This window comes from Citreicoccus inhibens, assembly GCF_019039035.1.
Classification (GTDB): domain Bacteria; phylum Myxococcota; class Myxococcia; order Myxococcales; family Myxococcaceae; genus Citreicoccus; species Citreicoccus inhibens.
This window is the reverse complement of record NZ_JAHNZT010000005.1, coordinates 170,535-226,775: the sequence shown is the minus strand read 5'-3', so window position 1 is coordinate 226,775 and position 56,241 is coordinate 170,535. Positions and strand designations below refer to the sequence as shown.

Here is a 56,241-nt window from a genome sequence, read left to right as displayed (position 1 = left end):
ATCCAGGAGATGCGCGTGGCCATGATGACCACGGTGGAGGAGGACGGGAGCCTGCGCGCCCGGCCCATGTGGACCCGGGGACGCGACGCGGACGGCTCACTCTGGCTCTTCACCCGCGAGCACGCCTCCAAGGTGGGCGAAGTCTCGCACGACCACCACGTGAACCTGTCCTACGCGGACGCCGCGCGCGAGCGCTTCGTGTCCCTCAGCGGCCGTTGTCAGCTCGTGCTCGACCGGGACAGGGCCCGCGCCCTGTGGAGCCCCGCGCTCCAGGCCTGGTTCCCCCAGGGCCTGGATGATCCAGAGCTGGCCCTCTTGCGCGTCTCCGTGGAGAAGGCCGAGTACTGGGACGCGTCCACCCGCCGCAGGGTCCACTGGGCCAGACGCGTGCGGGCCGCGCTCAACGGACATGGCTCCGACGAGGCCGGCGACAACGCGCGCCTCACCTTCGACGACCGCGGCGCGCCCATCTCCTGAGTCGTCCGCCGCGCGACGTCCGCCACACGACACCCGGCCTCGCCACCGCCGCGCCAGGTCCAGCGCACCGGGCCCACGCCGCGGGGAGGCGCGCTGCTCTTTTTGCGCCCACTCATGGCCGGGTGCTCTCCAGGCAACGGATCTCACCGGGGATCCGCGAGACGGACATCGCCCCCCAGAAACCCACGTCTCGTGTAGATCCGTTGGACGCGCGCGCCCTCGCTCCCTCATGGGTGGGGGTGGCGCCGCCAACCTGATGTTTCTCTGACAGCCGCGTTCGTCCTGGCTTGTAGCTGGGCACTCCGTGCGCCATTCACGTAGCGACCTCCGTGGTAACGAGGCGCCGGACTGCACATGACGTTGAAGTCACGAACGCTTTAGAGTATCAACCATCCGCATTCGAGATTTTCCGCATTCCCGCCCAGCGAAGCCTGCGCGGTGACTGTGGGCGCAGGTCATCTAACGGGGCGGGCTCAGACTTCCGCTCTTTTTGAAGGAACCAGACGATGGAGACCAAGAAGTCGGTGTCGAAGCCCGAGGGCAAGCTGGCAGTGCTCATCCCGGGGCTGGGCGCGGTGTCCACGACGCTCATGGCGGGCGTGGAATTGACGCGGCAGGGCAAGGGCGCCCCCATCGGGTCCCTGACGCAGATGGGCACGGCGCGCCTGGGCAAGCGCACCGACGGCCGGACCGTGAAGCTCAACGAGCTGGTTCCGCTGACGGAGCTGGGCGACGTGGCCTTCGGGGCCTGGGACATCATCAGCGAGGACGCGTACCAGGTGGCGGTGCGCTCCGGCGTGCTGAACGACAAGCACCTGGAGCAGGTGAAGCCCTTCCTGCAGAGCATCAAGCCCAAGAAGGGCGTGCATGACGCCGAGTTCGTCCGCCGCATCGAGGCGAACCACGTCAAGGCCACCAAGACGCACCGCGAGAGCATCGAGGCGCTGCGCCAGGACATCCGCGACTTCAAGAAGGAGCTGAACGCGAAGCGCGCGGTGATGGTGGTGTGCAGCAGCGTGGAGACGTTCCGCCCGATGCCCGCGGCCTTCCAGTCGCTGGCGAACTTCGAGAAGGCGCTGGACGCGAACAGCCCGGACATCAACCCGACGGCGCTCTACGCCTACGCGGCCATCAAGGAGGGCGTGCCCTTCGCGAACGCCACCCCGAACGCCAGCGTGGATACCCCGGCGCTCCAGGAGCTGGCCAAGCAGGAGAACGTCCCCGTCGCGGGCCGTGACCTGAAGAGCGGCCAGACGATGATGAAGACGGTCATCGCCCCCGCGCTCAAGGCGCGCATGCTGGGCCTGGAGGGCTGGTTCTCCACCAACATCCTGGGCAACCGCGATGGTGAGGTGCTGGACGATCCCGCCGCCTTCAAGGCCAAGGAGGTCACCAAGTCCAGCGTGCTGGACACCATCCTCCAGCCGGAGCTCTACCCGGAGCTGTACAACAAGTACTCCCACAAGGTGTCCATCCACTACTACCCGCCCCGCGGCGACGCGAAGGAGGGGTGGGACAACATCGACATCTTCGGGTGGCTCGGCTACCCGATGCAGATCAAGATCAACTTCCTCTGCCGCGACTCCATCCTGGCGGCGCCGCTCGTCCTGGACATCGCGCTGTTCCTGGACCTGGCCAAGCGGATGGAGTGGCGCGGCATCCAGGAGTGGATGTCGTTCTACTTCAAGAGCCCCATGGCCCACCCGGGTCTGCCCGTGGAGCACGACCTGTTCATCCAGCTGACGAAGCTGAAGAACACGTTGCGCGTCGTCGCGGGCGAAGAGCCCATCACCCACCTCGGCCTCGACTACTACGGGGATGACCTCCCAATCGCCCGCTAGACCGAGCGCGTTCATGTGGCTCACCACCGTCATGGCGGTGGGCCACCTGGCGTTCGTGACCGCCGCCGGGCGGCTCCGGTGGGAGCACGCCGTGGTGGATCTGCTCGTCGTGGGGCTGGCCTGGATTGGCCCCCGGACGCGGCGGTTCCTCCGCGGCGGGTTCCCGCTGTGGCTGTCCGGCATGCTGATGGACAGCCAGGGCCTGTGGTTGGGTTGGCGTGGAGACATCCACACCGGGGACTTGTTCACCCTGGATGGTCGGGTGTTCCCCGCGCCCGCGGGCGCCGCCAACTGGCCCGCGTACCTGGCCGAGCGCAGCCATGTCGTGCTCGACCTGTTGTGTGGATTTGGCTACGCGACGTACCTCTTCGAGGTCTTCGCGGTCGTCATCTTCTTCTTCGTGGCGAAGCATCCGCGCTTCGAGCAGTTGTGCTGGAGCTTCCTCGTGGTCAACGTCGTGGGCGTGGCCACGTACATGCTCTATCCGGCGGCGCCACCCTGGTATGTGCTCACGCACGGCCTGGGCCCGGCGGACCTCGCGGTGGCCCCGAGCGCGGCGGGCGCGGCCCGCTTCGACGCGTTCTTCGGCATCCAGTACTTCCACAACTTCTACTCACGCAACCAGAACGTCTTCGGCGCCATGCCCTCCCTGCACTCGGCCTATCCGGTGTTGGTGTTGTGGCACACGTGGCACCGCGGGCCGTTGTGGCGCGTGGGCGCGGGGCTGTTCTCCGCCCTCATCGCGTTCTCCGCAGTCTATCTGTCGCACCATTACGTCCTGGACGTGACCGCTGGCATGACCGCCGCGCTCCTCGCCTGCATGGCGGTGGAGCTCGCGTTCGCCCGCCAGCTGGCGCCGGTGCCTGTACCGGTGCCCCTGACTCCTGGAGGAGACACCCGTGCATGACAACCTCCTGGCGTGGCTGACGGGCGACCTGTCCCCGTCCGCCCGCATCTGGTCGGCGCTCGCGCCGGCGCTGCTGGCCTGTTGTTACTTCCTGGGCGGTCTCCTGTTGTTCTGCGTGCGGTGCGCCTTCAAGGGCATCCCCCGCGACGCGGAGACGCTCACCCGCGGCAAGACCGTGCTGGTGGGCTTCTTCCTGCGGCACTACTTCTTCTGGGTCATCCAGCCCCTGTGGCAGCTGCTCCTGCGCTCGGGGTTGCCGGCCAACGCGCTGTCCATGCTGTCCGGCCTGCTGGGGGTGTCCTCCGGCGTGGCCGTGGCGGCGGGGCGCTTCGCGCTCGGCGGCTGGCTGTTCCTCATGGCCGGCATCCTGGACGTGATGGACGGCCGCATCGCCCGGACGCGCAAGGAGGCCAACCCGGCCGGCGCCGCGCTGGACTCGGTGCTGGACCGGTATGTCGACTCGGCGATGCTGATGGGCTTGGCCTGGTACTACCGGGACACCTGGGTGCTCCTGCCCGCGCTGGTGGCCTTCCTCGGCTCGTCGCTGGTGCCCTATGTCCGGGCGCGCGGCGAGGGCCTGGGCGTGAGCGTGCGCGACGGCGCCATGCAGCGGCTGGAGCGCGTGCTCTTCCTCGGCGTGGGCACGGCGCTGTCCCCCATCCTGGAGGCCATCTTCTGGCCCGAGCACAAGCACCCCATGCACTGGCTGGCGGTGGCGGGGCTCGTCTTCGTGGCGGTGATGAGCAACGTCACGGCGCTCTCGCGCTTCCGCAAGCTGGTGGAGGCACTGGCGCCCAAGAAGCCGCAGGCGGCGCGCTCGGGCGTGGCGCTGGTGGGGCTCAACGCGGCGTCGGGCGCGGTGGCCACGGCGGTGGACTTCGCCGCGGTGCTCGCCATGGTCGAGTGGGGCGCGATGTCCCCCGCGTGGGCCACGGTGGCCGGCTGTGTGCTCGGGGGCGTGGTGAACTACTCGCTCAACCGCGTGCTGACCTTCCGCAGCAGTGGAGCGGTGGCGCCGCAGCTGGCGCGCTACACGGTGGTGAGCGCGACGAGCGCGCTGCTCAACGCGGGCGGCGTGGCGCTGATGACGCTGCACCCGCAGCTGGCCTACACGCTTGGCTGGTGGGTGGTGCGCGGGGTGGTGTTCTTCGCGTGGAACCTGCCCCTGCAGCGCGACTACGTGTTCAACGACGCTCCGGACGCGCTGCTGGAGCAGCGCCCCCATGCGGCGTGAGACGCGGCTGTCGTCGCTGCTGCTGGCCGCCCTGCTCGCGCTCGCGGGCACGGCGGCTCGCGGCGCGGCGCTGGAGCCCACGTTCTCCACGAACGACAACTACGGCGAGAGCTTCACGTTCATTGGCGACCTGGACGACGGCGGCTTCGTCCTCGTGCAGCTGTCCATGACGAACATCGGGCCCGGCTCGCGCACCGGCATCTGCCGGGCGACGGTGCTGCGGCCCGGTCAGCGGGCCTGGACGCCGCAGAATCGCGTGGGCGGCAAGCAGTGGCGCTATGACGCCGCCACGTCCACGCTCCAGGTCGGTGATTGCTGGGCGCGCTCGAGCGCCACCGGGACGCAGGTGGAGGCGCCCCTGGACGGCGGCCGCGTGACGCTGACGTATGACGCGCCGCTGTCGCCCCGTTCGCCGGACGGCTCCGTGGTGGAGGTGGGCAACGAGCGCTACCGCCACGAGGTGCTGGTGGCCACCAGCCCCGTGAAGGTCACCCTCCAGCCACCCAAGTCCGCCGAGGAGACGCTGACGGGCGGCGGCTACGCGGACCACACCCGCTCGACGATTCCGCCCGCGAAGCTGGCGCGCCGCTGGGTGCGCTTCCGCGCGCTGCGGGGCGGCCAGCACCTGGTGCTGCTGGCGCGCGAGGGCCAGGACGGCGAGTTCGGCCCCGTGTACTTCTGGGAAGAGGGCCAGGCGCCGCGCCGGCTGGAGTCCTTCACGCTCAACCGCGAGGGCACCAAGGAGCGCAGCGTGTGGCGCGCGGAGTTCACCGGAGACGACGGGCACATGGCCATGGCGCTGCGCTCCACCTCCATCCTCCAGCGCAACGCGCCGGTGGAGCAGCTGGGAATGCTGGCCGGGCTGGTGCGGCCGGTGGTGGGCTCACCCGTGACGTATCTGCACCGCGGCGTGCTGGAGCAGGCGGGCAAGACGCCGGTGCAGGGCTTGTTGGAAGTGACGCTGGAAGGCGAGTAGGAGCGCGGGGCGTGAGCGAGTCGCTGCTGCGGTCGGTGCACCATGTGCCGGGAGTGCGAGGCTGGGTGCGCAAGCAGGTGCTGCGCGTGGTGGCGCGCGGCGTGGAGTGGACCACCAAGCTCCCCGGGCGGCGCGCGTTGAACGTGTCGCGGGTGAATGCGTGGCTGCACGTGGGCGGCTCGGTGCCGCGCTCGCGGTACGCGGAGCTGAAGGCCCAGGGAATCACCGCGGTGATTGACCTGCGCGCCGAGCGCCAGGATGACGCCGAGGCGCTCGCGGCCCTGGGCATCGATTTGCTGCACCTGCCCGTGACGGACCGCTACCCCCCCTCGGTGGAGCAGCTGTCGCGCGGCGTGGAGTGGGCCCTGCCCCGGCTGGACGCGGGGGGGGTGCTGTACACCCACTGCGAGCACGGCGTGGGGCGCGGGCCGCTGATGGGGCTGGCCGTCATGGTGGCCCGAGGCTGGGACGCGCCAGACGCGTACCGGGCGCTGCGCGAGGCGCGCTGGCAGGCGACGCTGAACGACCGGCAGCTGCGCGGGCTGGCGGACTTCGTGGCCGGCTGGACGGCGCGCGAGGCGGGCCGGGCCGCGTAGGAGGACGTGCGCGGGCGCACGGAACGCCCGCCGCCGCGTTGACACCACCGGCAAGGCTGGGTAGGCACGAGTCCAGCCACCCAGCGCCTCGATGGCGGCCCGCGCGACCCCTCGCGGACCGTAGAGTGCGCCTCCCGGGTGGCGCGCATGGCCCCGCCCCGCTGGAGGCACCCTGGGCCACGCACGAGGCGACGACACATGCTGGCACTGCTGGGTGGCTGTCTCTTGGGACTCATGCTCGGGATGCGGCACGCGCTCGAGCCCGACCATCTCGCCGCCGTCTCCACGCTGTCCGTCGAGCGCTCGCGCCCGCTGCGCGAGAACCTGATGCTGGGCGCGGTGTGGGGCGCGGGGCACACCCTGGCGCTGTTCGTGGTGGGCGGGACGCTCGCGGCGCTGCGCACGCAGATGCCTCCGCAGGTGGAGCAGGGCCTGGAGCTGTGCGTGGCCGTCATGGTGGCCACGCTGGGACTGCGCGCGCTCGTGCAGGCCTTCCGCGAGGGCACGGGCGGCGCGCCCGTGCCGCACCACCACGGCGCCACGGAGCACACACACGCGGGCCACGCCGAGCACGTGCACGTGGGACGCTGGACGCTCGCGCGGCGCCCGCTGCTCGTGGGGCTGATGCACGGGCTGGCCGGCAGCGGCGCGCTCACGGCCCTGGTGCTGGCGGAGCTGCCCACCGTGGGCACGCGGCTGCTCTACATCTTCGCCTTCGGGTTGGGCTCGGTGGCCGGCATGGCCGCGCTCACCGGGCTGGCGGGCCTGCCACTGCGGCGGCTGGCGGGGAACGGGAGCGCGCGGGCCGCGGTGCTGGGGCTGGCCGGCGCGCTCTCGGTCTTCATCGGGACGTGGTGGGGCTGGGAAGCCGTCTCCCACTGGAGCTGAGCACCCTGCGGGTGCCCGGCCTCAGTTCCCGGGCAGCCGCTGGTCCGGCGGCACGCCCGAGGGCAGGCGGTCATCCTGCGACGTCGCCGTGGGCCCCTTCGAGCACTGGCAGACCTCGCAGCCGCGCTTCTTGTCCATCGAGCACTCGACCGCCGTGAGGCAGAAGCGGTCCTGGGACTCGGGGCACCGCGCCACCTCGCGCGGCCGCTCGTGGACACAGCCTGTCCACAGCAGGCCCGCGGCCACGCACCCCAGGACCCGAATGGGCAGGGCGCGCATGGCTCAAGCCTCCGGTGTGGTGGCGGGCTGCTCGGGGTGCTCCGGCACGCCCCCGTGCTTGCGGCGCCAGCGCTCGACGATGAGCAGCAGCGACGGGAAGCCCAGGAGCACGATGAGCATATTCACGCCGAAGCCCAGGTTGGCCAGGTCACCAATCGAGTTGAGGCCCGGGTGCTTGGCCATGATGAGGGCGAGGAAGCCGATGGCGCTCGTCAGCAGACCGCCGGTGATGGCGCGCCCCGTCTCGGCGTAGACCGAGACGAAGTCCGCGCCCGGTTCTCCCAAGCGCTCCACCAGGTGCACGCCCGCGTCCACCGTGGTGCCCACCAGCACCGGCAGCACCACGATGTTCAGGTAGTTGAACTCCAGACCCAGCAGCGACATCAGGCCCACCAGCGCCGCGATGGACAGCAGCGTGGGCAGCATGCAGATGAGCGCCGTGCGCAGCCGGCCCATGGTGACCCACATGGCGGCCATCACGCTGAGCACCGCGGCGGCCAGGATGCGGGGACCCTCGCGCGCGACCATGTCCAGGATGTCCGCGAGGATGAGCGCCTCGCCGGCCGCCGACACGCGCGTGCCGTCCGGCAGCGACATGTCGCGCACTTCCTTGGCGAACTTCCGCGTGCCCGCGCCGTCCGACAGGCTGATGCCCGCGTACACCAGCACCACGCCGCCGGTGCTGCCATCCAGGCTCTCGAACTGGTGGCGCACGCCCTCGGGCATGTCCGCCTGGGTGAAGGGCCTGGCCAGCGACATGCGCTGCGCGCGCTCCAGGTCCGTGCGCGTCTGGCCCTTCAGGTGGGCCGCGTCAATCTTCCCCAGCTTGGACGCGATGGCGTCCAGGATGACCTGCTTCTCCGCCTGCCGCGTGGGGACCAGGTCCTCCAGCGCGCCCACGAAGTCGATGGTGGAGTCCTTGCCGCGCGACTGCTTGCGCGCCTCCAACTGGCGCACGACCTCGCGCTCCATGTTCTGCGAGTCGGTCAGCACCACCACCGGCGTCTGCGAGTAGCCGAGGATGTGGTTCACCTTCTGGTCCAACTGCACGGAGGGCAGGCTCACGTCATCCAGCTTGGACATGTCGTAGTTGAACGACACGCGCCACGCCTGGCTGATGAGCGCCAGCGAGCCCACGCCCACCACGATGGCCACGCCCCGGTAGCTGCGCGGCAGCCAGCGCGCCAGCATCGCCATGGGGCCACCGGACGCGTGATGCACCTTCGGCATCCAGTTGAAGCGCGCCGCCAGCCCGAGCAGCGCCGGGAGGATGAGCACGTACGTCAGCACGCTCACCACCATGCCCACCGCCGCGATGACGCCGAACTCACGGAACGCTCGGAACTCGGACAGCGAGAGGCTGAGGAATGTCAGCGCCGCCACCAGCGCGGAGATGAGCGCCGAGTAGCCGGTGTGCCGGAAGGTCTCCTCCACCGCGTCCTCGGAGGTCGCCCCCTCGGCGCGCAGCGCGCCATAGCGCCCCAACAAGTGGATGCCGTGCTCCACGCCCAAGCCCCCCAGCACCGCCGCGAGGAACGCGGTCAGCAGGTTGACCTGGCCGTACATCAGGCCCACGAAGCCGTAGGTCCACGCCAGGCCCGCCATCACCGGGGCCATGGAGAGGCCCACGGACACGCCGCTGCGGAAGTGGAAGATGAGGTAGAGGACCAGCAGCACCATGGCCACCGTGCCCGTGGTCGCCAGGTCGTTGGAGATGACGCCCTGTTGATCAATCTTCTTCTTGAACGTGCCGGTGATGGCCGTCTTGAAGCCGGGCCCGTACTTGGACAGGTCCTGCTTGCCGAGGAAGTCCTCCACCTGCGCGATGACGCGCTTGGAGTAGCTCAGGTCCGCGGAGCTGCCCTTGGGCTTGAGCATCATCACCACCATGCGCGACTTGGCGTCCAGGTAGTAGAGGTCTCCGCCCCCGGACAGGCGCGTGTTGGCGCGGCCCGCGTACTTGTGCTCGATGTCGGAGAAGTCCAGCGACGGCGCCGGGGAGTCATCCAGCCGGACGAAGAGCGGGTTGGCCTGCTCCTTCTCCCACGCGATGCGCGAGTCGATGCGCTCCTGCACCGCCTTCAGGTCGTCCACGTCCAGGTAGTAGAGCGCGTGCTCTTCGAAGAAGGCGCGCGGGCGCTGCGCGTTGACGTAGCGGATCTCCGGCAGCTTCGCGAGCTGCGGGGACATGTCGTCCACGAAGCGCTTGAGCGCATCCGCGTCCGCGCCCATGCCCACCACCACCACGTTGCCCTGCCCACCGAAGCGCTTGCGCAGCTTCTCGATGTCCTGAACGCTCTGGAACGACTTGGGGAGCAGTCCCACCAGGTCCGCGTTGAGTGACAGGGATTGGGCGAAGTACCCACCAATCGCCGTCAGGACCAGCGCCACGAGCAAGGCCCGCCAGGGCCTCTGGTGGCTCCGGGCAGCTGTCTTGCCCATCGCCGCCTGGAACCGCTCGGACCAACGCATCTCAGCCATGTTGCGACACCCGCTGTGTTGACTTCCGACCGAAAAAAGGCGGCCCACCTTGGGCACGGCCAAACCAGGGAGTCAACGCGTTTATGCCGCATCCCGGAAGGTAAGGCCCCGAATGACCGCACCATCTAACGACCCGCGCATTTCGTTGCACGGGATGCATTTCGGGCGAGCGAGCATTCACTGGCGCACGCGGGGAGTGGGGGCGTCCCTCCGCATTTCCTGACACCGGACAGCGGACCCGGGCCCCGTGCAGACGCCGTGCGCCGTGGCCACGTTCCCCCACAGGACAGGCGGCTCGCACAGCGGGCGCCCAGGGAAGGGGTGACCGCCTCGGGCGGTCAGGACGACATGGCCTCGGACCCGTCGGAGTCTTCACCCGGGGAGCGACCGTGGATGCATCGCGTGGAGCTCGCCGTGGGCAGCCTGGCCGTGCACAACCACCGGCGCCCGTGGCTGGCGCTGCTGGCGACGCTGGTGCTCAGCGCGGTGGGGTTGGACCTGGCGCGCACGTTGACGCTCAACGCCAACCTCGCGGACCTGCTGCCCGAGTCCTTCGAGAGCGTGCAGGACCTGCACACCCTGGAGCAGCGCTTCGGCGCGTTGGGTTGGGTGGTGGTGGTGGGCGAGGACGCGGAGCCCGAGGCGCTCCAGCGCTTCTCCGATGAGCTGGCGCCGAAGCTGGAGGCCCTGCCGGGCATCCGCTACGTGGAGGCGCGGCGGCCGGGAACGTTCTTCCGCGACCACGCGCTCTACTTCCTGTCCCCCGAGGACCTTCAGGAGGTGCATCGGCGCCTCGACGCGCGCATCACGTGGGAGAAGCAGCAGGCCAACCCGCTCTACGTGAACCTCACCGACGAGGACGCGCCCTCGCTGGACTTCTCCGACCTGGAGTCGAAGTACGGCGGCAGCGGCGCGCGGCGCCTGTCACGCGGAACGAGCGACGCGTACGTGGATCCCCAAGCGCGCCGCGTGGTGCTGCTGGCCAAGCCCGAGCAGTCCTCGGCGGACCTCACCTACTCGGAGCGCATCGTGGGAGAGGTGCGCGGGCTGCTCGCGCAAGAGAACCTGTCCCGCTTCGGCCCGCGCTTCCATGTGGCCATCACCGGCACGTTCCAGAAGAAGATCGATCAACAGGCGCAAATCACCCGCGACGTGGCGGTGTCCTCGACGGTGGCCACGGTGCTGGTGCTGCTCTACCTGTGGTTCCACTTCCGCAGCGCGCTGGCCGTGGGGCTGGTGCTGGCGCCCGTGGGCGCGGGGCTCGCGTGGACCTACGGGCTGGTGGGCCTGGCCTACGGGCAGGTGAACCTGCTGACCGCGTTCCTGGGCGCCATCCTCGGCGGCCTGGGCGTGGAGCACGGCATCCACCTCTTGGGGCGCTACATGAACCTGCGCGCCGAGGGCGAGTCCTCCGAGGAGGCCACGCGAGAGGCCTTCACGCACACCGGCGGCGCGGCGCTCATCTCCGCGCTGGTGGCGGCGCTCACCTTCTTCGTGCTCGGCACGTCGCGCCTGCGCGCGTTCCGCGAGTTCGGCGTCATCGCGGGCACGGGCATGGTGGTGCTCATCGCCGCCTATGTCCTGGTGCTCCCGGCGGTGCTCGGGCTGGCGGCCCGCTGGGGCTGGCGCGCGCGTCCACGCCGCGAGTCGTCCCGGTCCTCGCGCTTCTCCATGGGGCGCCTCATCCTGCGCCGCCGCGGCCTCATCACCGGCGTGTCCGGCGTGGTGCTGCTCGCGCTGCTGACCCAGCTTCCGCGGCTGAGCTTCGACTATGACTTCAGCTCGCTGTGGGACGAGGACCTGCCCTCGTTCGTGCTGGACCGCGCCGTCAACCAGATCATCGGATACTCGCAGTCTCCCGTGGTGGTGCTGACCAACTCGGCCGAAGAGGAACAGGCCGTGGTGCGCGAGCTCAACGAGCGCAAGCGGCGGCTCGGCAAGGACTCCACCGTCGACTTCGTCATCTCGCTCTCCAGCCTCGTGCCCGCCGAGCAGCAGCGAAAACAGGTGCTGCTGAGAGACATCGCGAAGGTGCTGGAGGACGTGCCCGAGGACTCCCTCGACCCCAAGCAGCGCGAGCAGCTCACGAGCCTCCGTGAGCAGGTGAAGGCCCGGCCCTATACCGAAGAGGACCTGCCCCCCAGCGTGCGCCAGCAGTTCCTGGACCGGCGCGGCAACCAGAGCGGCTTCGTGCTGGTGTACCCGAGCGTGAGCCAGTCAGACGGACAGGCCATGCGCGCCCTGGCCCGCGAGGTGCGCGGCGTGCAGCTCCCGGACGGGCGCCGCGTGTCCGCCGCGGGCGAGCCCATGGTGCTGGCGGACATCATCAACCTGGTGACGCACGAGTCGCCGCTCATCCTGGGCGGCACCACGCTGGCCGTGCTCGGGGCCATGTGGCTGACGCTGGGCGGGCTGCGCATGGCGCTGTTGTGCCTGCTGCCTACCGTGGTGTCGCTGTTCGCGTTGCTCGGGGTGATGCCGCTGTTGCACCTGCCATTCAATTACCTGAACATCCTGGTCATCCCCGTGCTCATCGGGACGACGGTGGACGCGGGCGTGCACCTGCTGACGCGGCTCGCTTCACCGGGCAGCGACTTCGAGCAGGTGTACTCGGAGACGGGCAAGGCCATCGCCGGAGGGCTGCTGACGAGCGCGGTGGGCTTTGGCGCGCTGCTCATGGCGAACCATCCAGGGCTCAAGTCGATTGGCGTGCTGGCCAACCTGGGCTTCGGCACCAACCTCGTCGTCATGTTGGTGTCGTTCCCCGCGCTGCTGCTGGTGGTGTCCGAGCACCGCCGCCACCGGCCCCGGACTCGGGCGCCGGAGGCGGGCGCCGGCGGTCAGCGGACCACGCCCGTGAACTGACGTGTCGCAGCTGGAGGCTCGCACGCGAGGAGGCAGGGCATGGGGAAGCACGGTGGATGGGGGAGCGCGCGGCTCGGCGGGCTGGCGTGCGTGGTGCTGCTCGGCGGTGCGTGCAGCTCGACGCGGGCGGCGCCCACGCGGCTCGCGCAAGTCACTCCCGGGATGCCGGGACAACAACAGCCGGACGAACCCGGCATGACGACCGGACTGGCGCCGCCCACGCCGCCGCCGTCGTATGGACAGACGGACGCGGGCACGGGCGGCTCGGGCGCGACGCTGCCCACGCCCTACTCCTCCAGCGGCGGAGGTGACGCGGGGTTGAGCTCGAGCGCGGTGCTGCCGCCGGGCACAGGGACCGCGGCACCGGGCATGGGCGGCGCGGGGACGACGGTGGGCCCCGACACCAACACCTCGGGGGACTTCCTGCCCGCGCCGAGCGGCTCGGTCATCGACGGAGGCATGGGCCGCTGAGGCCGCGATGACGTGAGGGCGCCGGGGTTCGCGCGTCGCTGGACACGCTGCCCGGTGCCTGCTTTGTCGCCACCCCCATGGACTCCGCCGCGCCTCGAATCCTCTCCCTGTGCGTTGGGCTGGTGCGCGAACATGGCGTCGCCGGCGCGGCGGATCCGCTGGCGCGGCCGTGGGTGAGCGGCACGTACAAGGCGCCCGTGACGGGCCCCGTGTGGCTCACCCGCACGGGGCTTCGCGGAGACGGGCAAGCGGACCTGAAGGTTCACGGTGGCCCCGAGAAGGCCGTGCTGGCCTACGCCGAACGCCACTACGCCTTCTGGCGCGAGCTGCTCGCGCGAGAGGACGTGGGCCCGGGGGCGTTCGGTGAGAACTTCGTCCTCTCGGGCGGCGCCGAGGACAGCGCGTGCATTGGCGACCGCGTGCGCGTGGGCACCGCGCTGCTCGAGGTCTCCCAGCCGCGTCAGCCTTGCTGGAAGCAGGCGCGGCGGTGGAATCGCAAGGACCTGCCCCTGGTGATGCAGCAGTCCGGGCGCACCGGCTGGTACTTCCGCGTGCTGGAGGAGGGCACCGTGGCGGCGGGTGATGCCCTGGAGTTGCTGGAGCGTCCCTTCCCCGCGTTCACCGTGGCGTTCGCGAACCACGCCATGCACGCGCAGGACCGCGAGGCCGCCGCGGCGCTCGCGGAGTGTCCGCGGCTGACGCCGGGGTGGCGTGAGTCGCTGGCGCGCCGGGCCGCCGCCGCGCCGCGCAAGGATGATCGCCCCCGGCTCGTGGGCCCCAACGACGGCGACTGACGAACGTTCGCGCCCCGGTGCGTGCGGACTGGAGGCCTCGCGGGTGCGGCTCCGGGCGCGGACGGCCAGGGGAGCGCCCCCTGCGCGTGCGGGAGCGGCTGCCCACGTTCGGGCGAGCAGTCGGACCCTCACAGCGGGAGAGTCGCAATGACGAAGTTCTTCAAGACCCAGCTCACCGTGGCCAGCCTCCTCGTCGGCGCGCTCGCGCTCGGCACGGGCTGCAAGACGAACAAGTCGGCGGAGCGCGGCACGGAGCCCATGCCCCCCGCGACGGACTACACGGGCACGGACCAGGGACCGGGTCAGGCGCCCACGGAGACCGGCACTCCGCCGCCCAGCAGCGGCGGCTCCGGCTACGAGCAGCCCAACCCGCCGCCTCCGCCCGACAACAGCGGCATGGGCAATGAGCCCGTCACCCAGCCGCCGTCCTCGCTGCCCCCGGACAGCGGCGGCTCCGGCACCTCCAGCACCGGCGAGTCCGAGCCGGGCGTGCACCATGGCGACATGAACTCGCCCAGCACGGGCGGCTCCGGCCAGGACATGAACCCGCCGCCGTCCTCGGGTGACACGACGATGCCGCCCAGCTCCGGCGGCTCCGGCAGCACCGGCGGCGACATGAACAACCCGCCGTCGTCCAACAGCGCGGGCCAGGGCACGATGGACCCGTACGCGCCGAACACCAACAACCCGCCGCCGAAGGACAGCACCACCCGCTAGTCCAGGCGCGCTGAAGCCTTCCACGGCGGAGCCCGCGCGCGCTGAGGCACGGGCTCCGCCCCCCTGGAAACAGCGAGCGTCGCCTCCGCGCGCCAGCGCTGGCACGCCCGCCTGGAGTCGGAGGAAGGAACAGGGCCCGCCCGCCCGATGTTCGACGCACCCACCAGCGACCAAGGGAGTCACGGGGTTCCACACGCCCGGTGTTCAGCGCGCGAAGGACGGGCGAAGTGGCTCGCTCCGCGACATATCCGCGATGCTCCGGCGTTCATCCGGGGCAATGAACCCGATGCGCGAGGAACCCGAGACATGAAGCTGTTGCTGGCGGGCCGACGTGGCCAGGGCGAAGTCCCCCTCTCCGCGGACGGCTCCACGGGAGACTGGCTGCGCCAGGTGGAGCAGTGGTTCCACGACGCGTGCGCGGGCGAGTGGATGGCGGGCGCGCGCGTGGAGCCCGGCCCCCATGACTCGCTCATGCTGCGCCTGCGGCTGCACCCCGCCGCCAGCGACCTCAGCATCGTGGCCGCGAGCGAGGGCCGCATCGTCGTCTCCGCCGAGACGTCCGCCGTCGGCCCCGGCTACCACCGCTACCTCTGCGACCACCTGCGGAACATGGGCGACGCGCACGGCATCTTCTGGGCGGACCCCGACGAGGGCGCCGGCGTGGGCGACGCCACGGGCTACTTCCACTCGGCGAACCCCGCGTCCATCGAGCCGGGGTTTCTCGCGTGGCTCCACCTCTCCATCGGGCGCCTCTTGCGGCGCCGAAGCGTGGGCGAGTCCGGTCTCACGCTCTCGCTGCCTCCGGGCCACGACTTCGAGCACCCCGGCGCGCTGCTCACGCCCCTGGGCCCGCGCGACGAACCGTGGATGCTCGGCGTCCTCGAGGACCCCAGCCAGGGCCGCGACGTGTTCCCCTGGTGGGAGCCCACGGTGACCGCGCGCGTGCGGCTGGGCCGCGCGCTGTGCCGGCTGTGGACGGACGTGATGTGGCGCCCGCCCCTCCTGGACGACGAGCGGCGACTGCTCCGCGACGTGGCGCGCACGCTGCAATTGGCCTGGCGCGAGGACCCCTCCCTGCCCTACCCCTGGCGAGCGTGGCAGGAGGTGCTGGGCTATCTGGGCATGGGCGGCACGCTCGCCGAGGAGGTCCACCGGCGCGCGGGCGCCAGCGCCGGGGGACCGCCGCTGGGTTATCGCCGGGGCACGCTTCGGGTGGACCTCCCGGGAGGCTGGCGGGTGCGCGTCCCCGGCTCGTTCTCGGAGTCGCGGCTGGAGGACGGCAGCTGGGTGGCGCGAGACCATCGGCGCAGCGTGCGCGTGTTGACCATGGAGGACGCGGACGCAGGCGCGCCCGAGCCCAGCGGCGCCGAGCGACACGCCCTCGACCTGGAGCACCAGACGGAGCGCGTGACGAGCCGCGCGTCCCTGCACCTGGAGCCCGGCCTGTGTCGCCTCATGGCCCTGTACCACGCGGGCACCCGGCGCGCGGTGGGCGTGGTCAGCTTCGACGACCCCGACGAGCAGGACTGGGCGCTGGAGACGTGGCGCTCGGTGGACTTCGCCGCCCCCTGAACACGCGGCCTCACCGCGCCAGGGCGCGCACGGGGGCCGTGCTACCGTGAGCCCCGCATGTCCCGGGATGCGCAGCAGGAAGACGCCGTGCGGCAGGTGTACGAGGAGATCGCCCCCGCCTATGAGGCGCTCTTCCCGGTGCTGCACCGCTACGGCGACCGGGTGGAGCGCTTCCTCGACGACGCGGTGACGCCAGGATGCCGCGTGCTCGACGTGGGCTGCGGCCCCGGCCCGCACACGCGCGCGCTGGCGTCCTCGGTGGACGTGGTGGGCCTGGACCTCTCCCCCGAGATGCTGGCGCTGGCCCGACGCGCGCGCCCCACCGGAACGTGGCGCGTGCACAGCTACCACCAGCCCGTGCCCGCGGAGCTGGGCCGCTTCGACGTCGCGCTCGCCATCGGCTGTCTCGACTTCTGCCATGACCTGCCGCGCGTGCTCGGGAACTTCGCCGCCGCCCTGAAGCCCGGGGGACGAATGCTCCTCACCCTCCTGGAGCGGCGCCCGGGCCTGGAGGCGCACACGTCCGCCACGCGCGTCATCCCCACCGCGGGCCCCCAGGTCACCTTGAACCTGTACTCCTTCGAGGAGACCGCCCGCGCCTTGACGCAAGCCGGCTTGATGCCCCGCGCCTACGCGCACGCCCCCGGCTGGGTGCACCTCACCGAGCAGCGCACCATGTGGTTCGGCTGGTGGGACGTGGTCGCCCCGGGCGGCGCGGCGCTCTGACTCACGAATCAATCTCGGGTAGCCTCGGGGCCCTTCTGGAATCCCCCGAACCCGGCCCGCGCGGTGCGTCCGCGGGGTCGTGAGGAGCCTGAGATGTCGTCGTCGCACCACTACACGCCCAACCTCCGCGACCTCCAGTTCAACCTCTTCGAGTTCCTCGACATCGGGAGGACCTCGCTGGGCCACGCGCCCTTTGGCGACCTGGACGAGACGGCGGCGCGGCAGATGCTGGAGATGTTCGCCAAGCTGTGCACGGAGGAGCTGGCGACGAGCTTCGACGAGGCGGAGCACAACCCGCCGAAGCTGGAGAACGGCGTGGTGACGCTGCCGCCGGGACTCAAGCGCGGCATGACGGCCTGCTACGACGCGGGCATGCACCTGCTGGAGCAGCCGCCGCACCTGGGCGGCATGGGCGCGCCGCCGACGCTGGGCTGGGCCGCGTTCGAGCTGCTGGTGGGCGCCAACGCGTCGCTGGCCTTCTACACGCTGGGCAACCTGATGGCGCGCATCATCGACCGGCTGGGCACCGAGTCGCAGAAGCGCCGCTTCCTGCCGCACATCCTGGACAAGCGCTGGGGTGGCACCATGGTGCTCACCGAGCCGGACGCCGGCAGCGACGTGGGCGCGGCGCGCACGAAGGCGCGGCACGTGGAGGGCGACCTCTGGGAGATTGAGGGCGTCAAGCGCTTCATCACCAACGGCGACTCGGACATGTCCGAGAACGTCATCCACATGGTGCTGGCCCGCCCCGAGGGCGCGGCGCCGGGCACCAAGGGCCTGTCCCTCTTCATCGTGCCCAAGTACTGGGTGGACGAGCAGGGCAACCTGGGCGAGCTGAACGGCGTGGTGTGCACCAAGCTCGAGAAGAAGATGGGGCTCAAGGGCTCCGTCACCTGCGAGCTGACGTTCGGCGACGGCAAGCCGGCGCGCGGCCTCCTCGTGGGCGAGGTGCATGACGGCATCCGCCAGATGTTCCACGTCATCGAGCAGGCGCGCATGGCGGTGGGCGTCAAGTCCATGTCCGCGCTGTCCGCGGGCTACATGCGCGCGCTGGCCTTCTCCAAGGAGCGCCTGCAGGGCGCGGACCTGATGAAGGCGCGCGACAAGTCCGCGCCGCGCGTGCCCGTCTTCCAGCACCCGGACGTGCGCCGCATGCTGATGGCGCAGAAGGCCCACGCCGAGGGCATGCGCGCGCTGTGCCTCTACACCGCGTCCATCCAGGACCAGGTGGAGCGCATGGGCGGCCACCGCGCCACCGAGGCCGGCGAGGCGGACGTCCTCAACGACATGCTCCTGCCGTTGGTGAAGGGCTACTGCTCGGAGAAGTCGTACGAGCTGCTCGCGCTCTCGCTGCAGGTGCACGGCGGCTCGGGCTACCTGCAGGACTACCCGGTGGAGCAGTACATCCGGGACCAGAAGATCGACACGCTCTACGAGGGCACCACGCACATCCAGGCGCTCGACCTCTTGATGCGCAAGGTGGCGCGCGACGGTGGCGCCACGCTCCAGGGGCTGCTCGCGAAGGTGCGGCAGACGGCCGAGGGAGACGAGGGCGGCGCCGAGCTGAAGTCCGAGCGCGAGGCGCTGGGCGAGGCGCTCGGCCAGCTCGAGATGATGCTCGGCACGCTGATGGGCAAGCTGGGCGAGTCCGTCTACCACGTGGGCCTGCAGGGCAACCGCGTGCTGTTCGCCGTGGCCGAGGTGGTGATGGGCTGGCTGCTGGTGCGGCACGCCGGCGTGGCGCTGGAGCGGATGAAGGAGAACCCCGGCGACAAGGCCTTCTACGCCGGCAAGGTGGCCAGCGCCCGGTGGTTCTGCCACGAGGTGCTGCCCGGCATCGCCCACGCCGCGCGCATGGTGGAGCGCGGCAACCTGGACCTGATGGACGTGCCCGAGGAGTCGTACTGAGGGCCTGAGTCTTCCGCGCGCGGCGCTCGCAAGGTCGAGCCGCCGCGCGCAGGAGGCGTCAGCGAGCGCGGGCCGCCAGCTCGCGCTCCACGTAGAGCCGGAGGATGTGCATGAAGTCCTGGGCGTTGGTCACCACGCCGAAGGCCTGATGCGTGCCCCGGTCCTTCAGCTTGCTCACCACGAACTCGGACGAGTCCACGCAGATGGTGGGCAGCTCGCGCAGCGCGCCGTCCGACTCGGTGACGAACGCGGGCAGCATGTTGCCCGTGGCGATGGCGTGCAGCGCCGTGGCGATGAGCACCGCCAGGGTGGCCTTCACCGCGTGGCGGCGCATGGCGTCCTGCGCGGCCAGGTTGTCCGTCACCACGTCCGGCAGCGGGCCGTCATCCCGGATGGAGCCGGTGAGGACGAAGGGCACGTTGCGCGTCACGCACGCGTGCATGATGCCGTTGGTGATGACGCCCGCCTTCACCGCCGCCGCGATGGAGCCCGCCGCGCGCACCTTGTTGATGGCGCGCATGTGCAGGCCGTGGCCGCCCGACGTCGCCTCGCCCGAGCCGCTCATGCCCAGCGTGGTGCCGTAGATGGACGCCTCGATGTCGTGCACCGCCACCGCGTTGCCCGCCAGGAGCGCGCCCACGAAGCCGTTCTCGATGAACCACGTCATGTCCGCGCGCGCCCGCGAGTGCACCAGCGCCGGCCCCGTCACCCACACGGGATAGCCGCCGCGCTCGCGCTCCTCCACCAGCAGCCGGGCCATGTGCGCGTAGTCGATGGGCTTCTCGCGCGACACCTCGGACGTCATGAACTTGAACTCACCCTCGCCGCCCTCGGTGAGGTACGCCATGTTCACGAAGACGCCCTCGCTGCCGTCCTCCGCGCGCCCCACCACCACGCGCTCGCCCGCGCGCACGCGGCGTCCCTCGCGGACCCAGAGCGCGCCCTGCGCGTCCAGCACCAGCGCGCCGTCCATGCGCGGCTCGCGCGGCATGCGCCACTGCCCTTGCAGCCGCACGTACGTGGGCAGGTTGGTGGTGGTGAAGAAGCCCTCGGGCAGGACGCCGTCCGCGGGCGCCGGCTCGAAGCGCGCGTCCGGGAACTGCGCGAACCGCGCGGCCGAGAAATCAGGATGAGCGATGGAGGTCACCGCGCCACCATGCGCGGCCCCTCCGCACCGTTCAAGCGCCGCGACGCGCCCCCGTCCCGCACTCCACCCTCGCGCGTCCTTCAGGACTCTTCGGCCGGGGGTGGGTGGCGCAGGTGACTGTAGGCCCGCTCCGCCAGGGCCTCCACCGACGGCACCGCCCAGGACACCGCGTGCCCCTCGCGCCACCGCGCCGTCCACGCGCGGAAGGCCCTCAGCTGCGTCTCACTGGGCGACACCTGCCACCGCCGCGCCTTCGCGTTCGCCAGGGCCTCCAGCGGCGCCTCGCCTCGCGCCACCATGACGCACAGCGCCAGCAGCGCGCTGCGGCCCACGCCGTGCTCGCAGTGGATGAGCACCTTCTCTCCGCGCGCCAGTCGCTCGGCCACCCAGGCCACGCCGTCGTCCAGGCGTTCCAGGCGGAGCGCTCCGAGGTCCTGGGCGGGCAGGTGCAGGAACGCGATGCCGTGCTCGCGCAGGGCGCGCTCGTCGTCACGGGCCTCGCCGCGCACGTCCACGATGGCGGAGATGCCGAGGTTCCGGGCCAGGTGGTCCGCCGCCTCGATGGGGAAGCGGCCCCCCACCGCGAGCGAAGGCGTCACCCAATCGAGGTTCAGCTTCCAACGCGACGGGCTCATGCCTCACAACCTAGGGCCAGCCCCGCCACCTCGCGAGTTTTACAGTCCCAGCTGATCCGGTGACAAATCCGTCGCGGGACGCAACAAAGCCGCGCCATCTCAGAGAATGAAAACAATCGCAGCAATTGGTAACTGACCGCCATCGCTCTCTCTCCCCGGAGCCCCCTGTGAGCATCAAGATCAAGTCCGGCGACACCTTGTCCGCCCTCGCCCAGCGCTACAACACCAGCGTCGGCGCGCTGATGAAGGCCAATCCGCAGATCCAGAACGCCGACCTCATCTACGCGGGCAAGTCCCTGAACATCCCGGGCAGCAAGGACGGCTTCGACTCCCCGTCGCTGCGTCCGAGCGGCTCGGGCAACATCGACGGCTCCGGCCCCATCAACTCCGGCCCCGGCACCAAGGGTCCCAAGGGCAGCCCGTTCGACATCGCCCAGGCGCAGCTCGGCAAGAACGCCGGCTCCCTGAAGCTGGAGACCACGGGCGTGGGCTCGGACATGGACGACGGGATTCCCAACGACGTCAACTGCGCCAACTTCGTCTCCGCGTGCCTGGAGCAGGCGGGGCAGATCAGCAACAGCCAGCACAACAACTCGGTGTACGGCCTCCAGTCGAACCTGGACCGCGACCCGAACTTCAAGCGCGTGAGCCTCCAGGACGCCAAGCCGGGCGACGTGGTCAGCATGAAGACCCCCGGCGGCGAGCACGTGGTGATGTTCGCGGGCTGGAAGAACGGCCAGCCCCAGTTCATCGGCTCCAACAACGTGAACGCGGATGGCTCGCAGCGCATCACCCTCAGCTCGATGAACTACCCCATCATGTCGGTGCACCAGTACCGCGGCTGAGCGCGAGTCCACCGCAGCGCAGTCCTTCCGGGGCGTCCGGCTCGCGCGATGCGAGTCGGGGGCCCCGGAGTCGTTTCGGAGCTCAGGGCGCGCCGCGGCCGGCGTAGAGGCAGTCCATGGCCTCGTCCAGCAGGGACAGCGCGCTGTCGGACCAGCCCCGCAGGCGCACCTGCGCGGTGGGCGCGGAGACGGGCGGCACCAGGTGGGCCTCCACCGCGTCCTGGATGAGCTGCGCCTGCTGCTCGGGGTTCAGCTCGGCCCAGCGCCGCCGCTGCGAGACGGCCTTGCGCCAGTCGTAGCCATCCCCCAGGCATTGCGCGAGCAGCGCGGCGCTCAAGTAGGCCGTGCCCCCGTGCTGGTGCTGCCACACGTGCGTCAGCTCATGCACGAGCAGCCCGAAGTCCGCGGCCGAGTCCCCCGGCGGCAGGAAGACGGTGTCGCCGTGCGCGAAGGCCCGGCCCGTCACGCCCAAGAGCCCCAGCGGACCTTCCTTCACGCGCACGGCGCCGTAGTCCAGGCTGCCCCCGAAGATGGGACGCAGCCGCGCCACCTCGGCGTCGGTGAGGCGGCGGCCCAGGGTCTCCAGGCCGGCGAGGACCTGCGCGGCGCTCAGCACCCGCACGCTCACCATCAACACCACGTCCACGGGGAGCTGCGCCATCCGCCACAGCCCCTGCTTCAGCTGGGGCAACCCCTCGCGCGAGCGCCCCGAGGCGCAGCGGGCCACGCCCCCCGCCAGCGAGGCCAGGGCGAAGATGGCGCTGCGCGCCGCGCCCGCCGAGGCGCTGATGAGTCCCGTGACGAGTCCATGCCCAGCGTCCAGGCACCGGTCAGTCAGCGAGACCGGGGACGCGGACCGGCCTTCATGGGCTGCGTGCGGCGGCAGGAAAGCGGGAGATCCCAAGCACCGACTCCACGAGCAGGCGCAGCTCGCCCGGGCGCCAGGGCCGACCGAGTGCGAAGTGGGTGACGCATGACGCCCGGACCCGGGCGGCGGCCTCTGTACGGAAGCCAGCGGACAACAGGATGCGGGGTCCCTCAAAGCCCCGCTCCACCAGCCGGGCCAGGAACCCTTCCAGGATGGGACGCGCCGTACAATCCATGTCCAGCACCAGCAGCTCCGGCGTGGCCCCCGCGTCCAACCGCCGCTCCGCGGACGCCGTCCCCAGCGCGTGCAACATCTCACACTGAGAGACCAGCTCCCGCCCCACCGCCAGTCGAATCAATGGCAGCTCGGACACCACCATCACCCGAGGCGCGCCTGACCCAGCCCGGTTCCGGACCCCCACCCCAGGCCGCTCCCATCCTCCAGGCAGCATCCCCCCCATCAGCGGGAGGGTCAGCGGGGAGGGGGCGGTCACATACGGGAGGGGAACAGTGGACACACCCCAAGAGTAGACAGCATTAGTGGAAATATCAAGTTTTGCTTCAATCCATGCCCTGTCGGGACCTGCTCAGTGGGGCTGGGTGGGGACCAGGGTCAGCTCGGCGATCTCCGGCGAGGGGCCGAGCCGCAGGGGCGGGCCCCAGTAGCCGGTGCCCCGGTGGGTGTAGACGCGAACGCCGGCCACTCGGGCAAGCCCGCGAACCACGGGCTGCTGGAGCTTCACGAAGAACATGAAGGGGAACACCTGGCCACCGTGGGTGTGGCCGGAGAGCTGGAGATCCACCCGCAGGCCCTGGAGCGACAGCGCCGAGCGCGGCTGGTGCGCGAGCAGCACGCGCGGCACGTCCGCCGGAGCGCCCGCCAGCGCGAGGTCCGGACGGCTCGCGTGCTCGGGGTCGATGCTTCCCGCGTTGTAGTCGGTGACGCCGGCCACGACGAGCCGCGCCCCGTCCCGCTCCACCACGCGGTGCTCGTTGCGCAGCACCGTGAGGCCCAGGCGCGCCACCTCGGCGGCCCAGGCCCGGCCGCCGTGGTAGTACTCGTGATTCCCCGTCACGTAGAAGACGCCCAGCTTCGCGCGCAGCCCCGCGAGCGGCGCCACCTCGTCGCGCAGCGCCTCCACGCTGCCGTCCACCAGGTCCCCCGTCACCGCCACCACGTCCGGCGCGAGCGCGTTCACCTGCTCCACCACGCGCGTCAGCCACTTCCCGTCCAGCGTGGGGCCCACGTGGATGTCGGAGATCTGCACCACCTTCAGGCCGCTCAGGCCGGCGCCCAGTCCCTCCACGGGCACCGTCACCCGCTCCACCCGAGCCCGCCCGCGCGCGGTGAGGAACGCGAACCCCACCGCGGGCAGCGCCGTCAGCAGCACGCCCAACGCCTTGCCTCGCGCCAGGGCCTGCGGGTCGGTGACGGTGCCCGTCCAGCGCAGCACCGCGCCCACCAGGTCCGCGGCCACCGTGGTGGTGAAGAACACGCCCAGCGAGCCCAACCAGATGAAGGCCACCCACTTGAGCACGCGCAGGGCGCCAGAGGACTCGTGCCGCCCCAGCAGCATGCCCGCGGGCAGCATCACGAAGAGCGCCCCCAGCGCCAGCTCGCCCAGCAGGGTCCAGGGCGCGGGCCACGCGGGCTCCGCGAACAGCCGGAGGCCCACGTATGCGTGGAACCCGCCGAACAGGCAGAGGATGACGCCCACCCGCACGACGAAGGCCCACAGCACGCTCGCGGGCAGCCGAGGCCCCCGCTCCGCATCGACCCCAGGGGACAGCTCCGCCACGGCCACGCACCCTTTCGGCGCCCGAGACGGGGCCGCTGGGGCGGGACGATAACGCCCGCCTCCCCCACTCGCTCGGCAACCCGCCCGCCCCCCTGGGGTTCCCTGCCTCGGCCACCGGGCAAGCGACCCGAGGCCCCTGCCCCGCCCCCCTCCCGCCGGGAAGACCGGGCCTACGTTTGGGCCATGAAGACCTCCACACTGCTCGTCGCCAGTCTGCTGCTCGGGGCCGCCCCCGCGCTCGCCAAGGACCACCCGAAGTCCGACGACGCGGCGCAGTCCCAGTACCTCACCCTGCGCACGCCGAGGCAGGACATCACCGCGAAGGTGACGCCCACGGACATCAGCAGCCCGCAGTTCCAGCTGGGGATGGACTCGAACAGCATGCGAGGGCGGGCGTATGGCCGCACGGTGGACCTGTCCCTGAACCAGGAGAAGGGGGAGGTCACCGGCTCGTTTGGCCAGTCCCCCGTCAACCTGAAGGTCACCGAGAACGCCAACACGCTGGAGGCGAAGGGGTTCTTCGCCGGGCAACCCTCGAACCTGAAGATTTCGCCGGACACGCTCACCGGCACCGTGGGGCGCTGCAGCTACCAGCTCAAGCAGCAGGACGCGCTCTACCAGGGCTCGCGCTCATGCGGTCGCGGCGTGGAGAACCCGGTGAGCGTCTCCATCCCGCCGCTCATCGCGGACTCCAGCGCGCGCGCCGTGGCGGCCCTCTCCGTGCTGCTCTCGAAGTAGCGGCGGCGCCTCGGGCGCCCCTCGGCACGGCTATCGTGCATCCCCTCGCGAGCTGATGGGGCGAGTGGAGGGTGTTCATGGCGCGCATGCACGAGGTGGACTTCCAGGTTCACGGCGATGATTTGCAGTTCGTGGAAGTGGAGCTGGACCCGGGAGAGGCCGCGGTCGCCGAGGCGGGGGCGTTCATGTACATGGAGGACGGCATCGAGATGGAGACCGTCTTCGGCGACGGCTCCAAGGCGAAGAGCGGCCTGTTCGACTCGCTGATTGGCGCGGGCCGGCGCCTGCTGGCGGGCGAGTCCCTCTTCACCACCGTCTTCCTCAACCGCGCGGGCGGCAAGCGCAAGGTGGCCTTCGGGGCGCCTCACCCGGGGAAGATCATCCCCGTGGACCTGGGGCAGATGGGCGGCGAGCTCATCGCGCAGAAGGACAGCTTCCTCGCGGCGGCCAAGGGCGTGTCGCTGGGCATCGCGATGCAGAAGAAGCTGGGCGCGGGCCTCTTCGGCGGCGAGGGCTTCATCATGCAGCGCCTCCAGGGCGACGGCCTCGTCTTCATCCACGCGGGGGGCACGCTGCACGAGCGGATGCTGGGACCGGGCGAGCTCTTGCGCGTGGACACCGGCTGCATCGTCGCGTTCCAGCCCACCGTGGACTTCGACATCCAGGCGGTGAGCGGCATCAAGACGGCCTTCTTCGGCGGAGAGGGCTTCTTCTTCGCCACCGTGCGGGGGCCGGGGCGCGTGTGGCTCCAGTCCCTGCCCTTCAACCGGCTCGCGGGGCGCGTGCTCGCCGCCGCGCGCCCAGGCGGCTCGTCCGAGGAGGGCTCCGTGCTGGGCAACCTCGGACTCGGCGACCTGGGCCTGGGCAACCGCTAGCCGCGCCGGGCTCGCCGCCGCGCCAGGGCGAGCAGCCCCAGCCACGCCCCCGCGCCGGCCAGCCCGTCCAGCGGGGTCGCGCCGCAGCCGCAGCCCACGTCCAGCGCGGTGGGGCCTCGCACCTGGAAGTCCACCGCGCTCGAGCGCGCACCCGCCACGCCCTGCGTCTCCACGGTGCGCGCCACCACGCGGTGGTCGCCCAGCGCCAGCGCCTGGTTCGCGCTCACCTCGTGGCGGAAGACCCCCGCGTCATCCGTGGTGACCGTGGCCAGCGCCACGCCATCCAGCTCCAGGGCCACCGAGGCGCCCACCACCGCCACTCCCGCGAACAGCGGCGTGGGGTCCACCACCTCGCCCTGCTCGGGCAGCACCAGCACCGGGGCCAGCGGATCCCTCACGCCCGCGTCCGGCTGCGTCCCAGCGTCAACGCCCCCGCCCGCATCGGGCGTGCCCCCGTTGCCCGCGTCGGGAGGCGGTCCGGACCCGCCGTCGACCTGCGCCACCACGACCTCGAAGGTGGTCGCGGAGGAGGAGGGGCCGTTGTTGCCGTTCTCGTCATGCGCGTGCACGCGGGCGCGGTGCGGGCCCGGCGTCATCGGCTGGTCTCCCGGCCGCGCGTAGCGGAAGCGCCCCTCCAGGTCCATGGAGAGCACCACCTCGGGCTCGTCGTCGATGTCCAGCCCCACCGAGGCGCCATTGGTCGCGGTGCCAGCGAACAGCGGCGTGGGGCTCACGGTGTCTCCCGTCGCGGGCACCACCAGCACGGGCGCCACCACCACGCCGCCATCCGAGAGCATCACGGGCGTGGTGAAGCGAACCGGCGTGGCGGGCGCGCTGCCCATGCCCAACACCTCCGAGAAGACCTCCACCAGGTGCTCGCCCGGAGGCAGCGGCTGGCGCGGGGTGACGGAGAAGCGCCCCGAGGAGTCCGGCACCACCGCCGACAGCCGCACGCCGTCCACGGACACGTACACCACGGGGCCCACGACATCCGCCGTGCCGTCGATGCGCGGCAGCGGGTTCAGCACGAGGCTGCCCTCGCGCGGCGCGACCACCACCGGCGTGACGAGCACGCGGAAGGGAATCAGCAGCGGCTGCGCGGTGCCCACATAGGGCGCCACGTCGGTCGCGAACGGCGCGGCCATGTCCACCCCGCCATCCGAGATGACCGACAGGCCACCGCGCCCGGCCTGCACGGACGACGAGCACGTCACGGTCGTGCCCTGCAACAACAGACGCCCGCCCGCGCCGCCACCGCCCGCGCCGAGCAGCTCCGACGCGAAGGGCGTGATGTCTCCGCCCTGCCCGCCGTTCGCCTGGGCGGAGCCACAGTTGAGCTGGGTCGCGCTGCGCAGGATGACCGTGCCACCCGCTCCGCCGCCCCCCGCGCCATCCGAGCCCGTCGTGAACGCCGGCGCGGCGCCGTTGGCCGAGTAGGTCCCGGAGCCGACGAAGAGCGACGCGCGGGTGAAGACCGCCCCGCCGCCCCGCTCGCCTCCCGTGCCCTGGGTCTGGTCGCCCTCGCCCGCGCCACCGCCACCGCCGAAGAGGAAGTGGTCATAGAGGGTGTAGGTGAGCGACGCGCCGCCCAGGCCCCCCTCGTTGCGTCGGCCGTCCTTCTCGGCGGTGCGCCCGCCCGCGCCGCCCACGCCACCATGGCCTCCGCCTCCGCCGCCCGCGTTGTTGCAGTTGGCGCCGCCGCCGCCGTTGGCGACGTTGCCTCGGCCCGTGCCCCGCGTCGCCACGCCTTCACCGCGCTCGGTGCCGCCCGCCTCGAAGGACAGATTGAGCCCCGTGCACCCCAGCGGCCCCGTGGAGTGGTCGCGCTGGCTGCCGCCCTCGAAGCCCTTGCCGTCCGCGTGGACGCGGCCCGCATTGGAGAGCGTGCCGGACACCACGAACGCGAGGATGCCGCCCGTGGGCGCCTTCCAGGGCGGCGCCACCAGCGAGCCCGACGCGGTCACCGTCACGTCCTTGTACTCGGGCACGCGCACCACCTGCCCGCCGACCTGGAAGCCGAAGCGCAGCGGCGCGGTGAGCGTCATCCGGCGCACCGTGGTGTCCACCTTGCCCACGCGCGCCAGCTCCCACTGCCCCAGGTTGCGCGGCCCCAGGTCCAGGGAGGACGTCCCCACGGGCGCGGCCCAGGTGGGCTCGGTCGTCTGATGGAACAGCACCAGGTCGCCGACGGCGAAGCCCGCCACGGTCGAGAGCCGCACCCCCGTGGCGCCCGCGACGGCGTCCGTCGAGATGGCGGCGAAGGCCGTGTTGATGACGACGTCCGGCGTCGAGACGGTCAGCGAGCCATCCCGGCCCGTTCCCAGGCCAAAGGAGTCCGGCTCGGCCAGCGCGAGGCCCGCATGGAGACACACGAGCGTGATGACAAGGGCGATCCGCATGTCTCCCCATGCTGCCCCAGCAGGCCGGTCCCGGTCGAGAGAGCGCCCACACTCAGGGCATGAGGAGCACCTGGAGCTCGCAGCGGGGCGCCCGCTGATGCATGCACTGGTGCTCGTGCACGACGACGCGCTGCCCCATCTCCCGCGCCAGCCCCCGGATGAAGCCAATGCCCACGCCACACAGCCGCCGCGGCGAGCCATAGGACACGAGCACCACGTCCTCCTCGCGGCGGATCCGCAGGTTCGAGGGAGGCGGCTTCGCGTCCTGTCGCACGCTCCGGAGGATGTGCTCGGCCCGCTCCACGATGTCGAGCACGCTCCAGTTCGGCTCCAGGAGGACGCGGTACTTGCGCAGCAGGCTCGGCGCGATGAACTCGCCAAAGTCCTCCAGCACCAGGCGCGGGGCCTGTCCCAAGAGCTGCGCGGTGGCGGCGACCAGGGCCGTCACCTCTTCGTCCGGGTACTGCTGGAACGCCAGATAGATGCGCTGAGGCAGACCCGCTCGCTCCAGGAGCGACTCCCAGCCCTGGGTCCCCAGGCGCGACTGGGCGTAGCCCCGCAGCTCATGGAAGAGAATGCCGTGCATGGAGCGCCTCCGGGCCGAGGTTCCCCTCGGCCGTAGCACGCTCCGCGGCCCGCGTGCGACCCGGGGGCGAGAACCCGGTCCAACGCTGAACATCAACGCGCTGAGACAAGCCCTCGGAGCTGTTCGAGGTTGAACGGCGCGAAAAATGTCTGCCTTAGCAGTCGCGACACGGCCCGTTTTTCCACACACACGAGCTGATACGCGTCCTCCCACTCCCCCAGCAATACAATCACTCTCACGTCCGGGGCCGCGCGGTAGAGGTCATTCAGGTTGTGCGCGAGCGCGGCCGCGTCCTCCACCTCCCAGCGCTCCTCCGCGCCCTCGGCCTCCACGTGCAGCGTGAGCACGGGCCGCTCGCGCACGTCGGTGATTTTCAGCCGCCGCGCCGCACCTCCCATGGCGGCCGTGAGCGGGCCCACCAGCTCATCGGGCCGCACGCCATACGCCACGGACAGGCCTCCGCTCAGCGCGCCCGCGTCGCACAGCCGCAAGAGCGACACATGGGGCGGCTCCCCGGCCCGCACATGCTCCGCGGCGGCGGCGCGGTTCTTGAGAAGGTGCTCGCGGTCGAGCGCATCGAGGAGGGAAGCCATGGCCGGCGCACCCTACCTGATGCGATGCCTCGCCCGCCTTGGAGTCCACGCCCCGCCGTCCACGGGGTTCAGGTGGAGACGCCCTCCCGCCTCAGGGCCGCGTGGCGATGAGCGCGAACACGCGATGCGGGATGGACAACGTCTCTCCGGGGAAGCGCTCCGCGAGCCGGCGCGCCAGCTCCGCGTCGAAGCGGGCCACCTGCTCGGGCGGCAGCGACGCCCCCACCCGTGCGCTCGCGCGGACGCGCCCCAACCACGCCGAGCGCGCGTAGAGCGTGGGCGCGTCGAAGGAGAAGGACTCCAATCGCTGGAAGCCCGCCGCGGTGACGTCATGGAACCACTGCGGATAGATGCCCGCGCCGTGGCCCAGTTGGACGTACAGCGGCAGCGGGCCCGGGTTGAACGCATTGATGAGGTCCTCGGTGGCCTCGGCGACGCTGCCGGGCGTGGGCAGCCAGTCGAAGTGGGCGATGACCAGCCGCCCTCCTGGAGCCACCAACCGGAACGCCTCGCGCGCGGCGGCGTCGCGCTCGAACCAGTGCCAGCACTGCCCCGCCACGTACAGGTCCACCGAGCCCGTGGGCAGGCCCGCCTCCTCGGCGCGGCCCAGCCGGAAGTCGATGGAGAGCCCCGCCTGCACCGCGGCCTCGCGCGCGGCGGCGAGCTGAGGCGCGGCGGGGTCCAGCGCGATGACAGCGCACCCCCGCGCGGCCAGCCCCCGCGCCACGGTGCCGGTGCCCGTGCCCACGTCCAACGCGCGCAGGCCCGAGCGCAGCACGCCCTCCCGCTCCAGCCGCGCGAAGAAGGCGTCCGGGAAACCGGCCCGGTGCTTCAAGTAGTCCGACGACGTGCGTCCGAAGTCCACGTTCATGGCGGTGCTCCTCTGGGCCTGCTGGAGACTTCGGCTCGACGGGATGTCGAGTCGAGTCGACAATGGCGCGCCAGGAGGCGCGTGCAGCATGGTGGGTCGCAAAGGCGGTCGCTCTCAATCTCGATTCGACCTTCGACATGAGGAGGCGCTGATGTCCGCGGCGGAGGCCGCCACCCTGCTCGGCGTGAAGCGGGCCACGCTGTACACGTACGTCAGCCGAGGGCTCGTGCGGTGCGTCCCCGAGCCGGGCACCAAGGAGAACCGCTACGTGCGCGCGGACTTGGAGCGCATGAAGGCACGACACGACGCGCGCGCGGGGCACGCCGCGGTGGCCTCGGGCGCGCTGCGCTGGGGTGAGCCCGTCATCGACTCGTCTGTGTCTCGCGTGGGCGCGGCGGGGCTCGCGTACCGAGGCCACGCGGCCGTGTCGCTCGCGCTGGAGGGGCGCGCCTTCGAGGACGTCGCGGAGCTGCTGTGGACGGGCACGCTCCCGACCGCGCCCGCGCGCTGGGAACCTCCAGAGCCACCGCCATGGCCCACCGCCACGCTGGCGGCGCTGCTGCCACGCGACACGCCTCCCATCGCGTCCCTGTCCGCGCTGGTGGCCCTGCTGGGCGCACAGGACGCGGCGCGCTTCGCCGCACCGCCCGAGCAAGAGAAGGCCCGTGCGAGACGCCTGCTGCGCCACCTGGGCGCCTGGGGCTGCGTGGCGCGAGCACCGGGCCGGGTGGCGCGCGCGCTGGAGGAACCGACCGTGGCCGCGTCGCTCGGTCACGCGTGGGGCGCGAAAGGCAAACACGCACCGGGGCTGCTCAACCGGGCGCTGGTGCTGTGCGCGGATCACGAACTCAACGTGTCCACCTTCGCCGCGCGGGTGACGGCCTCATCGGGGGCGGACCTCTACGCGTGTCTGGGCGCGGCGCTGGCGGCGCTCTCCGGGCCCAAGCACGGCGGCGCGTGCGACCGGGTGGAGGCCCTGCTCACCGAGGTGGGCCGCCCCGAGCGCGCGGCCTCGGTGGTGCGCGAGCGGCTCCGGCGCGGCGAGGCCCTCACCGGCTTCGGCCACCTGCTGTACCCGGACGGCGACCCACGCACCCCGCCGCTGCTCGACGCGGCGCTGGCCCTGCGGCCCGAGGCCCCGGGGGTGCGCGTGGCGAAGGCCGTGCTGGAAGTGGTGCGCGATGCGGGCCACCCCGCGCCCTCCCTGGACTTCGGGTTGGTGACGCTGTCCCTGGCGCTGGGACTGCCCGCTGGCGCCGCGGCCACGCTGTTCGCCGTGGGGCGCGCGGCGGGCTGGGTGGCGCACGTGCTGGAGCAGCGCGAGCAGGGGCACCTGCTGCGCCCTCGGGCGCGCTACGTGGAGACACCGCGAGCGGATCCGCGCCGGTGACGCGAGGAAAAACGCTCGGGGCGCGGTGGTCCCCATCTCCCCACGGGAACCACCGCGCCTCGAACTCCGCGCCCGCCCCGTCTCCCCTCGGAGCGGTCGCGTTACCGCACTGCGACTGCGACAGCTGTACTGATTTGCCTGCGGTCACCCGCCGTAAGACGGCCGGGTGACCCGGAGATTCCCACGACCGCGAGGCGTTTCACAGTCCGTACGCGCCAGAGAATCATCCCGGAATACTCGCGGCCATCAGCCAGGGCCTCCTGCCAGGGAGGAGGGGCCCGGTCGCGCCCACCCCGGGTGTGTCACCTGTGAGGCATCCCCACCGTGAATCCGGTTGGAGGCAGGACACCCGGCGGACAGACTGGCGGGCGTGAATTCGCGCCCGCCGCTGCCCGTGCCCGTCCTGATGTTGCTCGGAAACGTCGCCTTCATCGGGGCCTGGGTCGTGGTCCTCATGCACCCCACCGGCTGGCAGGTGCTGGGTCCCGTCCTGCTGGGCCTCTTCCTCCTCATCCGAGTGGGCGGCGCTTGGCTGTATGCGTCGCGAACGCCAGACCCCTCTGGCCGCGTCCGGCGCTCCGCCATCGCCACCACCGTCATCGCGCTGTTCGCGGTGGGGCTCTGGGTCTTCACGCTGCTGCGCGGGCCGGGCTAGGCCACCCCCAGAAAACGAAAGCGGGCGCCTCCACGAAGGAGACACCCGCCGGGTAGGCCGCGCTCGCGCGACGCCTCAGACGTTGAAGCGGAAGTGCATGCAGTCGCCGTCCTGGACGACGTACTCCTTGCCTTCCACGCGCAGCAGGCCCTTCTCCTTCACGGAGGACTCGCTGCCCAGCTTCACCAGGTCCTCCCAGCGCATCACCTCGGCCTTGATGAAGCCACGCTCGAAGTCCGAGTGGATGACGCCCGCCGCCTGCGGCGCCTTGAAGCCCTGGTGGATGGTCCAGGCACGGCACTCCTGTTCGCCCACCGTGAAGTAGGTCCACAGGCCCAGCAGCTTGTAGCCGGCGCGCACCACCTTGTGCAGGCCCGGCTCCGTCAGCCCCGCGCTCTCCAGGAAGCCCGGACGCTCGGCCTCGGGGAGCTGTTGGATTTCCGACTCCATGGCGGCGGCCAGCACCACCACGCCCGCGCCTTCCTTGGTGGCCATGTCGCGCACGGCCTGGACGTACTTGTCGCCCTCGTCCTTGCCAATCTGCCCCTCGCTGATGTTCGCCACGTACAGCACGGGCTTGTCCGTCAGCAGGAACATGTCGCGGATGGCCGCGCGCTCGTCATCCGTGAGCTTCTGCGCGCGCACGGTGGTCGCGTTGTCCAGCCCCGCCTTGATGCGGTCCAGCAGCACCAGCTCGGCCTTGGCCTCGTCGCCCGCCTTGCCGCCCGACTTGGCGTTGCGCTGGGCGCGCTCGCGGCGCTTCTCCACCGTCTCCAGGTCCTTGAGGCACAGCTCCGTGTCGACGACATCCCGGTCCCGCACCGGATCCACGCCGCCCTCGACGTGGGTGATGTTCTCGTCCTCGAAGCAGCGCAGCACGTGGAGCACGGCATCCACCTGGCGGATGTTCGCCAGGAACTGGTTGCCCAGGCCCTCGCCCTTGGACGCGCCGCGCACCAGGCCAGCGATGTCCACGAACTCCAGCGACGTGGGGATCTTCTTCAGCGGCTTGATGAGGGCCGACAGCTGGTCCAGGCGGTCATCCGGCACCGGCACCACGCCCACGTTCGGCTCGATGGTGCAGAACGGGTAGTTGGCCGCCTGCGCGCCCGCGGCGGACAACGCGTTGAACAGGGTGGACTTGCCCACGTTGGGCAGTCCGACAATGCCGATGGAGAGAGCCATGTTGGATTCCTGGAACAGGCGGGCCCGGGGGCACGCTTCCCGCTAGGCCGACTTGCGCGCGCCCTGCACCGGCAGGGACTGCACGAACTGCTCGGCCAGCGCGCGGTGCTTGCTGTCGTCCATGCGCTCGTTCAGGAGCTTGCCGGCCACTTCCATGGACAGGTCCACGGCCATGGAGCGGACCTCCGCGATGGCCTTGGACTTCTGCTCCTCGATTTCGCGGCGAGCGCCGGCCTTGAGCTCCTCGGCCTCCTTGCGGCTCTTGGCCATCAGCTCGTCGCGGAACTTCTCCATGTCCGCCTGGTTGCGGCGCATCATCTCCGCGGCCTCACGGCGGGCCTCGGCGATGGCCGTCTTCTGGTCGGCGAGCAGCTTCTCCGCCTCGGCGCGCTCACGCTTGGCGCTCTCGATGGCGTTGGAGATCTGCTTCTCGCGCTCCTCCACCAACTGGAGGATGGGGCCCCACGCCTTCGCCCGGAGGACGACGAGCACGAGGATGAAGGTGACGATGGTCCAGAAGATGAGTCCCGGGCGGACCTCCACGAAGCTGCTGGAGGCGAGGACGGAGGGCAGGAGCATGGCGTGTCCCGAGGCGTGAAGAGAGGAGGGCGGGAACTGCGGGTGAAGCGGGAACTGCACCGACCTGGCGCCCGCGGACTCGAGCCCGGGGCGCCAGTGCGGCGTGACGAACCTGCTTAGGCCTTGATGGCGAGCAGGATGCAAACGACCAGCGCGAACAGCGTGGCGCCTTCGATGAGGGCCGCGGCGATGATCATCGTGGTGCGGATGTCGCCAGCGGCGGCCGGCTGACGGCCCGTGGCGTCCATGGCGGCGGCGGCGAGCTTACCGATGCCGAGGGCGGCGCCGATGATGGAGAGGCCAGCGCCGATACCGGCGGCGAGGAAGGCAAGAGCGAAGTTGGTCATGGAAGCACTTCTACTTTCAGAGCGAGGACCCGCTTGTGGGGGGGTCGTGAATTCCCTTGAGGACTACCTCTGGCGACCTTTCGAATCGCCAGGTCTTCAACCGGGGCGCCGTACCGCCGCGCCCCGTCAACTCGATGAGACCGCGACCGGCTCAGGCGTGCGCCTTGCCGTGGTCGTGGGCGTGGCCGTCTTCCTTGTGGCCGTGCCCGTGGTCGCCCTCGTGGCCGTGGTCATCGTGGTGGTGGCCCATGGCCACGCCCATGCCGATGAAGAGGGCCGAGAGCATCGTGAAGACGTACGCCTGCACGAAGGCCACGAACAGCTCCAGCAGGTAGATGCCGAAGGCGAACGGCACGCTCACCAGGGCCACCGCGGGGTGGGCCAGCATGAAGATGAGGCCCAGGAGGAAGAAGATGACGATGTGGCCCGCCAGCATGTTGGCGAAGAGACGGATGGTGAGCGCGAAGGGCTTGGTGAACAGGCCCAGCACTTCCACCGGAATCATGATCGGCCACAGCCAGGGGGCCACGCCGCCCGTCAGGTGCTTCAGGTAGCCGCCCAGGCCCGCCGCGCGGATGCCGGCAATCTGGGTGACGACGAAGGTGCACACCGCCAGGCCGCAGGTGACCGCAATGTTGCCCGTGGCGGTCGCCATCCAGGGGAACAGGCCCAGCAGGTTCATGAAGAGGATGAAGAAGAACGCGGTCAGCAGGTAGGGCGTGTACTTGGGCCCCTCCTCCTTGCCGATGTTCTTGATGGCCAGCTCGTCACGCACGAAGAGGACGAGCATCTCGAAGAGGTTGGCCCCGGCGCCGCGCGGCACCAGCTTGGACTTGTCGCGGTTGCTCCACAGCATCAGCGAGCCGATGAGCAGCACCGCCGCCAGCCACATCATCACCGTGTGCTTGGTGATGGAGAGGTCCAGGCACCCGGCGCCCAGGCCCGGCGTCACTTCGCCGTGCTCGGAGGCCACCGGCGCGCACGCCCCCTCGTGGAAGGGGATGAGCAGCCGGGGCAGGTGGATGACGTGCTCCTCGGAGCTGAGCGGCACCTCGAACTCGTACTCATTCGAGTCCGCCACGTGGTGGAGGATGTAGCCGGCCACGTCCTCCTTCCCCGCCGCCTCATGGCCACCCGCGGGGGCCTCGTGGCCCGCGGGCTCGTGCCCCTCGGACTCATGCTCCGAGGCCTGCACGGCGCCCGCGAACAGACAGGCGAACAGCACCATAGCCTTGCGCATCACTCGTCTCCGCCCGCCGCGCCTTTCGACGCGGCCATCACGTAGCTCACTTCAATCCACTGCAGCGCGAAGTAGACGCCAAAGAAGCCGCCCACGAACGGCACCGCGCTCAAATCTCGAGACACCACCCACGCCAACCCCAACCCCACGCACACCCCGCGCAGCGCGAACACCAACCCCACGACCTTCAGCGCGGCCTTCAGGTCCGCCTGCCGCATCGCCCGTCGCTTCAACAGCAGCGCCAGGACACCCGCCACCGCCGACAACCCCACGCCCAACAAGGCCGCCAGCCGGTCATCCGCCGCCTTCGGCATCGCGGCGGCCACCACCAGCCCCACGACCATCACCCCCGCCGCCAACCCCGCGTGCGACCGGAACGGGTCGCTTCCAGACTCCCGCGTCACTTCCGCTTCCCCAGTCGGGCCATCTCACGGAGGAAGCCGTAGAAGCCCACGCAAATCCCCACCAGGCTCAGCCCCAGCAGCACCCACGGCGCCGTCCCCAACCACCGGTCCAGCCACCACCCGCCCAGCACCCCCACCACCGCGCCGCCCACCAACTTCCACACCGCCGAGATGTAGGGCTCCGCGGCCCTCATCTGCCGGGCTGTCTCGCCCAGCTCCCGGTCATCGGGACGGTTGTTCGAGGGTCGTCGCTCCGCCATGTGGACGCCTCACCAAACCCTGGGAAACCTTGGGTTTCACCATCACCCCACCCTGCCCCATTCCACGCGCGGGCGCCGCTTAGCACCGAATGAGCGGCAGGCGCAACCGCTACCATCCGGGGGTGGACACTCCCTCGGGAGAGGGGGTTGCGGCAGGCGTGAGTTCTTCTCTCGCTCGGAGGATCTGCCGTGCTCGTCTGGCGGGCGGACGCCGAGGCCAGGGCCCGCCCGGCCGCGCCTCGCCGCGGCGGCTCCCGAGTCGCCAGCTTGCCTTGCGCACCGCATCCTTTCCGCGCGTCGTCCCGGAGGAGTCGAATGCCCAAGCCGCTCGAGCTCACGTCCCCGCGATTCAAGAACGGCGGCCCCATCCCCATCGCCTACACGGGGGAGGGGGAGGACAAGGCGCCGCCCCTTCACTGGGAGAACCCGCCCGCTGGGACCCAGAGCCTGGCCCTCATCGTGGAGGACCCGGATGCCCCGGACCCGCAGAACCCGAAGATGACCTTCTGCCACTGGGTCCTCTACAACATCCCCCCGGGCGCCCAGGACCTGCCGGACGGCGCCAACCTGGACGTGCTCCCGGCCGGGGTGCGGCAGGGGCTCAACGACTTCCACCGCTCGGCCTACGGCGGGCCCATGCCGCCCGTCGGCAACCACCGCTATTTCTTCCGGCTGTACGCGCTGGACACCGTGCTCCCCGACCTGGGGCGGGCCACGCGCGCCGAGCTAAGGGAGGCCATGAACGGCCACGTGCTCGGCGAGGCCGAGCTGCTGGGCACCTATCAGAAGGTGCACCACCGCGGCGCCACGCACTGAGCGCGGCGACGGGCTCCGGGCCTACCCGCGCACCCACACGGCGGGCAGGCCCGGCACCTTCAGGTACTCCACGCGCGTGGGGCGCGGCGTCACCTCGGGCCAACCCGGGCGCGCCGCCAGCGCGGCCAGAATCTCCAGCACCGGGTAGGTGAAGGACTCCACCCGCGCGCCGCCTGTCATCGGCTCCAGGCCCCAGGCGAGCCCGAGCCGCAATCGCTCACATCGCGCCAGCTCCGCCCCATACGCGGGCAACCCATCGGGCCGCGCTTCGAGGTCACGGCAGAAGGTGATGGCCTCCTCGCGGTTGAGCAGCTCGGGCAACACCTCCGCCATGAAACGATGCAGCCGAGGCCCGAGCTCGGGACGCTTCGACACGTCCACCCACGGCAGCTGCTCGGTCACCCGCGCGCCGCGGTGGTAGTCCATCATCCGGCCCGCCCGGTCCACCATGGTCGCGTCCACGCGACCAAGCGCCTCGCGCTCCCGAGGCGTCAGCGCGTAGGCCGTGAGCGCGGCGCTCGCGTCCTGACTCCATGCCCGACGAAAGCGCGGATCCACGTGCAGCCGCGCCAGCACTTCCAATGACTGGGAATAGCTCATGGCGAGGAGGCTCCGTCAGGCTTTGCTCGCGCCATGGCGTTGCAAGATGGCGCGCGCCCGCGCCAGCTCCTCCACCAGGCGCACGAAGGGAGGAAAACCACTGTCCATCTCGAAGTTGACGCCGCGCACCGGGCAGCGCGGGACGACGTACTCCAGCAGCTGCCACACCTCCTCGGGCGAGGGAGCGGAGTGGCTGTCCAAGCGCAGGCCCTCGGCCGTCACGCCGCCGGCGAGGTGGATCTGCACCACGCGGTCCAATGGCAGACGGTCGAGGAAGCGATACGCGTCGTAGCCGTGGTTCACCGCGTTGCAATAGACGTTGTGCAAGTCCAACAGCAGGCCGCAGTCCGCGCCCTCCACCACGCGACGGATGAAGTCCGCCTCGTCCAGCGTGTCGAGGTCGGTGTGGAAGAGATAGGCGATGTTCTCCAGCACGAACGGCACGCCCAGGTCGGCGCGCACCGCGCGGGCGTTGCGCACGCACGTCTCCACCGCCTCGTCCGTCAGCGGCACGGGCGTGAGCGCGCGCAAGGGCAGAGGTCCCACGCGCGTGAAACACAGATGGTCCCCGTGCCACACGCTCTTCGTCCGCGAGACGATGCGACGCAAGCCATCCCGATAGCCCGGCGCGTCCACGCCGTCCGAGCCCACGCTCAACTCCAGGCTGTGGCCCACCAACGGATAGCGTTTGGCCAGGACGTCCAGGCGCCGCTCCGCGTCGTCCGTGAGCGGCAGGAAGTGCTCGGGCGTCACCTCCAGCCAGTCCACGCCCGGATTGCCTCGCGCGAGGTGAGGGTTCAGGTCCCAGCGATAGCTGAGACCCACGCCCAGATAGGGAAGCTCCATGGCGCGCTCCTCACGCCTTGCGGCGCGCCATGACCTGGAAGTGCTGCCCCAGCACCGCGAAGCCCTCGTGCGCCAGCCGCTCCTGGAGCGCGAGGATTTCGTCGCGCGCCGCCCACGCATCCCACGGCGTCCCGGGCGTGCCGCGCGCGGCGGCCATGGCCTGGAGCATGTCGAAGAACATGACGGGCTTGCCGAAAATCTCGTCCAGCTCCGCGCCCGCTTCGGCCACCACCTTCTCCAGCTCGCGCACCGTGAAGGCGTGCACCGGCAGGCCATAGGGACACGTGGTGCGGCCATCGAGCAGGGATTGAAATGCGTCAGCGGGCTTGCCCATCTTCAGCGTCCCGGAGAAGGCCTCGTAGCGGTTGTCCACGCCGAGCACCACCGGCGCGCCCGGCTTCGCCACGCGCACCAGCTCCCGCACCGCGCGGGGATGGGCGTCCAGGCAATACGAGACCGGGTCGCCCTCGCAGAAGACGAGGTCGAACGACGCGTCGGCGAAGTCGAGCGCCGCCACGTTGCCCTCCACGAAGGTGGCCCGCTCCAGCAGGCCCTTCGTGGAGAACTGCGCGCGCGCGCCGTCCAGCATCCCGGGCGAGATGTCCAGCACCGTGACGTGGTGCCCGGCCTCCGCGAAGCGCGTGCCGAACTTGCCGCCGCCCCCGCCCGCGTCCAGCACCCGCCAGGACCGGCCGTCCTTGGGCAGCAGCGCCTCCACGGGCTTCCAGGTCAGGTGCTCGTACGCCAGCCAGAACAGCTTGATGGCCACGTGGTTGGGCGCCGTCTGCTCATACTTGGGCGACACCTCGTCATAGCGGCTCTTGAGGGCCGTGGGGTTCGCGGAGCTCATGCGGGGGGTCCTCAGTAGTTGAAGGAAATCTTGGAAAGGATTCGCCGCTCCTGTGAGCCATTGAAGGGCTGATCCGTATAGACGAGGAAGATGTCGCTCCACTGGCGGTAGTGCCACCCCACCATCGCGTCCAGGAACGTGCCCTTGACGCTGTTGTAGTCCGCCAGCTCGAACACATCGCCCTTCTGGAACGTGACGCGCGCGTAGAGGTCCGGGCTGAAGTGGTAGCGAAGCTGCGCGTAGCCAGACCAGCTGTAGCCATCCCCCGAGGCGCCAAAGAGCTTGCTGCCCTCGGGCACGCCGAAGTTGCGCGTATAGAAGCCGCTGAACTTCGCGACGATGTGGGGCCCCAGCTTCAGGTTGAAGGCGCCGTTGAGGCCGCGAATCTCGCCGCCCAGGAAGCGCCCGCCAATCGCGGTCAGCGTGAAGCTCTGCCAGTCATGCGGGAACAGCGTGAAGCCCGCCGTGGCCAAGCGGTTCCGGAAGCCCTCGTTGTCGTCGTAGATGCCGTCGAAGTAGAGCGCGAAGTTGTGGTGCAGGTAGGGCTGCACGTTGAGCCGCTGGCGGTAGCGCGTGCGCGCGCCCTCGTGGTTGCGCCGCCACAGCGTGTCCCACGTCACGTCCAGCCGAGGCAGGAAGCGCCACTTGGGGAACGGGTTCAAGAACAGGTGCGAGTTCCAGCCCTGCTTGTCCACCACCGGCGTCCAGCCCAGCGGGTTCGCGTAGTTCTTCCCGATGTCCTCGAACTGGAGCCAGAACTCCGACAGCGTGTCGAAGCGGTGGAGGCCCACGTGGTAGGCGTCCGCGTCCACGTTGCCCAGCGGGCTCCAACTGCGCAGGGCCTCGGCCTGGATGAAGAACTCCTCGTAGATGTGAATGTTGGCGTCCATTCCCACCGTGGAGAAGTTCGAGTCGCCATACAGGCCGCCGCGTCCGCTGCGATTGAGCGCCACGAGCGCCAGCATGGAGCGCTTGCCCAGGTCCTGCTGCAGCCGCACCACGCCCGAGTTGACGTTCTCGTACACCTCCGAGCCATCCGGGGTGCGGCCGGACAGGTCTCGGTGCTGCACGTCGAGCAGCGCGAAGTTGAGGCCGCCCAGCTTGCCGGTGAGCTGCAGGCCCCCCCAGACGCGGTCATGCGGGCGCAGCGCGATGCGGCGCGAGGTGAACACGTTGATGGGCGCGATGAAGAGGTGCTCGCTCTCCAGGAAGAACTGGCGGCGCTCCGGCAAGAGGGGCTGCTCGGTGTCCAGCAAGAGAAAGCCCTGGTCCGCCTCCGCGTCGCTGAAGTCCGGGTTGGCCGTCAGCTTCATGGACAGCCAGGGCGCGGGGTCGATGCGCGCGTCCGCGCCCACGTTGGGCCGGAACACGCCGCGCCCGTCGTCCGTCTTCAACGCCACGGTGGCCGCGGCATACGGCGTGATGCTGAACACGCTGCGCGGGTTGATGCCTTGCAGGCCCTCCAGGTGGGGATAGCGGCTCACCTTCGCGCTGTTCACGCCATCGGGCGTCCAGTTGCTCCACTCCTGATTGCGCGACTGCTCGCGGTCCAGGAGCATGCCGAACGTCACCACGTCCTTCTTCGGGAACTGGAAGTTGGCGAAGGGGATGCGCAGCTCGGCGATCCACCCGTCCGAGACGACGGTGGACTTGGACTCCCACTCGCCCTTCCAGTTGGTGGAGAACGCCTCGCCGTCATCCACGATGCGCCCGTCGGTGCGAACACCGAGCGTGTTCGTCCAGAAGTAGTACGCGTTCCGGTGGTCCAGGAACGTGTCCAGGATGATGGTGATGTTGTCTTCCTGGTGGAGGAACCCCTCGTTCTGCACCGTGTAGCCGGTGATGCGGTCCGGCTGCGAGTCGATGCAGTGGAAGAGGAAGTAGAGGTTGTCCGCGTCGTAGAGGATGCGGACCTTGGTGTCATCGCGCGCGGGCTTTCCGTAGTCGATGCGGGTCAGGTGCCAGCCGGAAATCTCCGGCGCGGTCTGCCACGCGGGCTCGTCGCCCGTGCCGTCGATGGTGATGTGCTCGGTCGTCTTGGTCGCCTGGACCTGATAGGTCGAGTCGCCGAAGGCCGCGGCGGGCACGAGGAAGGACGCCAGCAGCGCGGCGCCCCGGAGACAGGCCTTGCTCCACGTTTTCATCCGGGCTCCGAAGTAGGAGTGAGGCTGAGCGCGGGCGTGGCGGGAGCGCCGCGAGGCTCCCTCACCCGTGCCACACAGACGAGGGCCCACAGGAAGGCCCCCGAGGACAGAAGGAACGCGGCGGAGATGCCCAGCCGCTGGGCGACGGCGCCGTAGGTGATGGGCGCGAGCACCTGCGCCAGGGCCGCGCCCGAGCCCAGCGCGCCCATGAAGCGCCCTCGCTCCGCGGCGCTGGGCACCTGCTCGACCACCAGCGCGGCCGCCGACGAGCGATGCAGCCCGTCCGGCACCGCCAACAACACCCAGGCGAACAACAGCGTGCTCAAGGCCAGCCGCGGCGGCATCCAGCCCGCCACGCCCAAGAGCGCGCTCGCCACCACCATGCCGCCCAACCCCACGGTGATGAGGCCCACGCGCCGCGGCAGGCGATCCGACAGCCGCCCGCCAAAGGGCTGCACGAAGGCGAAGACGAGCCACGAGGCGGCGACCAACGGCCCCACCGCCTCGCGCGGCGCGCCCAGCTCCACCACGTACAGCGGCATGTACGTGGGGAAGAGGCCCAGCGCGAAGGTGAAGAAGAACTGCCACAGGAACAGGCCCGCCAGATGCGGCTGCGCTCGCACGTACGAGAACGGCGCCACCAGTCCCTTCAGCGCCAGGCGCCAGCCGGCCTGCGAGGAGGACTCGGGGGGCGGCGTGACGGTCTCGCTCGAGTCGAGCGCCAGCAACACCAGGCTGCTGACCATGAACAGCGCGCCCGCGAGGAAGAAGGCGCCGCTGATGGACATCCAGCGGACCACGGCGGAGGACGCGAACAACGACGCGACGAAGAAGAGGTTCGACGTCGCGTCCAGCATCGCGAAGATGGTGGCGCGCTGCCGCGTGGGGGCGAAGTCCGCCACCATCGCGTTGGACACCGGCGCGGCGCTCCGGGCCAGCAGCATCTTGAGCACCATCACCGCGGCCAGCGGGCGGGCGTCATGGATGAGCGCCACCAGCGGCACCAGCAACGACGTGGCCAGCGACAGCCCCACCACGAAGGGCTTGCGCCCGTAGCGGTCCGACAGCGAGCCCAGCATGGGCTGGACGAAGATGGGCAGGAGCGAGCCCGCCGTGTACAGCGTGCCAATCTCCTGGAAGCTCAGCCCGCGCGAGCGCAGGTAGAGGCCCATCACGGGGTTGAGCAGGCCCGAGGCCAGCATCCCCACCAGGCCCGAGGCGAGCAGCACGCGCAGGTTTCCCAGGCCGCGCGTCAACCCATACATCTCGCGGATGGCCCGGACGCCTTGGCGGATCATGCGTCCTCCTTTCGAGGTGACAGCCCCAGCACTCGCGCCACCGCGTCGGTGAGCGTGGCCACCGGACGCACGTCCAACGCCGTGAAGGGCGCGGGGTCATGGCCGCTGCCCGCGGGCACGTACACCGGCACCGGCAGGGACGCGGCGAATCGCTGGCGCGCGTAGGCGTCCGCCACGCTCAGCTTTCCTTGCAGGTACTCACGAGGCGCCGGGGCCAGCTTCTCGCCGTGCTCGTCGAGCGCCACGCCCGTGGCCAGAAAAGGCGTGGGCAGCGGCTGCCCGCTGAGGAGCGCCACCCAGGCCACGAAGAGCGGCAGGGATGCACTGCGACCGTCCAGCGTCACGCCCTTGCCGCGCGGCGACACATGCAGGTCCGTCTCGTCCCAGGCCAGCACGTAGTGCCGCCGGCCGAGCGCTCCAAGGTGACGCACGTGCTGCTGCCACGTCGGCGTGAAGGCATTGTCGCGGGACAGGTCCACCCAGAGTCGGCCCTGGCCCTCTTTCACCGCCACGTCCACCGGGACAGTCCGGAAGAGCGTGCGGCCACCCAGGTCCGCCTGGGTGAAGAGCAACAACGAAGTGGATGTGGAAGGCACGGCGCGGACCAGGTCGGACGCAAGAGGAAACACAGCCGGGCGGAAGGGACCTGCCCTTCCGCCCGGCCATGGACGACTAGAGCCCCAGCCCGACCGTCCCGGACGGGACAGCCATGCCGCGACAACAGCGAAGCGGCACCGTGGCAACGGCAACGCGGGCACTCACGGATGGACGACGCATGCGATGTCTCCCGAAAGGTTTCGCGTGACTGGGGTGCCCCGGCTCACCGGTCCGCAAATGCAGACACTCGGGTGCGTTCGAAGGGGAGGAACCCCTCGAGGCTCCGCGTGAGCGAGGCGGGCGGGACTACTCCGCGCGCACCGAGACGTCGGTGGCCATGCCGGAGGAGCACGTGCACTTGTCGGCAGCGGCGGAGACGCGGACGATCTCAGACTGGATGTACATGGTGTTTTCCTTGGGAGTGGCGGGGATTACTCCGCCACCTCGACGGACACGACGACCATGCCGTTGGAGCAGGTGCACGTGTCGGCGGTGGCGGAGATGCGGACGATCTCAGACTGGATGTACATGGCGTTTTCCTGTGAAGCGGCGCGGACTACTGCGCCACCTGGTCGGTGGTGAGGATGACCATGCCGTTGGAGCAGGTGCACTTGTCGGCGGCGGCGGAAACGCGGGCGATCTCGGACTTGACGTACATGGTGAATCTCCTGTGTGCAGTTGCGGGTGGGACTACTGGGCCACGTTGATGACGTCGATCTTCACGGTCGCGTTCATGCCGTTGGAGCAGGTGCACTTGTCGGCGGCGGCGGACACGCGAGCGATCTCGGACTTGACGTACATGGTGAGTCTCCTGTGTGGAGTTGCGGGTGGGACTACTGGGCCACGTCGATGGTGTCGTTCCTCACCACCACGACCATGCCGTTGGAGCAGGTGCACTTGTCGGCAGCGGCGGACACGCGAGCGATCTCGGACTTGACGTACATGTTTGAGTCTCCTGGTTGAGGGTGAATGCCTGTCACGCCGAGACCCCATGTCCCAGGCAACAGGCAGCCATGTGTGTCTTCACACGCAATCAAAGACACACAGCTGTCGGGGCCCCTTTGGGCACGGCGCTGCCGTCCCCCACGCGCGACGCGGGGCCCCACGATGGAAAAGTCTCCGCCCCGGTCAGGTGCTCAGGGGGCGGGATGGGGCTCGCACAGCCCCAGCTCCTGAAACTGCTCGACGGTCCTCCGGACGTCCGCGAGGATCTCCGCCTCCTGGCCCGCGGCGTTCAGGCCGCTCGCGAGCGTTTGCACCGCGGCATCCAGTGAGACGCCGCTCTGGCACAGCCCGAAGATGCGGGCCGCCGTCTCGTTGACGCGGAAGACCTCGCCACCTTCGGTATCCATCAAGAAATAGGCATCATCTTGTTGCTGCACGATGACGCCGGGCGCCGCGGGAGGCAGGTTCAAAACGAAATCCCCCTCATGTGGGCGGCTTTCTCGCTGTGCTCAATTACCACTGAGACCCGATAAACCGCGCCTTGATGTGATTTCATTTTTAAAACCATTCCGTCACAAGTGTCAACACGCTGAACACTTTTCAAAAGTGCTGGAACGCAATGAGTTTCAAGACAGGGTGATGCAACAAAACGTGTCTGGTCGTGGCGCGGTGCGCGAGCGGATGTGCGGTGGTGGGCGGAGCCGCGCGGACTTCGTTCGCGCCGCGCGGCGGGTGATGCGATGGTTCGTTCCGTGACCCGTTCCGACGCCCAGAGCCCCTCCGCCCGAGTGAGAACCGAGGATGCGACGGCCTACCGGCTCCTCGACGCCATGCCCCTGGGCGTGGCGGTGTTGAGGGACTGCCAGGTCGTCTACCTCAATGCGTCATTGCTTGACCTCTTGGGTCGAGAGCGGGGCGAAGTGCTGGGGTGTCCGGCACTCTCGTTCTTGAGCAGACCCGACGCATCGGACGTCCGGAATTGGAACGGGTCCGGGGCGACGAAAAAGCCCCTGGACGCCTGGCTGCGCACCCCTCGCGGCGAGGTGCGGGTGGAGCTGACCTCCGTGGAGCACGGCGACGCGTGGCTCGTGCACGTGCGCGACGTCACCGCGCGAGTCCGCCGTCGCGAGCTGCTGGAGCAGTTGGCGGAGCTGGGCGCGGAGCTGCCCACGCGACGAAGCGAGGCCCAGGTGCTCGGGCGCATGTTCGAGGGGCTGGAGGCCATGTCCCTGGCGTTCGCCTGGGTCGTCCCGGGACAAGAGGGGCCGCTGCTGGAGCGAGGCTTCGCGCCCGGGAGCCCCGAGCCGTTGTCCGCTCGGCGGGGCGCGTGGACGCCCGGGCTCGAGCAGGCGTGGAGCGAGGGCTGCGTCTTCGTGGAGGACGCCACGCGGGAGGCGGCGCGGTTTCTCGGCGTGGGCGCGGAGGCGCTGCGCGCGGAGCCGCTCCCGGGCGTGGTGGCGCGCGTGGATCTGGAGGGCGCGCCGCGGGCGCTGCTGGCCGTGGCGGCGGTGGGGTTGCGTGAGGAGGACCGCGCGCCGGTGCGCCGCTTCGCCACGCAGGTCTCCGCCGCGCTGGATGCGGCGCTCACCATCACCCGCCTCAGCGCGCGCAACACGGCGTTGGCGGCGCTCAACCGGTTGGCTTCGGCGGCGGCGTCCGCGCCGCATCCGCGCGCGTTCTTCGGGCCCGGCACGGAGGAGATCGCCGGCCTGCTGGGCTGCGACGCGGTGACGCTGCTCCTGCCGGAAGAAGGACGGCTGGAGGCCCCCGAGTTCCTGGAGCTCATCCACGCGCACGGCTTCGCGCGAGAGGTGGTCGCTCGGCATCCGCGCACGCCGGTGACGGGCACCGTGAACGGCGTGGTGTTCCTCTCCGGCGAGGCGCGCGTGGTGGACGCGGAGGACTGCCCTCCCCCCACGCGCGAGGCGCTGCTCCAGCAAGGCTTTCAAACGCTGGCGGCCGTGCCCGTGCGCGTGCGCTCGCGCGTGGTGGGCACCCTCGGCGTGCTCTTCCGCGTCCGTCGACGACTCACCCCGCTGGAGTTGGAGACGCTCCAGGCCATGGGCAGCCACTTCGCGGCGGCGCTGGAGTCACACCGGCTGCTGGAGGAGGTGCGTGGGCGCGCGGAGGACCTGGCGCTGATGCACGAGGTGGGCAAGGCCCTGGCCGCCACGCTGGAGCCCGCCGCGCTGCTGTCCACGGGCGTCACCAGTCTGGCGCGCATCGTGGACACACCAGACGCCTACGTGATGTTGCCGGACGCCACGGGCGAGCGGCTCATCGTCCGCGCGGCGACGGGCGGACATCCGGCGATGGTCGGCCAGTCCATCCCCGTGGAGCCGCCGCCGCACTCCTTCACCGCGGAGGTGTTCCACACGCGTCAGCCGCTGCGCGTAGAGGACGCTCGGGAGGACCCGCGCGGACACGAGGAGCTGTTGCGTTTGTCGGAAGGGCTCGCGTTCCTCGTGCTGCCGCTGGCGGTACATGAGCGCATGGTGGGCGTGGCCATGGTGGTGGAGACGCGGCGGACGCGGCGATTCACGGCCGCGGAGGTCGAGCGGGCCGGCGCCATCGCCAGCCAGCTGTCGCTCGCGCTGGAGGGCGCGCGGCTGGTGGAGGACTTGAAGAAGAGCTACGCGGAGCTGGCGCGCGCGCAGGCGCAGCTCGTGCACCGCGAGCGGCTGGCCGCGCTGGGCGAGCTGTCCGCGGTGGTGGCCCATGAGGTCCGCAATCCCCTGGGCGCCATCTTCAACTCGGTGGCGACCATCCGACGCATCGTCGGGCCGGAGAGTCCGGCCACGCCGCTGGTGGACATCGTGGGAGAAGAGGCGGACCGCCTCAACCGCATCGTCGCGGACCTGCTCACCTTCGCGCGGCCCCCCTCGCCCCATCCCTATCCCGTGTCGGTGTCGCAGTTGCTGGAGGAGTCGGTGCGCGGCGCGCTCGCGGACCAGGGCGCGCCTCGCGACCTCGCGGTGCGCGTGGAGTGGAGCGTGGCGACGGACGTGCCGCCCGTGACGGTGGATGAGCGGCTCATGCGGCAGGCGTTCCTCAACCTCGCGCTCAATGCCGTGCAGGCCATGCCGCACGGGGGGACGCTGAGCGTGTCCGCGAGCCGCGCGTTCCTGGACCGAGACGGCGTGCAGGTGGACTTCACCGACACGGGCGTCGGCATCCCCGTGGATGTCCGCCCGCGCATCTTCGAGCCCTTCTTCACCACCAAGGCCCAGGGCACGGGCCTGGGCCTCGCGGTGGTCAAGCGCATCGTCGAGTCACACCTGGGGCAGCTCTCGCTGGTCTCCACCGGCGCGGAGGGCACCACCTTCCGTCTCTTCCTGCCGGTGGACGCGCCCGCGCCTGGATGACGGCGCCTCAACCACAGACATCGGCCGAGCCAGCAAAAACAAAACATCACATCAAGAATGAAGGAGACACTTCCGCGGCAACATCTCCTCTGTCGACAACGAACCAATGAACATCTCGAGATGACTCGTTGGATTGGAACGACAGAGCAGATTTCGCCAGTCGAACCCCTCCCAGCTCCCCGAAAATCCCGCTCGCACCGTCGTTTGAAACATCAGACAGCGGCCGTTCCACGGCGCTGCGTACCAAGTTGACGCAGTTGCGTTCCACGAGGACATATCCGTGGACCTGGCCTCGTGCCATTTCCGCTGAGCCCGCGCTCTCCTCGCACGCCTCACGAGGCGCGGTCCCGGGAATCCGTCTCAAATCCAACCACTGGCACATGTGTTGCTTGTTATCATTGCCGTCGCGACAACCCGGCGGTCCTGGCCGGCCCGCGGCGCACAAGGAAACAACATGCCCAGCGTCGACCATCGATTGTTCATCTTCGAAGGCCATGAGCAGGAACGGCGATTCATTGGCCCTCAGCGCCCATAACGGGAACGACTCCGTCACCGTCAAGGTGCTGAACTACGCCGACGACCTCCAGCTGCGGGAGCTGCGCTCCGCGCGCGACGGCTCCGCCTTCGCGATGGTCAACAAGAAGACGGGGAAGGCCCTCTCCCGAGCCTCGAACGAGCAGGGCGCCAGTCTGGTGATGAAGGGGGTGGATAAGATTGACACCGATGACCTCGCGGTGTGGGGCAACGAAGGGAGGGAGACTTACAATCCCATCTACTCCTACGCGGACAATGAACAGAAGATCAACATCCTGGGGAACGGGCCCTACGACCCAGGCCATCAAGTGGTCACCTGGGAGTGGAGTGGCGGTTCCGACAACGAAAAGTGGTGCCAGAAAACCGACGTGCGGAAGGTCACCGTCAAAAACATCAACTACAGCTTGAACAGCGCGCTCATCACGGAGCTCTCACCCAAGCTGGCCGCAACGCAGACGGCGACGAACACCACCGGGACGGACCAGGAGCAGAAGTTCACCTTCCGGTTCACCGAGGGCCACAGATACTCGTTCACGCACGAGACAGGGCTCACGGTCAGCAAGGAGATCGAATTCAAGCTGGAAATCCCCATGCTGGGGAACAGCCGAGTGACTTTCATGGCCGAGGGCACCTGGAAGTTCGGGCAGAAGCAGGAGAGCACCGATGAGCACGAGGTTTCCCACGAGCTCACGGTGAAGGTCCCCGCCCATACCTGCATCCAAGCCTCCGTGATGATGCTTCAGGCCAACGTGAACGTCCCCTACACGGCGGAGCTTGAATACGTCTACGCGGACAACAGCGTCCAGACGGTCACCACGACGGGCCACTTCAATGGCGTGAACACCACCTACAGCATCATCACCGATTACAAGCCCATCGGGACCCCCGTCCAGAACGTCACCCGCCGTCTGTTGCGTCGGATGTAGCCAGGGCATCTTCCGCGCGAAGGACGCTCTTCGCGCGGAGGGCAGTTCGGCTCCTCCATGCGCCACAGGTCGAACTGCTTGCGGGGATGCAGGGGGCAACGCTCCGTCAACCTGGGCTGGCCCCTCGTTCGAAGCGGTAGGCCTTACGCGCGGAAGAGCCACCCGAACAGCCACACCACGCCAAAGCCCAGCGCGCAGGCGGCGGTGAACAATGCAACCCAATGCCAGACAGGCCGCGCGCGGAATGGCTCGGCGGGAGTGGTCGCGTCCGCTCCCGAGATGGCGCGAACGAGCGCGAGCCGCTGCGCCACCTCCAGCGCGGACGACTCCAACGTCTGGGAGATGTCCACACCGAAGCCGACCTGTGTCTCGCGCGGACCGAGCGTGGCTCGCGGTCGCGCGGAGGCGCTCGCGGTGCGCGCGATGGCTCCCAGAATCTGGGAGGCCGCCAGGGCCTCGGTCGCATCGCCCACGGCTCCGCGCGCGTCGCCTCCGGCGCCACTGGCCCCGGAAGCCCCCGGCGCCTCGACTCCACCGCCGCGCATCGGCGGATGGCCGCGAGCATCGCCCACGGCTCCGCTCCTGGACGAAGCACCCTGCGCGTCAACACCACCGCGCATCCCCGGAGCATCGCGTCCGGCGCCGCTCGGCCCAGGCGAACGGGGCGCCACCGCGGTCTGCGTCACCTCCGCGTCATCGTCCGAGCCGAGACTGGCCTTGGCGGCGACCTGCGCGACCTCGTCCGCGGGAGCGAGGAACTCCTCGGGAGCCTCCAGGCCCGAGTGCTCGAAGGCGAGCGCCGTGGGCGGCGCGTGCACGGCGGGGAACTCCTGCTGCGTGCGCGATTGGGTCGCGTCCTCGCGCAACAACTCCGCGAGCACCTTCGTCTCCAATTGCTTCTCGCGCGGGAACGCGTCGCCCATCAGCCGGGCCAGGTCCGAGTCCCCCACGCCCGGAGCGAGCTTCGCCTTCAATTCACCCAGCGCCGCGCTCATGGCCGCCGCGTCGGGGAAGCGCTCGGAGGGCTCGGCGGCCAACGCGCGCAGCAGGAACACGTCCACGCTGCGGGGCAGCCCCGGCCGATGACGCCCCGCCGATTCCCACTGCGGATAGGCCGCGCGGCGCCAGCGCTCCGCCGGGTCTCCGCGCTGCGGCAGCGGCTTCCACGCGAACAACTCCCAGAGCAGCGCGCCCGCGGCATAGACATCCGCGCGCCGGTCCACGAAGCGCTTCCGCGCCTGCTCGGGCGCCATGTACGTCAGGTTTCCAATCACCACGCGCGGCGAGGTCTGCTGCTCCTTCAGCGTGGACTGCGCCGCGCCGAAGTCGATGATCTTCACCTCGCCCGCATAGCTCAGACAGACATTGGCGGGAGACAGGTCCCGATGCACCAGATGCAACGGATGACCTGTCTCATCCAGCGCGTCGTGCGCATACGCCAATCCCTCGCACAATCGCTGTCCCAGGTGCAGCAGCGCGCCCAGCGGCATCATCCGCCCGCGCTGACGCAGGCGATACGCCAGCCGGCTGAGCGTCTTGCCCTGCACGTACTCCATGGCGAGGTAGAGCTGCCCCTCGGCCTCGCCCATGGCGTACACCCGGGCGATGTTGGGATGCGCCAGCCGCACCACCACGCGCGCCTCGTCTCGGAAGCGCCCCACGAACTGCCGGTTCGCCACCAACCCCGGCAGGACCTTCTTCACCACGACGGCCCGGCCCAACGCCTCCTCGCGCGCGAGGAAGACCTCCCCCATGCCCCCGGCGCCAATGCGGCGCACGAGGGTGTAGGGGCCGAAGCGGACGGGCCCCGTCAGGGGCTCTGGCTCAACGGGCCTCGCCAAGCGCGCGGAACGCCTTGCGGGCCGCGGCGAGCACGTGCGCCACCTCCGGCTCGCCGATGGCCAGTGACACGAACGCCGCCTCGAACTGGCTGGGCGGCAGGTACACTCCCTCGTTGAGCATCGCGTGGAAGAAGCGCCCGAAGCGGGCCGTGTCCGCCTTCTTCGCGGACGCGTAGTCGAACACCGGCTCGCCCGTGAAGAACACGGTGAGCATGCTGCCCACGCGGTTCACGGTGACGGGCACGCCCGCCGCCTTCGCCTCGGCCACGAAGCCCTCCTCCAGCGCTCGGCTCACCTGCTCCAGCCGCGCGTAGATGCCCGGCGCCGCGAGCGCCTTCACGCACGCCATGCCCGCGGCCACCGCCACCGGGTTCCCGGACAGCGTGCCGGACTGGTACACCGGCCCCTCGGGCGCCACCTTCGACATGATGTCGCGCCGGCCGCCGTACGCGCCCAGCGGCATGCCGCCGCCCACCACCTTCGCCATCGTGGTCAGGTCCGGCGCCAGGCCATACAGCTCCTGCGCGCCACCGCGCGCCAGCCGGAAGCCCGTCATCACCTCATCCAGCACCAGCAGCACGCCGTGCTTGCGGCAGAGCGCCTGGAGCCCCTGGAGGTAGCCCGGCTTGGGAATCAGCACGCCCATGTTGCCCACCACCGGCTCGATGATGGCGCAGGCAATCTCGCTGCCCTTCTCCGCGAAGAGGCGCTCCACCGCGCCCAGGTCGTTGAACGGCGCGGTGAGCGTCAGCTTCGCCAGCGCCGAGGGCACGCCCGGCGAGTCCGGCAGGCCCAGCGTCTCCACGCCGCTGCCCGCCTTCACCAGGAACGGGTCGCCCGCGCCGTGGAAGCAGCCCTCGAACTTGAGGATGTAATCCCGGCCCGTGAAGCCGCGCGCCACGCGAATGGCCGCCACCGTCGCCTCGGTGCCGCTGGAGACCAGCCGCACCTTCTCCACCGCCGGCATGGTGGCGCAGAGCAGCTCGGCGAACTCCACCTCGTCCGAGCAGGGCGCGCCAAACGTGGTGCCCCGTTTGGCCGCCGCGATGAGGGCCTCCACGATGGGCGGGTAGGCGTGGCCGAGGATGAGCGGCCCCCAGCTCCCGACCAGGTCGACGTAGCGGTTGCCGTCCACGTCCGTGAGCCACGCGCCCGCGCCCTCCCGGAAGAAGACGGGGTCCCCTCCCACGCCACGAAAGGCGCGCACGGGGGAGTTCACGCCACCCGGGATGCGCACCTGCGCGCGGGTGAACAAGGCCTGGCTCTGAGCGTGGTTCATGGCGCGTTCCATAACACGCGAGCGGCCTCCACCTCGCGTCCGCTCCTCTCGCCAGCATGCCCGCCGCTTCTCACCGACGCAGGCCCAGGTGATGGACCCAGGCGGAAGGGCCGCCGAGGCACGCAAGCTTTACACGGTTCAGGACAGACGCGAGCACCGGACCGGGCCAGTGTCCGCTCGCCCGGGAATCCGCCGCTGGGGCAGCGCTGTTTCCTTCGCCAGGGAGGCTCGGCGTGGGTAATACCGGCGCATGCGAATCCTGCACACCATGCTCCGTGTCGGCGACCTCGAGAAGTCGCTCGACTTCTATACCCGCGTCGTCGGGATGAAGCTCCTGCGCCGCGAGGAGTTCCCCGACGGCAAGTTCACCCTGGCGTTCGTGGGCTTCGGCCCCGAGTCCACCCACACCGCGCTGGAGCTGACCTACAACTGGGGCACGTCCCGCTACGAGCTGGGCACCGCGTATGGCCATGTGGCCCTGGGCGTCAGTGACATCCATGCCACGGTCAAAGCCATCCGAGACGCGGGCGGCAAGGTGGTGCGCGAGCCGGGGCCCATGAAACATGGCACCACCGTCATTGCCTTCGTGGAGGACCCGGACGGCTACCGGGTCGAGCTCATCCAGCAAGGCACCTGAGGCCCAGAGCGGGCAGGCGGGCGGGAATCGTCACGAAGTCACCCGCCTTCCGCTCGCCGCGCTGCCCGCGCGGGTGTAGAGAGGCCGGCGTCATGGTGGAGAGCCCCCAGAGCCAGAACGCGTTGTCCATCGAAGAGCTCCACGAGGCCTGGCCGGTGCTGTCTCCCGACGAGCGCATCGAGGGCTTCCGCCTGCTGCCCCCCGCGGTGGCGGACGACTTCTTCCTCGACCTGTCCGCCCGAGACCAGGCGGACCTCATCCTCAGCCTGCCCCCGGGCGAGCGCCGCACCTGGGTGCGATTGCTCCCGCCGGACGACCTGGCGGACCTGGTGCAGGCGGTGGAGCCGGAGCAGGCGGAGGCCATCCTCTCGCAGCTCGACGACATGAGCCGCCGCGAGGTGAACGTCCTCCTGGCCTACGCGGAGGACGACGCCGGTGGCTTGATGAACCCGCGCTTCGCCCGGGTCCGTCCGGAGATGTCCATCGACGAGGCCATTGGCTATCTGCGCAAGCAGGCCCGCGAGAAGGTGGAGACGGTTTATTACGCCTACGCGCTGGACGCCGAGCAGCACGTGGTGGGCGTGTTGTCCTTGCGCCAGCTCTTCCAGGCCGCCCCGGACAAGAAGGTGGCGGACGTCATGCAGCGCGACGTGCGCGTGGTGGCGGAGAACACCGACCAGGAAGCGGTGAGCCGGCTCATCACCGAGCACGGCCTGATGGCGCTCCCGGTGGTGGACGAGCACAACCGGATGAAGGGCATCGTCACGGTGGATGACATCGTGGACGTGGTCCAGGAAGAGGCCACCGAGGACATCCAGAAGGTCGGCGGCATGGAGGCGCTCGACGCGCCCTACTTCGAGGTGGGCTTCTTCGCCATGCTGCGCAAGCGCGCTGGCTGGCTGATGGTGCTCTTCCTCGGCGAGATGCTCACCGCCACGGCGATGGGCTACTTCGAGCATGAGATTGCCCGCGCCGTGGTGTTGAGCTTGTTCATCCCGCTCATCATCAGCTCGGGCGGAAACTCGGGCAGTCAGGCCACCACCCTCATCATCCGCTCGCTGGCGCTGTCAGAGATGCGCTTGAAGGACTGGTGGCGCGTGGCGCGGCGCGAGCTGGGCACGGGCCTGGCCCTGGGCACCATCCTGGGCCTCGTGGGCCTCACGCGCGTCATGGTGTGGCAGACGCTGTTCAACAGCTACGGCGAGCACGCGCTGCTCGTGGCGTTCACCGTGGGCGCCTCGCTGGTGGGCGTGGTGATGTTCGGCACGCTGTCCGGCTCCATGCTGCCGTTCATCCTGCGCCGCGTGGGCTTCGACCCCGCGAGCGCGTCCGCGCCCTTCGTGGCCACGCTGGTGGACGTCACCGGCCTCATCATCTACTTCACCGTCGCGAGCCTCATCCTCCGCGGCACCCTGCTGTAGCGGCCCGCCCGCTCGCCTGGGGCGCGAAAGGCAATCATGATTCGCACCACCCGGCGGCGCACCCTCACCCTGGCCTCTCCCGAGTCACCCGGCCGCGCCGCGCACGTCTCCGCGGCCAGCGGGCTGGTGCGCGTGGGGAGCTGGCTGCACGTGGTGGCGGATGACTCGCTGTGCCTCGCGGTCTTCCCGCTGCACGGGGACTCGCCGGGCCAGTTGGCGCGGCTGTTCCCGGGCGAGTTGCCGGAGGCCCCCGGCCCACGCAAGGCGGCCAAGCCGGACCTGGAGGCGCTGTGCGCGCTGGGGCCGCTCTCCTTCGCGCCGCAGGGGGCGCTGCTCGCGCTGCCCTCGGGCTCCACGCCACGGCGGCGGCGCGGCGCGGTGGTGCCGCTGGCGGCGGATGGCTCGCTCGCGGGTGAACCGAGGACCGTGGACTGCACCGCGCTCTACGCGCAGTTGGAGCGCGAGTTCGGCGTGCTCAACATCGAGGGCGCGGCACTCGCGGGGCCCCGGCTGCGGCTGTTGAACCGGGGCAATGGCGAGGGCGGCGTGGACGCGCTGGTGGACCTGGACGCGGAGCGGCTCCACCGCGCGGTGGAGACCGGCGCGCTGGGCCCCGAGGTGGTGCGCACCACGCGCCGCTGGGAGCTGGGCCACGCAGGGGGCGTGCGGCTGTCCTTCACGGACGCCGCGCCGCTGCCGGATGGGCGCATGGTGTTCACCGCCGCGGCCGAGGACTCGCGAGACGCGGTGGCGGATGGCCGGGTGACGGGCTCCGCGGTGGGCCTGCTCGCGCCAGACGGAACGCCGCTGTTCCTGGATGGCGTGGACGTGCCCGTGAAGCTGGAGGGCGTGGACGCGCGCGTCGAGGGGGGCCGCATCCACCTGCTGCTGGTGGCGGACGCGGATGACCCGACGGTGGCCGCGCCGCTCCTGGAGGCGGTGCTGCCCGTGCCCGCGTGAGGCACGGGGAGCGCATCAGGGGCCGCGCTTGATCGGCAGCGGCCCGAACGACTGCGCCACAGGCATCACCGACAGCACGTTGACGTTGACGTGCGCCGGGCGCGTGGCCACCCAGTGCACCGCGTCCGCGATGTCCTCGGGCGTCAGCGGCTGCGTGTTGGCGTAGGGCGCGGCGGCGCGCGCGGCGTCCCCCTCGAAGCGCACCTGGGAGAACTCGGTGCCGCCCACCAGCCCTGGCTCGATGTCGGTGACGCGCACCGCGGTGCCATGCAGGTCCGCGCGCAGGTTGAGGCTGAACTGGCGCACGAAGGCCTTGGTGCCGCCGTACACGTTGCCGCCCGGGTAGGGGAACTCGGAGGCGATGGAGCCGATGTTGACGATGTGGCCCCGGTTGCGCGCCACCATGCCGCTCAGGAGCGCGTGCGTGCAGTACAGGAGCCCCTTCACGTTGGTGTCCACCATCACGTCCCAGTTCTCCACGCGCGAGGCCTGCGCGGGCTCCAAGCCCAGCGCGAGCCCGGCGTTGTTCACCAGGACATCCACCTCGGCGAAGTCCGCCGGCAGCGATTGCACGGCGCGCTCCACCGCCTCGCGGTCGCGCACGTCCATCGTCACCGGCAGCACCTGCGGGCCCAGCTCCGCGCGCAGCGCGTCCAGCCGGTCCGCACGGCGACCCGTGGCGATGACGCGCGCCCCGTCCTTCACGAAGCGCCGGACAATGGCCAAGCCAAAGCCCGCCGTGGCACCCGTTACCAAGACAATCATGTGGTCACTCCTCATCGTGCGGATCTAATCGCCGTGCTCGCGAGATGCTTCCTCAGCGGAGCCACCCATGGCCTCCAGCGAGGTGCGCGCGACCTTGGAGCGATCAAAGGCGGCTTCCTTGCCCAGCCCCTCGGGCGTGGTGTTCGCGAGCCGCCGCCGCGCCCGGGCAATGGAGTCCTGCACCATGGCCGGGTCCGGGTGCGTCTTCAGGGTCTCCACCCACAGCTCGATGGCCTTCTCGTACTCGTTGGAGTCCGCGCGCAGCTTGCC

53 protein-coding genes (2 of these 53 running past the window's edge) are annotated in these 56,241 nt (G+C 70.4%); 25 read left to right on the top strand and 28 right to left on the bottom strand.

Features of this window, described 5'->3' with window-relative positions; translation table 11 throughout:
- The 7 genes from KRR26_RS09320 to KRR26_RS09290 form a co-directional block, all read left to right on the top strand.
- Positions 1 to 477, top strand: partial view of a pyridoxamine 5'-phosphate oxidase family protein gene (locus KRR26_RS09320; RefSeq protein WP_120207583.1) — the 3' portion only. 54 nt of this gene lie to the left of the window's left edge; the window shows 477 of its 531 coding nt (coding positions 55-531); its start codon lies beyond the left edge, outside the window; the stop codon is at positions 475 to 477.
- A gap of 506 nt (positions 478 to 983) precedes the next feature.
- Positions 984 to 2,318, top strand: a complete 1,335-nt coding sequence (locus tag KRR26_RS09315; protein WP_120207581.1) for an inositol-3-phosphate synthase — start codon at positions 984 to 986, stop codon at positions 2,316 to 2,318.
- A 13-nt stretch (positions 2,319 to 2,331) separates the two neighbouring features.
- Complete coding sequence (locus KRR26_RS09310) at positions 2,332 to 3,225, top strand: phosphatase PAP2 family protein (RefSeq protein WP_233577204.1); 894 nt, start codon at positions 2,332 to 2,334, stop codon at positions 3,223 to 3,225.
- A complete protein-coding gene (locus tag KRR26_RS09305; protein ID WP_120207578.1) occupies positions 3,218 to 4,459 on the top strand; it encodes a GtrA family protein in 1,242 nt (413 codons plus the stop codon). The genes KRR26_RS09310 and KRR26_RS09305 overlap by 8 nt, the downstream gene beginning before the upstream one ends.
- On the top strand, positions 4,449 to 5,435 hold the full coding sequence (locus KRR26_RS09300) for a hypothetical protein (RefSeq protein WP_120207576.1): 987 nt from the start codon (positions 4,449 to 4,451) through the stop codon (positions 5,433 to 5,435). The genes KRR26_RS09305 and KRR26_RS09300 overlap by 11 nt, the downstream gene beginning before the upstream one ends.
- An 11-nt stretch (positions 5,436 to 5,446) precedes the next feature.
- Positions 5,447 to 6,031, top strand: coding sequence for a protein-tyrosine phosphatase family protein (locus KRR26_RS09295; RefSeq protein ID WP_217079633.1), 585 nt, complete (start codon positions 5,447 to 5,449; stop codon positions 6,029 to 6,031).
- A 198-nt stretch (positions 6,032 to 6,229) separates the two neighbouring features.
- Positions 6,230 to 6,919: a HoxN/HupN/NixA family nickel/cobalt transporter gene (locus KRR26_RS09290; protein ID WP_158611517.1), complete on the top strand. Its 690-nt coding sequence runs from the start codon at positions 6,230 to 6,232 to the stop codon at positions 6,917 to 6,919.
- Positions 6,920 to 6,940: 21 nt separating this feature from the next.
- Here the strand turns inward: KRR26_RS09290 and KRR26_RS09285 are convergent, their stop codons facing one another.
- The gene (locus KRR26_RS09285) at positions 6,941 to 7,198 is read right to left on the bottom strand and encodes a hypothetical protein (RefSeq protein ID WP_120207571.1); all 258 of its coding nucleotides are present in this window, start codon (positions 7,196 to 7,198) and stop codon (positions 6,941 to 6,943) included.
- A 3-nt stretch (positions 7,199 to 7,201) separates the two neighbouring features.
- Positions 7,202 to 9,679: an efflux RND transporter permease subunit gene (locus tag KRR26_RS09280; protein WP_217079632.1), complete on the bottom strand. Its 2,478-nt coding sequence runs from the start codon at positions 9,677 to 9,679 to the stop codon at positions 7,202 to 7,204.
- A gap of 393 nt (positions 9,680 to 10,072) precedes the next feature.
- Here KRR26_RS09280 and KRR26_RS09275 point away from each other — a divergent pair, with 393 nt between their 5' ends.
- From KRR26_RS09275 to KRR26_RS09245, 7 genes are all read left to right on the top strand, one after another.
- Positions 10,073 to 12,544: an efflux RND transporter permease subunit gene (locus tag KRR26_RS09275; protein WP_236068433.1), complete on the top strand. Its 2,472-nt coding sequence runs from the start codon at positions 10,073 to 10,075 to the stop codon at positions 12,542 to 12,544.
- A gap of 39 nt (positions 12,545 to 12,583) precedes the next feature.
- Entirely contained in the window at positions 12,584 to 13,015 is a 432-nt protein-coding gene (locus KRR26_RS09270) for a hypothetical protein (RefSeq protein ID WP_120207568.1), read from the top strand.
- Between the two features lie 77 nt (positions 13,016 to 13,092).
- A complete protein-coding gene (locus KRR26_RS09265) occupies positions 13,093 to 13,809 on the top strand; it encodes an MOSC domain-containing protein (RefSeq protein WP_120207567.1) in 717 nt (238 codons plus the stop codon).
- A gap of 147 nt (positions 13,810 to 13,956) precedes the next feature.
- On the top strand, positions 13,957 to 14,526 hold the full coding sequence (locus KRR26_RS09260; RefSeq protein WP_217079631.1) for a hypothetical protein: 570 nt from the start codon (positions 13,957 to 13,959) through the stop codon (positions 14,524 to 14,526).
- Positions 14,527 to 14,832: 306 nt separating this feature from the next.
- Complete coding sequence (locus KRR26_RS09255) at positions 14,833 to 16,098, top strand: hypothetical protein (RefSeq protein WP_217079630.1); 1,266 nt, start codon at positions 14,833 to 14,835, stop codon at positions 16,096 to 16,098.
- A 57-nt stretch (positions 16,099 to 16,155) separates the two neighbouring features.
- Positions 16,156 to 16,824 (top strand): class I SAM-dependent methyltransferase, encoded by a 669-nt coding sequence (locus tag KRR26_RS09250; protein WP_120207562.1) that lies wholly within the window; start codon positions 16,156 to 16,158, stop codon positions 16,822 to 16,824.
- Positions 16,825 to 16,917: 93 nt separating this feature from the next.
- The gene (locus KRR26_RS09245) at positions 16,918 to 18,732 is read left to right on the top strand and encodes an acyl-CoA dehydrogenase (RefSeq protein ID WP_120207560.1); all 1,815 of its coding nucleotides are present in this window, start codon (positions 16,918 to 16,920) and stop codon (positions 18,730 to 18,732) included.
- A gap of 58 nt (positions 18,733 to 18,790) precedes the next feature.
- Here the strand turns inward: KRR26_RS09245 and KRR26_RS09240 are convergent, their stop codons facing one another.
- Entirely contained in the window at positions 18,791 to 19,879 is a 1,089-nt protein-coding gene (locus KRR26_RS09240) for a putative NPN-dependent ornithine cyclodeaminase (RefSeq protein ID WP_120207557.1), read from the bottom strand.
- Positions 19,880 to 19,959: 80 nt separating this feature from the next.
- The gene (locus KRR26_RS09235; protein WP_120207555.1) at positions 19,960 to 20,514 is read right to left on the bottom strand and encodes a protein-tyrosine phosphatase family protein; all 555 of its coding nucleotides are present in this window, start codon (positions 20,512 to 20,514) and stop codon (positions 19,960 to 19,962) included.
- Between the two features lie 167 nt (positions 20,515 to 20,681).
- Between KRR26_RS09235 and KRR26_RS09230 the strand changes: the two genes are divergently transcribed.
- Entirely contained in the window at positions 20,682 to 21,359 is a 678-nt protein-coding gene (locus tag KRR26_RS09230) for a LysM peptidoglycan-binding domain-containing protein (protein WP_120207553.1), read from the top strand.
- Between the two features lie 82 nt (positions 21,360 to 21,441).
- Here KRR26_RS09230 and KRR26_RS09225 read toward each other — a convergent pair whose 3' ends face one another.
- The 3 genes from KRR26_RS09225 to KRR26_RS09215 form a co-directional block, all read right to left on the bottom strand.
- Positions 21,442 to 22,263, bottom strand: coding sequence for an eCIS core domain-containing protein (locus tag KRR26_RS09225; RefSeq protein ID WP_236068432.1), 822 nt, complete (start codon positions 22,261 to 22,263; stop codon positions 21,442 to 21,444).
- Positions 22,223 to 22,606, bottom strand: coding sequence for a hypothetical protein (locus tag KRR26_RS09220; RefSeq protein WP_120207551.1), 384 nt, complete (start codon positions 22,604 to 22,606; stop codon positions 22,223 to 22,225). The genes KRR26_RS09225 and KRR26_RS09220 overlap by 41 nt, the downstream gene beginning before the upstream one ends.
- Positions 22,607 to 22,813: 207 nt before the next feature.
- A complete protein-coding gene (locus tag KRR26_RS09215; RefSeq protein ID WP_120207698.1) occupies positions 22,814 to 24,025 on the bottom strand; it encodes a metallophosphoesterase in 1,212 nt (403 codons plus the stop codon).
- 183 nt (positions 24,026 to 24,208) lie between these two features.
- Between KRR26_RS09215 and KRR26_RS09210 the strand changes: the two genes are divergently transcribed.
- Both KRR26_RS09210 and KRR26_RS09205 read left to right on the top strand, forming a co-directional pair.
- Positions 24,209 to 24,763: a hypothetical protein gene (locus KRR26_RS09210; RefSeq protein ID WP_120207549.1), complete on the top strand. Its 555-nt coding sequence runs from the start codon at positions 24,209 to 24,211 to the stop codon at positions 24,761 to 24,763.
- Between the two features lie 77 nt (positions 24,764 to 24,840).
- Positions 24,841 to 25,638: a TIGR00266 family protein gene (locus tag KRR26_RS09205; protein ID WP_120207547.1), complete on the top strand. Its 798-nt coding sequence runs from the start codon at positions 24,841 to 24,843 to the stop codon at positions 25,636 to 25,638.
- Here KRR26_RS09205 and agmC read toward each other — a convergent pair.
- The 4 genes from agmC to KRR26_RS09185 form a co-directional block, all read right to left on the bottom strand.
- On the bottom strand, positions 25,635 to 28,037 hold the full coding sequence (agmC, locus tag KRR26_RS09200) for an adventurous gliding motility protein AgmC (protein ID WP_217079629.1): 2,403 nt from the start codon (positions 28,035 to 28,037) through the stop codon (positions 25,635 to 25,637). The genes KRR26_RS09205 and agmC overlap by 4 nt on opposite strands.
- Before the next feature lie 52 nt (positions 28,038 to 28,089).
- On the bottom strand, positions 28,090 to 28,623 hold the full coding sequence (locus KRR26_RS09195; protein ID WP_217079628.1) for a heme NO-binding domain-containing protein: 534 nt from the start codon (positions 28,621 to 28,623) through the stop codon (positions 28,090 to 28,092).
- 92 nt (positions 28,624 to 28,715) lie between these two features.
- On the bottom strand, positions 28,716 to 29,216 hold the full coding sequence (locus KRR26_RS09190) for a hypothetical protein (RefSeq protein WP_120207541.1): 501 nt from the start codon (positions 29,214 to 29,216) through the stop codon (positions 28,716 to 28,718).
- A gap of 91 nt (positions 29,217 to 29,307) precedes the next feature.
- On the bottom strand, positions 29,308 to 30,087 hold the full coding sequence (locus KRR26_RS09185) for a class I SAM-dependent methyltransferase (RefSeq protein ID WP_217079627.1): 780 nt from the start codon (positions 30,085 to 30,087) through the stop codon (positions 29,308 to 29,310).
- A gap of 151 nt (positions 30,088 to 30,238) precedes the next feature.
- Here KRR26_RS09185 and KRR26_RS09180 point away from each other — a divergent pair, with 151 nt between their 5' ends.
- Both KRR26_RS09180 and KRR26_RS09175 read left to right on the top strand, forming a co-directional pair.
- The gene (locus KRR26_RS09180; RefSeq protein ID WP_236068431.1) at positions 30,239 to 31,477 is read left to right on the top strand and encodes a citrate/2-methylcitrate synthase; all 1,239 of its coding nucleotides are present in this window, start codon (positions 30,239 to 30,241) and stop codon (positions 31,475 to 31,477) included.
- A gap of 370 nt (positions 31,478 to 31,847) precedes the next feature.
- Complete coding sequence (locus KRR26_RS09175) at positions 31,848 to 32,132, top strand: hypothetical protein (RefSeq protein ID WP_233577190.1); 285 nt, start codon at positions 31,848 to 31,850, stop codon at positions 32,130 to 32,132.
- A 75-nt stretch (positions 32,133 to 32,207) separates the two neighbouring features.
- On the opposite strand, the gene ychF is transcribed toward KRR26_RS09175, so the two are convergent.
- The 6 genes from ychF to KRR26_RS09145 all read right to left on the bottom strand — a co-directional run bounded on the left by ychF (position 32,208) and on the right by KRR26_RS09145 (position 36,147).
- Positions 32,208 to 33,317, bottom strand: coding sequence for a redox-regulated ATPase YchF (gene ychF, locus KRR26_RS09170; protein WP_120207535.1), 1,110 nt, complete (start codon positions 33,315 to 33,317; stop codon positions 32,208 to 32,210).
- A 42-nt stretch (positions 33,318 to 33,359) separates the two neighbouring features.
- Positions 33,360 to 33,896, bottom strand: coding sequence for a F0F1 ATP synthase subunit B (atpF, locus tag KRR26_RS09165; protein WP_120207533.1), 537 nt, complete (start codon positions 33,894 to 33,896; stop codon positions 33,360 to 33,362).
- 116 nt (positions 33,897 to 34,012) lie between these two features.
- A complete protein-coding gene (locus KRR26_RS09160) occupies positions 34,013 to 34,243 on the bottom strand; it encodes an ATP synthase F0 subunit C (protein ID WP_120207531.1) in 231 nt (76 codons plus the stop codon).
- Between the two features lie 151 nt (positions 34,244 to 34,394).
- Entirely contained in the window at positions 34,395 to 35,483 is a 1,089-nt protein-coding gene (atpB, locus tag KRR26_RS09155; RefSeq protein ID WP_120207529.1) for a F0F1 ATP synthase subunit A, read from the bottom strand.
- Complete coding sequence (locus tag KRR26_RS09150) at positions 35,483 to 35,827, bottom strand: hypothetical protein (RefSeq protein WP_233577228.1); 345 nt, start codon at positions 35,825 to 35,827, stop codon at positions 35,483 to 35,485. The genes atpB and KRR26_RS09150 overlap by 1 nt, the downstream gene beginning before the upstream one ends.
- A 56-nt stretch (positions 35,828 to 35,883) precedes the next feature.
- Positions 35,884 to 36,147: an AtpZ/AtpI family protein gene (locus KRR26_RS09145; RefSeq protein ID WP_120207526.1), complete on the bottom strand. Its 264-nt coding sequence runs from the start codon at positions 36,145 to 36,147 to the stop codon at positions 35,884 to 35,886.
- A gap of 315 nt (positions 36,148 to 36,462) precedes the next feature.
- On the opposite strand from KRR26_RS09145, the gene KRR26_RS09140 reads away from it, so the two are divergent.
- Complete coding sequence (locus KRR26_RS09140; RefSeq protein WP_120207523.1) at positions 36,463 to 36,963, top strand: YbhB/YbcL family Raf kinase inhibitor-like protein; 501 nt, start codon at positions 36,463 to 36,465, stop codon at positions 36,961 to 36,963.
- 21 nt (positions 36,964 to 36,984) lie between these two features.
- On the opposite strand, the gene KRR26_RS09135 is transcribed toward KRR26_RS09140, so the two are convergent.
- The 7 genes from KRR26_RS09135 to KRR26_RS09105 form a co-directional block, all read right to left on the bottom strand.
- Positions 36,985 to 37,563 carry a hypothetical protein gene (locus tag KRR26_RS09135; protein ID WP_120207521.1) on the bottom strand — a complete coding sequence of 193 codons (579 nt, stop codon included), beginning with the start codon at positions 37,561 to 37,563 and terminating at the stop codon, positions 36,985 to 36,987.
- Positions 37,564 to 37,578: 15 nt separating this feature from the next.
- Entirely contained in the window at positions 37,579 to 38,409 is an 831-nt protein-coding gene (locus KRR26_RS09130; RefSeq protein ID WP_217079625.1) for a DUF692 domain-containing protein, read from the bottom strand.
- Positions 38,410 to 38,419: 10 nt separating this feature from the next.
- Positions 38,420 to 39,259, bottom strand: a complete 840-nt coding sequence (locus tag KRR26_RS09125; RefSeq protein ID WP_217079624.1) for a class I SAM-dependent methyltransferase — start codon at positions 39,257 to 39,259, stop codon at positions 38,420 to 38,422.
- A gap of 11 nt (positions 39,260 to 39,270) precedes the next feature.
- Entirely contained in the window at positions 39,271 to 41,403 is a 2,133-nt protein-coding gene (locus tag KRR26_RS09120) for a carbohydrate binding family 9 domain-containing protein (RefSeq protein WP_120207516.1), read from the bottom strand.
- Entirely contained in the window at positions 41,400 to 42,701 is a 1,302-nt protein-coding gene (locus KRR26_RS09115) for an MFS transporter (RefSeq protein WP_120207514.1), read from the bottom strand. Before KRR26_RS09115 ends, KRR26_RS09120 begins: the two co-directional genes overlap by 4 nt.
- Positions 42,698 to 43,297: a hypothetical protein gene (locus tag KRR26_RS09110; protein WP_217079623.1), complete on the bottom strand. Its 600-nt coding sequence runs from the start codon at positions 43,295 to 43,297 to the stop codon at positions 42,698 to 42,700. Before KRR26_RS09110 ends, KRR26_RS09115 begins: the two co-directional genes overlap by 4 nt.
- Before the next feature lie 1,137 nt (positions 43,298 to 44,434).
- Entirely contained in the window at positions 44,435 to 44,713 is a 279-nt protein-coding gene (locus KRR26_RS09105; protein WP_217079622.1) for a PqqD family protein, read from the bottom strand.
- A 282-nt stretch (positions 44,714 to 44,995) separates the two neighbouring features.
- Between KRR26_RS09105 and KRR26_RS09100 the strand changes: the two genes are divergently transcribed.
- Complete coding sequence (locus KRR26_RS09100; protein ID WP_328707091.1) at positions 44,996 to 47,608, top strand: GAF domain-containing protein; 2,613 nt, start codon at positions 44,996 to 44,998, stop codon at positions 47,606 to 47,608.
- Between the two features lie 494 nt (positions 47,609 to 48,102).
- Positions 48,103 to 49,068, top strand: coding sequence for an aerolysin family beta-barrel pore-forming toxin (locus KRR26_RS09095; protein WP_217079621.1), 966 nt, complete (start codon positions 48,103 to 48,105; stop codon positions 49,066 to 49,068).
- Between the two features lie 143 nt (positions 49,069 to 49,211).
- Here KRR26_RS09095 and KRR26_RS09090 read toward each other — a convergent pair whose 3' ends face one another.
- A complete protein-coding gene (locus tag KRR26_RS09090; protein WP_217079620.1) occupies positions 49,212 to 50,909 on the bottom strand; it encodes a serine/threonine-protein kinase in 1,698 nt (565 codons plus the stop codon).
- Positions 50,893 to 52,188, bottom strand: coding sequence for a glutamate-1-semialdehyde 2,1-aminomutase (hemL, locus tag KRR26_RS09085; protein ID WP_120207694.1), 1,296 nt, complete (start codon positions 52,186 to 52,188; stop codon positions 50,893 to 50,895). Before hemL ends, KRR26_RS09090 begins: the two co-directional genes overlap by 17 nt.
- Positions 52,189 to 52,438: 250 nt before the next feature.
- Here hemL and gloA point away from each other — a divergent pair, with 250 nt between their 5' ends.
- The 3 genes from gloA (at position 52,439) to KRR26_RS09070 (ending at position 55,206) form a co-directional block, all read left to right on the top strand.
- Positions 52,439 to 52,825: a lactoylglutathione lyase gene (gene gloA / locus KRR26_RS09080; RefSeq protein WP_120207502.1), complete on the top strand. Its 387-nt coding sequence runs from the start codon at positions 52,439 to 52,441 to the stop codon at positions 52,823 to 52,825.
- Between the two features lie 92 nt (positions 52,826 to 52,917).
- Complete coding sequence (gene mgtE / locus KRR26_RS09075) at positions 52,918 to 54,246, top strand: magnesium transporter (RefSeq protein WP_120207500.1); 1,329 nt, start codon at positions 52,918 to 52,920, stop codon at positions 54,244 to 54,246.
- Between the two features lie 36 nt (positions 54,247 to 54,282).
- Entirely contained in the window at positions 54,283 to 55,206 is a 924-nt protein-coding gene (locus KRR26_RS09070; RefSeq protein WP_217079619.1) for a DUF6929 family protein, read from the top strand.
- Positions 55,207 to 55,221: 15 nt separating this feature from the next.
- On the opposite strand, the gene KRR26_RS09065 is transcribed toward KRR26_RS09070, so the two are convergent.
- Both KRR26_RS09065 and KRR26_RS09060 read right to left on the bottom strand, forming a co-directional pair.
- Positions 55,222 to 55,971 (bottom strand): SDR family NAD(P)-dependent oxidoreductase, encoded by a 750-nt coding sequence (locus KRR26_RS09065; RefSeq protein WP_217079618.1) that lies wholly within the window; start codon positions 55,969 to 55,971, stop codon positions 55,222 to 55,224.
- 24 nt (positions 55,972 to 55,995) lie between these two features.
- Positions 55,996 to 56,241, bottom strand: the final stretch of a protein-coding gene (locus KRR26_RS09060; RefSeq protein WP_233577183.1) for a tetratricopeptide repeat protein. The gene runs 660 nt beyond the window's last position; the window shows 246 of its 906 coding nt (coding positions 661-906); its start codon lies off the right edge, out of view — the gene reads right to left on this strand; it ends in the stop codon at positions 55,996 to 55,998.

Excerpts from the sequence above, each read along its gene's own strand:
- KRR26_RS09195 (WP_217079628.1), bottom strand. The coding sequence starts at position 28,623 with ATGCACGGCATTCTCTTCCATGAGCTGCGGGGCTACGCCCAGTCGCGC.
- KRR26_RS09130 (WP_217079625.1), bottom strand. The coding sequence starts at position 38,409 with ATGGAGCTTCCCTATCTGGGCGTGGGTCTCAGCTATCGCTGGGACCTG.
- KRR26_RS09065 (WP_217079618.1), bottom strand. The coding sequence starts at position 55,971 with ATGATTGTCTTGGTAACGGGTGCCACGGCGGGCTTTGGCTTGGCCATT.
- KRR26_RS09190 (WP_120207541.1), bottom strand. The coding sequence starts at position 29,216 with ATGGCTTCCCTCCTCGATGCGCTCGACCGCGAGCACCTTCTCAAGAAC.
- KRR26_RS09275 (WP_236068433.1), top strand. The coding sequence starts at position 10,073 with ATGCATCGCGTGGAGCTCGCCGTGGGCAGCCTGGCCGTGCACAACCAC.
- mgtE (WP_120207500.1), top strand. The coding sequence starts at position 52,918 with ATGGTGGAGAGCCCCCAGAGCCAGAACGCGTTGTCCATCGAAGAGCTC.
- KRR26_RS09210 (WP_120207549.1), top strand. The coding sequence starts at position 24,209 with ATGAAGACCTCCACACTGCTCGTCGCCAGTCTGCTGCTCGGGGCCGCC.
- KRR26_RS09270 (WP_120207568.1), top strand. The coding sequence starts at position 12,584 with ATGGGGAAGCACGGTGGATGGGGGAGCGCGCGGCTCGGCGGGCTGGCG.
- KRR26_RS09250 (WP_120207562.1), top strand. The coding sequence starts at position 16,156 with ATGTCCCGGGATGCGCAGCAGGAAGACGCCGTGCGGCAGGTGTACGAG.
- KRR26_RS09180 (WP_236068431.1), top strand. The coding sequence starts at position 30,239 with ATGTCCGCGGCGGAGGCCGCCACCCTGCTCGGCGTGAAGCGGGCCACG.
- KRR26_RS09135 (WP_120207521.1), bottom strand. The coding sequence starts at position 37,563 with ATGAGCTATTCCCAGTCATTGGAAGTGCTGGCGCGGCTGCACGTGGAT.
- KRR26_RS09070 (WP_217079619.1), top strand. The coding sequence starts at position 54,283 with ATGATTCGCACCACCCGGCGGCGCACCCTCACCCTGGCCTCTCCCGAG.
- KRR26_RS09125 (WP_217079624.1), bottom strand. The coding sequence starts at position 39,259 with ATGAGCTCCGCGAACCCCACGGCCCTCAAGAGCCGCTATGACGAGGTG.
- KRR26_RS09220 (WP_120207551.1), bottom strand. The coding sequence starts at position 22,606 with ATGGTGGTGTCCGAGCTGCCATTGATTCGACTGGCGGTGGGGCGGGAG.
- agmC (WP_217079629.1), bottom strand. The coding sequence starts at position 28,037 with ATGCGGATCGCCCTTGTCATCACGCTCGTGTGTCTCCATGCGGGCCTC.
- gloA (WP_120207502.1), top strand. The coding sequence starts at position 52,439 with ATGCGAATCCTGCACACCATGCTCCGTGTCGGCGACCTCGAGAAGTCG.
- atpB (WP_120207529.1), bottom strand. The coding sequence starts at position 35,483 with ATGCGCAAGGCTATGGTGCTGTTCGCCTGTCTGTTCGCGGGCGCCGTG.
- KRR26_RS09245 (WP_120207560.1), top strand. The coding sequence starts at position 16,918 with ATGTCGTCGTCGCACCACTACACGCCCAACCTCCGCGACCTCCAGTTC.
- KRR26_RS09310 (WP_233577204.1), top strand. The coding sequence starts at position 2,332 with ATGTGGCTCACCACCGTCATGGCGGTGGGCCACCTGGCGTTCGTGACC.
- KRR26_RS09140 (WP_120207523.1), top strand. The coding sequence starts at position 36,463 with ATGCCCAAGCCGCTCGAGCTCACGTCCCCGCGATTCAAGAACGGCGGC.
- KRR26_RS09280 (WP_217079632.1), bottom strand. The coding sequence starts at position 9,679 with ATGGCTGAGATGCGTTGGTCCGAGCGGTTCCAGGCGGCGATGGGCAAG.
- KRR26_RS09095 (WP_217079621.1), top strand. The coding sequence starts at position 48,103 with ATGAGCAGGAACGGCGATTCATTGGCCCTCAGCGCCCATAACGGGAAC.
- KRR26_RS09120 (WP_120207516.1), bottom strand. The coding sequence starts at position 41,403 with ATGAAAACGTGGAGCAAGGCCTGTCTCCGGGGCGCCGCGCTGCTGGCG.
- KRR26_RS09285 (WP_120207571.1), bottom strand. The coding sequence starts at position 7,198 with ATGCGCGCCCTGCCCATTCGGGTCCTGGGGTGCGTGGCCGCGGGCCTG.
- KRR26_RS09145 (WP_120207526.1), bottom strand. The coding sequence starts at position 36,147 with ATGGCGGAGCGACGACCCTCGAACAACCGTCCCGATGACCGGGAGCTG.
- KRR26_RS09265 (WP_120207567.1), top strand. The coding sequence starts at position 13,093 with ATGGACTCCGCCGCGCCTCGAATCCTCTCCCTGTGCGTTGGGCTGGTG.
- hemL (WP_120207694.1), bottom strand. The coding sequence starts at position 52,188 with ATGAACCACGCTCAGAGCCAGGCCTTGTTCACCCGCGCGCAGGTGCGC.
- KRR26_RS09255 (WP_217079630.1), top strand. The coding sequence starts at position 14,833 with ATGAAGCTGTTGCTGGCGGGCCGACGTGGCCAGGGCGAAGTCCCCCTC.
- KRR26_RS09315 (WP_120207581.1), top strand. The coding sequence starts at position 984 with ATGGAGACCAAGAAGTCGGTGTCGAAGCCCGAGGGCAAGCTGGCAGTG.
- KRR26_RS09260 (WP_217079631.1), top strand. The coding sequence starts at position 13,957 with ATGACGAAGTTCTTCAAGACCCAGCTCACCGTGGCCAGCCTCCTCGTC.
- KRR26_RS09205 (WP_120207547.1), top strand. The coding sequence starts at position 24,841 with ATGGCGCGCATGCACGAGGTGGACTTCCAGGTTCACGGCGATGATTTG.
- KRR26_RS09160 (WP_120207531.1), bottom strand. The coding sequence starts at position 34,243 with ATGACCAACTTCGCTCTTGCCTTCCTCGCCGCCGGTATCGGCGCTGGC.
- KRR26_RS09150 (WP_233577228.1), bottom strand. The coding sequence starts at position 35,827 with ATGGTCGTGGGGCTGGTGGTGGCCGCCGCGATGCCGAAGGCGGCGGAT.
- atpF (WP_120207533.1), bottom strand. The coding sequence starts at position 33,896 with ATGCTCCTGCCCTCCGTCCTCGCCTCCAGCAGCTTCGTGGAGGTCCGC.
- KRR26_RS09115 (WP_120207514.1), bottom strand. The coding sequence starts at position 42,701 with ATGATCCGCCAAGGCGTCCGGGCCATCCGCGAGATGTATGGGTTGACG.
- KRR26_RS09290 (WP_158611517.1), top strand. The coding sequence starts at position 6,230 with ATGCTGGCACTGCTGGGTGGCTGTCTCTTGGGACTCATGCTCGGGATG.
- KRR26_RS09235 (WP_120207555.1), bottom strand. The coding sequence starts at position 20,514 with ATGAGCCCGTCGCGTTGGAAGCTGAACCTCGATTGGGTGACGCCTTCG.
- KRR26_RS09300 (WP_120207576.1), top strand. The coding sequence starts at position 4,449 with ATGCGGCGTGAGACGCGGCTGTCGTCGCTGCTGCTGGCCGCCCTGCTC.
- ychF (WP_120207535.1), bottom strand. The coding sequence starts at position 33,317 with ATGGCTCTCTCCATCGGCATTGTCGGACTGCCCAACGTGGGCAAGTCC.
- KRR26_RS09185 (WP_217079627.1), bottom strand. The coding sequence starts at position 30,087 with ATGAACGTGGACTTCGGACGCACGTCGTCGGACTACTTGAAGCACCGG.